At 66.2% G+C, this 57500-nt stretch carries 49 protein-coding genes, 1 tRNA gene and 1 riboswitch (1 of these 51 cut by a window edge); of the genes, 28 read left to right on the top strand and 22 right to left on the bottom strand.

Going from position 1 to position 57500, the window contains the following annotated elements:
- Window positions 1–91 precede the first annotated feature (91 nt).
- The 7 genes from E1J61_RS11540 to E1J61_RS11510 form a co-directional block, all read right to left on the bottom strand.
- Entirely contained in the window at window positions 92–1633 is a 1542-nt protein-coding gene (locus tag E1J61_RS11540) for a 2-isopropylmalate synthase (protein WP_063241466.1), read from the bottom strand.
- A 333-nt stretch (window positions 1634–1966) separates the two neighbouring features.
- Complete coding sequence (gene lysM, locus E1J61_RS11535; protein ID WP_133094155.1) at window positions 1967–2470, bottom strand: peptidoglycan-binding protein LysM; 504 nt, start codon at window positions 2468–2470, stop codon at window positions 1967–1969.
- A 126-nt stretch (window positions 2471–2596) separates the two neighbouring features.
- Window positions 2597–3511 carry a CDP-diacylglycerol--serine O-phosphatidyltransferase gene (gene pssA, locus E1J61_RS11530; RefSeq protein WP_133094154.1) on the bottom strand — a complete coding sequence of 305 codons (915 nt, stop codon included), beginning with the start codon at window positions 3509–3511 and terminating at the stop codon, window positions 2597–2599.
- Window positions 3512–3553: 42 nt separating this feature from the next.
- Window positions 3554–4204 carry a phosphatidylserine decarboxylase gene (locus tag E1J61_RS11525; protein ID WP_133094153.1) on the bottom strand — a complete coding sequence of 217 codons (651 nt, stop codon included), beginning with the start codon at window positions 4202–4204 and terminating at the stop codon, window positions 3554–3556.
- Between the two features lie 265 nt (window positions 4205–4469).
- Window positions 4470–5486 carry a ketol-acid reductoisomerase gene (gene ilvC / locus E1J61_RS11520; RefSeq protein ID WP_029044781.1) on the bottom strand — a complete coding sequence of 339 codons (1017 nt, stop codon included), beginning with the start codon at window positions 5484–5486 and terminating at the stop codon, window positions 4470–4472.
- Between the two features lie 128 nt (window positions 5487–5614).
- Entirely contained in the window at window positions 5615–6106 is a 492-nt protein-coding gene (ilvN, locus tag E1J61_RS11515) for an acetolactate synthase small subunit (protein WP_116308864.1), read from the bottom strand.
- Window positions 6106–7869: an acetolactate synthase 3 catalytic subunit gene (locus E1J61_RS11510; RefSeq protein ID WP_133094152.1), complete on the bottom strand. Its 1764-nt coding sequence runs from the start codon at window positions 7867–7869 to the stop codon at window positions 6106–6108. Before E1J61_RS11510 ends, ilvN begins: the two co-directional genes overlap by 1 nt.
- A gap of 395 nt (window positions 7870–8264) precedes the next feature.
- Between E1J61_RS11510 and E1J61_RS11505 the strand changes: the two genes are divergently transcribed.
- The 10 genes from E1J61_RS11505 (at window position 8265) to E1J61_RS11460 (ending at window position 15743) form a co-directional block, all read left to right on the top strand.
- Entirely contained in the window at window positions 8265–8834 is a 570-nt protein-coding gene (locus E1J61_RS11505) for an RNA polymerase sigma factor (RefSeq protein WP_133094151.1), read from the top strand.
- Window positions 8831–9262, top strand: a complete 432-nt coding sequence (locus E1J61_RS11500; protein ID WP_133094150.1) for a DUF3619 family protein — start codon at window positions 8831–8833, stop codon at window positions 9260–9262. The genes E1J61_RS11505 and E1J61_RS11500 overlap by 4 nt, the downstream gene beginning before the upstream one ends.
- A gap of 1 nt (window position 9263) precedes the next feature.
- Window positions 9264–10037, top strand: coding sequence for a DUF3106 domain-containing protein (locus tag E1J61_RS11495; protein ID WP_133094149.1), 774 nt, complete (start codon window positions 9264–9266; stop codon window positions 10035–10037).
- 92 nt (window positions 10038–10129) lie between these two features.
- On the top strand, window positions 10130–10669 hold the full coding sequence (locus E1J61_RS11490; protein WP_133094148.1) for an RDD family protein: 540 nt from the start codon (window positions 10130–10132) through the stop codon (window positions 10667–10669).
- Window positions 10666–11646 carry an alpha/beta fold hydrolase gene (locus E1J61_RS11485; RefSeq protein WP_133094147.1) on the top strand — a complete coding sequence of 327 codons (981 nt, stop codon included), beginning with the start codon at window positions 10666–10668 and terminating at the stop codon, window positions 11644–11646. The genes E1J61_RS11490 and E1J61_RS11485 overlap by 4 nt, the downstream gene beginning before the upstream one ends.
- 132 nt (window positions 11647–11778) lie before the next feature.
- A complete protein-coding gene (locus E1J61_RS11480) occupies window positions 11779–12762 on the top strand; it encodes a UDP-2,3-diacylglucosamine diphosphatase (protein WP_133094146.1) in 984 nt (327 codons plus the stop codon).
- A 68-nt stretch (window positions 12763–12830) separates the two neighbouring features.
- Complete coding sequence (locus tag E1J61_RS11475; protein ID WP_133094145.1) at window positions 12831–13943, top strand: glycosyltransferase family 1 protein; 1113 nt, start codon at window positions 12831–12833, stop codon at window positions 13941–13943.
- Window positions 13873–14355 (top strand): diacylglycerol kinase, encoded by a 483-nt coding sequence (locus E1J61_RS11470; RefSeq protein ID WP_133094144.1) that lies wholly within the window; start codon window positions 13873–13875, stop codon window positions 14353–14355. Before E1J61_RS11475 ends, E1J61_RS11470 begins: the two co-directional genes overlap by 71 nt.
- A gap of 105 nt (window positions 14356–14460) precedes the next feature.
- On the top strand, window positions 14461–15162 hold the full coding sequence (locus E1J61_RS11465; protein WP_133094143.1) for a TetR/AcrR family transcriptional regulator: 702 nt from the start codon (window positions 14461–14463) through the stop codon (window positions 15160–15162).
- Entirely contained in the window at window positions 15159–15743 is a 585-nt protein-coding gene (locus E1J61_RS11460) for a TIGR00730 family Rossman fold protein (RefSeq protein ID WP_133094142.1), read from the top strand. Before E1J61_RS11465 ends, E1J61_RS11460 begins: the two co-directional genes overlap by 4 nt.
- Window positions 15744–15767: 24 nt before the next feature.
- Here E1J61_RS11460 and E1J61_RS11455 read toward each other — a convergent pair whose 3' ends face one another.
- The 5 genes from E1J61_RS11455 to E1J61_RS11435 all read right to left on the bottom strand — a co-directional run bounded on the left by E1J61_RS11455 (window position 15768) and on the right by E1J61_RS11435 (window position 21438).
- Window positions 15768–16364, bottom strand: coding sequence for a DUF924 family protein (locus E1J61_RS11455; RefSeq protein WP_133094141.1), 597 nt, complete (start codon window positions 16362–16364; stop codon window positions 15768–15770).
- A gap of 42 nt (window positions 16365–16406) precedes the next feature.
- Window positions 16407–16835: a group II truncated hemoglobin gene (locus E1J61_RS11450; RefSeq protein ID WP_133094140.1), complete on the bottom strand. Its 429-nt coding sequence runs from the start codon at window positions 16833–16835 to the stop codon at window positions 16407–16409.
- A gap of 24 nt (window positions 16836–16859) precedes the next feature.
- A complete protein-coding gene (locus E1J61_RS11445) occupies window positions 16860–19481 on the bottom strand; it encodes an ABC transporter permease (protein WP_133094139.1) in 2622 nt (873 codons plus the stop codon).
- A gap of 125 nt (window positions 19482–19606) precedes the next feature.
- Window positions 19607–20215 (bottom strand): DUF4126 domain-containing protein, encoded by a 609-nt coding sequence (locus E1J61_RS11440; RefSeq protein ID WP_133094138.1) that lies wholly within the window; start codon window positions 20213–20215, stop codon window positions 19607–19609.
- Window positions 20216–20340: 125 nt separating this feature from the next.
- The gene (locus E1J61_RS11435) at window positions 20341–21438 is read right to left on the bottom strand and encodes a substrate-binding domain-containing protein (protein WP_133094137.1); all 1098 of its coding nucleotides are present in this window, start codon (window positions 21436–21438) and stop codon (window positions 20341–20343) included.
- Between the two features lie 142 nt (window positions 21439–21580).
- Here E1J61_RS11435 and E1J61_RS11430 point away from each other — a divergent pair, with 142 nt between their 5' ends.
- On the top strand, window positions 21581–22426 hold the full coding sequence (locus E1J61_RS11430; RefSeq protein WP_133094136.1) for a substrate-binding domain-containing protein: 846 nt from the start codon (window positions 21581–21583) through the stop codon (window positions 22424–22426).
- A gap of 20 nt (window positions 22427–22446) precedes the next feature.
- On the opposite strand, the gene E1J61_RS11425 is transcribed toward E1J61_RS11430, so the two are convergent.
- Entirely contained in the window at window positions 22447–23394 is a 948-nt protein-coding gene (locus E1J61_RS11425) for a LysR substrate-binding domain-containing protein (RefSeq protein ID WP_063241445.1), read from the bottom strand.
- Between the two features lie 220 nt (window positions 23395–23614).
- Here E1J61_RS11425 and xdhA point away from each other — a divergent pair, with 220 nt between their 5' ends.
- The 7 genes from xdhA (at window position 23615) to E1J61_RS11390 (ending at window position 33423) form a co-directional block, all read left to right on the top strand.
- Complete coding sequence (xdhA, locus tag E1J61_RS11420) at window positions 23615–25117, top strand: xanthine dehydrogenase small subunit (RefSeq protein ID WP_133094135.1); 1503 nt, start codon at window positions 23615–23617, stop codon at window positions 25115–25117.
- Window positions 25118–25136: 19 nt separating this feature from the next.
- Complete coding sequence (gene xdhB / locus E1J61_RS11415; RefSeq protein ID WP_133094134.1) at window positions 25137–27491, top strand: xanthine dehydrogenase molybdopterin binding subunit; 2355 nt, start codon at window positions 25137–25139, stop codon at window positions 27489–27491.
- A gap of 155 nt (window positions 27492–27646) precedes the next feature.
- Window positions 27647–28636: a xanthine dehydrogenase accessory protein XdhC gene (gene xdhC / locus E1J61_RS11410; RefSeq protein ID WP_133094133.1), complete on the top strand. Its 990-nt coding sequence runs from the start codon at window positions 27647–27649 to the stop codon at window positions 28634–28636.
- A 51-nt stretch (window positions 28637–28687) separates the two neighbouring features.
- Window positions 28688–29743, top strand: a complete 1056-nt coding sequence (locus tag E1J61_RS11405) for an adenosine deaminase (protein ID WP_133094132.1) — start codon at window positions 28688–28690, stop codon at window positions 29741–29743.
- Between the two features lie 75 nt (window positions 29744–29818).
- Window positions 29819–31138 carry a guanine deaminase gene (gene guaD / locus E1J61_RS11400; protein WP_133094131.1) on the top strand — a complete coding sequence of 440 codons (1320 nt, stop codon included), beginning with the start codon at window positions 29819–29821 and terminating at the stop codon, window positions 31136–31138.
- Between the two features lie 235 nt (window positions 31139–31373).
- Window positions 31374–32534 (top strand): fatty acid desaturase, encoded by a 1161-nt coding sequence (locus tag E1J61_RS11395; protein ID WP_240804976.1) that lies wholly within the window; start codon window positions 31374–31376, stop codon window positions 32532–32534.
- 49 nt (window positions 32535–32583) lie between these two features.
- A riboswitch (yybP-ykoY riboswitch) is annotated at window positions 32584–32783 on the top strand.
- A 64-nt stretch (window positions 32784–32847) separates the two neighbouring features.
- Complete coding sequence (locus E1J61_RS11390; RefSeq protein ID WP_133094130.1) at window positions 32848–33423, top strand: TMEM165/GDT1 family protein; 576 nt, start codon at window positions 32848–32850, stop codon at window positions 33421–33423.
- Between the two features lie 1070 nt (window positions 33424–34493).
- Here E1J61_RS11390 and E1J61_RS11385 read toward each other — a convergent pair.
- On the bottom strand, window positions 34494–35699 hold the full coding sequence (locus E1J61_RS11385; protein WP_133094129.1) for a urate hydroxylase PuuD: 1206 nt from the start codon (window positions 35697–35699) through the stop codon (window positions 34494–34496).
- Between the two features lie 31 nt (window positions 35700–35730).
- Window positions 35731–36084, bottom strand: coding sequence for a hydroxyisourate hydrolase (gene uraH / locus E1J61_RS11380; protein ID WP_133094128.1), 354 nt, complete (start codon window positions 36082–36084; stop codon window positions 35731–35733).
- 310 nt (window positions 36085–36394) lie between these two features.
- Here uraH and E1J61_RS11375 point away from each other — a divergent pair, with 310 nt between their 5' ends.
- The 6 genes from E1J61_RS11375 to E1J61_RS11350 all read left to right on the top strand — a co-directional run bounded on the left by E1J61_RS11375 (window position 36395) and on the right by E1J61_RS11350 (window position 42090).
- The gene (locus tag E1J61_RS11375; protein ID WP_133094127.1) at window positions 36395–37162 is read left to right on the top strand and encodes a GntR family transcriptional regulator; all 768 of its coding nucleotides are present in this window, start codon (window positions 36395–36397) and stop codon (window positions 37160–37162) included.
- 196 nt (window positions 37163–37358) lie between these two features.
- A complete protein-coding gene (locus E1J61_RS11370) occupies window positions 37359–38765 on the top strand; it encodes a nucleobase:cation symporter-2 family protein (protein WP_133094126.1) in 1407 nt (468 codons plus the stop codon).
- A 111-nt stretch (window positions 38766–38876) separates the two neighbouring features.
- Window positions 38877–39821 carry an allantoinase PuuE gene (gene puuE / locus E1J61_RS11365; protein WP_133094125.1) on the top strand — a complete coding sequence of 315 codons (945 nt, stop codon included), beginning with the start codon at window positions 38877–38879 and terminating at the stop codon, window positions 39819–39821.
- A gap of 12 nt (window positions 39822–39833) precedes the next feature.
- The gene (uraD, locus tag E1J61_RS11360; RefSeq protein WP_133094124.1) at window positions 39834–40352 is read left to right on the top strand and encodes a 2-oxo-4-hydroxy-4-carboxy-5-ureidoimidazoline decarboxylase; all 519 of its coding nucleotides are present in this window, start codon (window positions 39834–39836) and stop codon (window positions 40350–40352) included.
- A 185-nt stretch (window positions 40353–40537) separates the two neighbouring features.
- A complete protein-coding gene (locus tag E1J61_RS11355; protein ID WP_133094123.1) occupies window positions 40538–41605 on the top strand; it encodes a porin in 1068 nt (355 codons plus the stop codon).
- Between the two features lie 239 nt (window positions 41606–41844).
- Window positions 41845–42090 (top strand): hypothetical protein, encoded by a 246-nt coding sequence (locus E1J61_RS11350; RefSeq protein ID WP_133094122.1) that lies wholly within the window; start codon window positions 41845–41847, stop codon window positions 42088–42090.
- 119 nt (window positions 42091–42209) lie between these two features.
- Here the strand turns inward: E1J61_RS11350 and E1J61_RS11345 are convergent, their stop codons facing one another.
- Together E1J61_RS11345 and E1J61_RS11340 are read right to left on the bottom strand one after the other, a co-directional pair.
- Complete coding sequence (locus E1J61_RS11345) at window positions 42210–44531, bottom strand: NADP-dependent malic enzyme (protein WP_133094121.1); 2322 nt, start codon at window positions 44529–44531, stop codon at window positions 42210–42212.
- A 307-nt stretch (window positions 44532–44838) separates the two neighbouring features.
- Window positions 44839–45507 carry a DUF4136 domain-containing protein gene (locus E1J61_RS11340; RefSeq protein ID WP_243736834.1) on the bottom strand — a complete coding sequence of 223 codons (669 nt, stop codon included), beginning with the start codon at window positions 45505–45507 and terminating at the stop codon, window positions 44839–44841.
- A 253-nt stretch (window positions 45508–45760) separates the two neighbouring features.
- Here E1J61_RS11340 and pepN point away from each other — a divergent pair, with 253 nt between their 5' ends.
- From pepN to E1J61_RS11325, 3 genes are all read left to right on the top strand, one after another.
- Window positions 45761–48475, top strand: a complete 2715-nt coding sequence (gene pepN, locus E1J61_RS11335) for an aminopeptidase N (RefSeq protein WP_133094120.1) — start codon at window positions 45761–45763, stop codon at window positions 48473–48475.
- Window positions 48476–48571: 96 nt separating this feature from the next.
- The gene (locus E1J61_RS11330) at window positions 48572–49588 is read left to right on the top strand and encodes a class 1 fructose-bisphosphatase (protein WP_133094119.1); all 1017 of its coding nucleotides are present in this window, start codon (window positions 48572–48574) and stop codon (window positions 49586–49588) included.
- A gap of 183 nt (window positions 49589–49771) precedes the next feature.
- Window positions 49772–49847, top strand: a tRNA-Thr gene (locus E1J61_RS11325).
- Between the two features lie 266 nt (window positions 49848–50113).
- Here the strand turns inward: E1J61_RS11325 and E1J61_RS11320 are convergent.
- From E1J61_RS11320 to E1J61_RS11300, 5 genes are all read right to left on the bottom strand, one after another.
- Window positions 50114–50365 (bottom strand): hypothetical protein, encoded by a 252-nt coding sequence (locus tag E1J61_RS11320; RefSeq protein ID WP_243736833.1) that lies wholly within the window; start codon window positions 50363–50365, stop codon window positions 50114–50116.
- 123 nt (window positions 50366–50488) lie between these two features.
- A complete protein-coding gene (locus tag E1J61_RS11315) occupies window positions 50489–51223 on the bottom strand; it encodes an MgtC/SapB family protein (protein ID WP_133094118.1) in 735 nt (244 codons plus the stop codon).
- Window positions 51224–51235: 12 nt separating this feature from the next.
- Window positions 51236–52615 carry a TolC family outer membrane protein gene (locus E1J61_RS11310; protein WP_133094117.1) on the bottom strand — a complete coding sequence of 460 codons (1380 nt, stop codon included), beginning with the start codon at window positions 52613–52615 and terminating at the stop codon, window positions 51236–51238.
- Window positions 52616–52628: 13 nt separating this feature from the next.
- Window positions 52629–55682, bottom strand: coding sequence for an efflux RND transporter permease subunit (locus tag E1J61_RS11305; protein WP_133094116.1), 3054 nt, complete (start codon window positions 55680–55682; stop codon window positions 52629–52631).
- Window positions 55679–56785 carry an efflux RND transporter periplasmic adaptor subunit gene (locus E1J61_RS11300; protein ID WP_240745936.1) on the bottom strand — a complete coding sequence of 369 codons (1107 nt, stop codon included), beginning with the start codon at window positions 56783–56785 and terminating at the stop codon, window positions 55679–55681. Before E1J61_RS11300 ends, E1J61_RS11305 begins: the two co-directional genes overlap by 4 nt.
- A 339-nt stretch (window positions 56786–57124) precedes the next feature.
- On the opposite strand from E1J61_RS11300, the gene E1J61_RS11295 reads away from it, so the two are divergent.
- A protein-coding gene (locus E1J61_RS11295; protein ID WP_133094114.1) for a TetR/AcrR family transcriptional regulator crosses the window boundary here: on the top strand, window positions 57125–57500 show its 5' portion. Its footprint extends 338 nt past the window's final position; only the first 376 of its 714 coding nucleotides appear in the window; it begins with the start codon at window positions 57125–57127; the stop codon falls past the right edge of the window.

Raw genomic sequence — 57500 nt, 5'->3', positions numbered from 1 at the left:
AAAAGCCCGCCATCCCCGGGTCGGGAATGGCGGGCTTGGTCCGTACGCTCAGGCCGGGTAAGCCGTCCGCCGTCTTACGCAGAAGCCTTGGTCAGATCTGCGGATTGATCTTCTGCACGGCCTTGTCGTGCAGCTTGTTCAACGCGGCCAGGTAGGCCTTGGCCGAGGCGGCGACGATATCCGGGTCGGTCCCCACGCCGTTGACGATGCGGCCGGCCTTGGACAGGCGCACGGTCACTTCGCCCTGGGCCTCGGTGCCGCCGGTGATCGCATTCACCGAATACAGCACCATCTCGGCACCGCTGGCCACGCGCGACTCGATCGCATGCAGCGTGGCGTCGACCGGGCCGTTGCCCTCGCCTTCGCCGCTCTGCTCCTGGCCGTCCATGCTGAATACCACGCGTGCATGCGGGCGCTCACCGGTCTCGGAACGCTGCGACAGCGAGATGAAGCGGAAGTGCTCGTTCGCGTCATGCTGGGCCTCGTTAGAGACGATGGCCATGATGTCTTCATCGAAGATCTCGGCCTTCTGGTCGGCCAGCTCCTTGAAGCGGGTGAAGGCAGCATTGACTTCGCTCTCGCTGTCGAGCTCGATGCCGAGTTCCTGCAGACGCTGCTTGAAGGCATTGCGGCCCGACAGCTTGCCCAGCACGATCTTGTTGGCGGTCCAGCCCACGTCCTCCGCGCGCATGATCTCGTAGGTGTCGCGCGCCTTGAGCACGCCATCCTGGTGGATGCCCGAGGCGTGCGCGAAGGCGTTGGCGCCGACGACGGCCTTGTTCGGCTGCACCACGAAACCGGTGATCTGCGATACCAGCTTGGAGGCCGGCACGATCTGCGTGGTGTCCACGCCGACGTCCAGGTCGAAGTAGTCGCGGCGGGTCTTCACCGCCATCACCACCTCTTCCAGGCTGGTGTTGCCGGCGCGCTCGCCCAGGCCGTTGATGGTGCACTCGACCTGGCGCGCACCGCCCAGCTTGACCGCGGCGAGCGAGTTGGCCACTGCCATGCCCAGATCGTTATGGCAGTGCACCGACCAGATCGCCTTGTCCGAATTCGGGATGCGCTCGCGCACCGAGCGGATCAGCGCCGCGTAGCCCTCCGGCACGGCATAACCCACGGTGTCCGGCAGGTTGATGGTGGTCGCGCCCTCGGCGATCACGCCTTCGAGCACGCGGCACAGGAAGTCCATGTCCGAGCGGCTGCCGTCTTCCGGCGAGAACTCGATATCGTCGGTGAACTGGCGCGCAAAGCGCACTGCCAGGCGAGCCTGTTCGTACACCTGGTCCGGCGTCATGCGCAGCTTCTTCTCCATGTGCAGCGCGGACGTGGCGATAAAGGTGTGGATGCGGAACGAGTTGGCGGGCTTGAGCGCTTCGGCCGCGCGGGCGATGTCCTTGTCGTTGGCGCGGGCCAGCGAGCAGATGGTCGAATCCTTCACCACCTGGGCGATCGAGCGGATGGCTTCGAAGTCGCCGTTCGAGCTGGCCGCAAAGCCGGCCTCGATCACATCGACCTTCAGGCGTTCCAGCTGGCGCGCGATGCGGATCTTTTCCTCGCGGGTCATGGAAGCGCCGGGCGACTGCTCGCCGTCACGCAAGGTGGTGTCGAAAATGATGAGTTTGTCAGACATTTTGTGGAGCTCCTGAGTAGCTTCTGGTGTGCCGTCCCCGGCCTGCTGTGTCCGGGGCTTACCGCCTGTTCCGCGCTCCACGGCTGTGGAATGCAAAACGCCCCGGCGTGCACGAGCAGGCCGGGGCGTTGGTGTTCCTTACGGATTCCGCGCTAAGGGTAGCGTTGTCCTCAGCGCGCGCGCGTCCCGACCTGATGGCCTAGTAGGCCACCTAGGGTGGTGCGGGCGAGTAGGACTTGGCGCGAAATCATGGGAGCGACTATAGCCGGTTTGGCGCGCCCGTGCAATACAGGGTTTTGCCGCACGCGCCCGCGGATCTGTGCGCGCCTCGCCTCAACCCTTGGGCGGGATGCGCAGCTTCTGGCCGGGGTAAATCTTGTCCGGATGCGACAGCATCGGCTTGTTGGCCTCGAAGATCTTGTTGTACTCGGCACCGTTGCCATAGGCGGCCTGCGCGATCGCCCACAGCGTGTCGCCCTTGACCACGGTATGCCATTGCGACTCTGCCGACTCGACGTTCACCGACATCTTGTCCTCGACCTTGTCCACGCCCTCGACATTGCCGGCGCACAGGATGATCTTCTCGCGCGTGGCCTGGTCCGGCGCCACGCCGAACACCGTCACCAGACCCTGCGAGCCATCCACCTGCACCATCAGCCCGGTGGCATCGAGCCCCATCTTCCTGATGTACGCCTCGATCGCATCGCCCGCGGCACGGTTGGCGGCATCGACCTTCTCGGCCGACGCATCCGCCGCCGCGGCCTGCTGCGCCGCCTTGGCCTCGCCGGTGCCGAACAGCTTTTCCCCCGCTTCCTTGATGAAGTCGAACATGCCCATGACATCCTCCTGACGGTAAGTGGAAAACACTGCAGAGTGCCACGGCCAGCGGCCGCGGCGTAAAAACAATTGTGAAACCGGGAAAGCACGAAGGGCGCCTTAGCGCCCTTCCCCTGCCCACAACCATCAACCGTTGCCGCCGTTTCCGCCATTGCCGCTTTCGCGCGCCTTGCGGACCCCGCCCGGCTGCCCGTGCAGGGCACGCCAGCCCCACAGCACGTAACCCGAGATCGCGTAGGCGACGAACAGCCCGAACAGCGCCACCGGCGGATCGGTCGACACCACCACGAACAACACCAGGACCAGCACCATCATGCCGAACGGCACGCGGTAGCGGACATCCAGCGCCTTGCCGCTGTAGAACGGCGCATTGGACACCATCGACAGCCCAGCGTACAGCGTGATGCCGAACGCCACCCACGGCATCCACAGTTCCTTGACCGGCAGCTTGTTGTCGATCACCAGCCAGACAAAGCCGGCGACCAGTGCCGCGGCAGCCGGGCTGGGCAGGCCCTGGAAGAAGCGCTTGTCGACCACGCCGATATTGGCGTTGAAACGCGCCAGCCGCAGCGCCGCGCAGGTGCAGTAGACGAAGGCCGCGATCCAGCCCCACTTGCCGAGGTCATGCAGGATCCATTCGTACATCACCAGCGCCGGCGCGACGCCGAACGAGGTCATGTCCGACAGCGAGTCATACTGCTCGCCGAACGCGCTCTGCGTATTGGTGATGCGCGCCACGCGCCCGTCCATGCCGTCGAGCACCATGGCCGCGAAGATCGCGATGGCGGCCACGTCAAAGCGCATGTTCATCGCCTGCACGATGGCGAAGAAGCCGGCGAACAGCGCCGCGGTGGTGAACGCATTGGGCAGCAGGTAAATGCCGCGGCGGCGCGGCCGCTGGCGCTCATAAGCGATGTCGTGGTCGTCCGCGGCATCGTCGTCATAGTCCTCGGCACCGCGCAGCTGGTTATGGCGGAACGGGCGCAGATGCGTCACGTTGCCGCTGCTGCCCCGTTTGTTACGTCGATTGAAGGCAACCATCGCAGTCCTCCTGTGTTCCTGTCGTCCTGGTCAGGCCTTCGCTCACTTCACGTCGAGTTCGGCGAGGATCGTCGACGACGCCGACACCTTCTCGCCAATGGTCACGCGCGGACGCGCGTCGAGCGGCAGGTACACGTCCACGCGCGAGCCGAAGCGGATGAAGCCATAGCGCTGGCCGCGCGCGAGCTTGTCGCCGGCCTTGGTGTAGCAGAGGATACGGCGCGCCACCAGGCCGGCCACCTGCACCAGCGTGACCACCTGGCCATCGGTCGCGCGACGGATGACCACGGCATTGCGCTCGTTCTCGACCGAGGCCTTGTCGAGGTCGGCGTTGACGAACTTGCCCGGGAAATATTCGACCTTCTCGACCGCGCCGTCGACCGACACGCGGTTCGAGTGCACGTTGAAGACGTTCATGAAGACGCTGATCTTCAGCGCCTCGCGATTGGCGTACGGATCCATGGTTTTCTCGACCACGACGATGCGGCCGTCGGCCGGCGCCAGCACCGCGTTGGGCGCCGACGGGATCGGGCGCGGCGGATCGCGGAAGAACTGCAGCACGAACACCGTGATGATCCACAGCGGCAGCGCCCACCAGAAGCCCGCGCTGGCGTGCACCAGCAGCGAAATGACAAAGGCGCCGGCCAGGAACGGCCAGCCTTCACGGGCGATCAGCGGATGAGGATAGTTCATGCAGTACGTGTTTCGGTGGAGTCAAAATCAGGGCGAGGCGGTGCGGCAGCGGCGATATCCGCCGGGGCGGCGCTGGCCGGCTCATGTCGGTTACGTGCCACGGAGCAGCATCAGGCGCACGCCTTGCCCGAAAAGTTCGACAAGGATAACAAAAAGCCGTTCAGGTCCCGGCAGTCCCCTTCCGATGATAGAAGGGCAAGGCACGGAACGCTGAACGGCTTCGGCCCGCCGCCGTGCGGCGCGGGCCATCAGGCAGCGCTACAGATCAGTTCTTCGACTGGTCGACCATCTTGTTCTTGGCGATCCACGGCATCATCGCGCGCAGCTTCTCGCCCACCACTTCGATCTCGTGCTCGGCGTTCAGGCGGCGGCGCGAGATCAGGGTCGGGGCGCCGGCCTTGTTCTCCAGCAGGAAGCTCTTGGCGTATTCGCCGGTCTGAATGTCCTTCAGGCACTGCTTCATCGCCTTCTTGGTCTCCTCGGTCACCACGCGCGGGCCGGTGACGTACTCACCATATTCCGCGTTGTTGGAGATGGAGTAGTTCATGTTGGCGATGCCGCCTTCGTAGATGAGGTCGACGATCAGCTTCAGTTCGTGCAGGCACTCGAAGTAGGCCATTTCCGGCGCGTAGCCGGCTTCCACCAGGGTCTCGAAGCCAGCCTTGATCAGCTCGACGGTACCGCCGCACAGCACGGCCTGCTCGCCGAACAGGTCGGTTTCGGTTTCTTCGCGGAAGTTGGTCTCGATGATGCCGGCACGGCCGCCGCCATTGGCGGTGGCGTACGACAGGGCGATGTCACGGGCGGCGCCGGACTTGTTCTGGTGCACGGCGATCAGGTGCGGCACGCCGCCACCTTGCGTGTACGTGGCGCGCACGGTGTGGCCCGGGGCCTTCGGCGCGATCATGATCACGTCCAGGTCGGCGCGCGGGATCACGGCACCGTAGTGCACGTTGAAGCCGTGGGCGAAGGCCAGCGCGGCGCCTTCCTTGATGTTGTCGTGCACTTCGTTCTTGTACACGTCGGCGATCTGCTCGTCCGGCAGCAGGATCATGACCACGTCGGCGCCCTTGACGGCCTCGGCCACTTCCTTGACCTGCAGGCCGGCGTTGGCGGCCTTGTTCCACGACGCGCCGCTCTTGCGCAGGCCGACCGTCACGTTGACGCCCGAATCCTTGAGGTTCAGCGCGTGGGCGTGGCCCTGCGAGCCATAACCGATGATGGTGACGTTCTTGCCCTTGATCAGCGAGAGGTCGGCGTCCTTGTCGTAAAACACTTTCATGATAAATCCTTCAATCTCTGTCTTTTATATGAGGGGGGCGGCATCCTCGTGCGCATTTTGTGCGCACGGATCGCGCCGCCCGGGGGATACTGCTTGAACCTGTGCGATTGGCTGCGAGCGGCGCCGGATCAGACCTTCAGGATGCGCTCGCCGCGGCCGATGCCCGAGCCGCCGGTACGGACGGTCTCCAGGATGGCGGTACGGTCGATCGCGTCCAGGAACGCATCGAGCTTGACGCCGTTGCCGGTCAGCTCGATGGTGTAGGTCTTCTCGGTGACATCGATGATGCGGCCGCGGAAGATGTCGGCGGTGCGCTTCATTTCCTCGCGCTCCTTGCCCACCGCGCGCACCTTGACGAGCATCAGCTCGCGCTCGATGTGCGCGCCTTCGGTCAGGTCGACCACCTTGACCACCTCCACCAGGCGGTTCAGGTGCTTGGTGATCTGTTCGATGATGTCATCCGAACCGGTCGTGACGATCGTCATGCGCGACAGCGAGGAGTCCTCGGTCGGCGCCACGGTCAGCGTCTCGATGTTGTAGCCGCGGGCCGAGAACAGGCCCACCACGCGCGACAGCGCACCGGCTTCGTTCTCCAGCAGGACCGAAATGATGTGTCGCATTACAGGTCCTCCGCGCCGAGCAGCATTTCGGAAATGCCCTTGCCCGCCTGGACCATCGGCCAGACGTTTTCGGTGGGATCGGTCTGGAAGTCCAGGAACACGGTACGGTCCTTCAGGCGGAACGCCTCGCGCAGCGCCGGCTCGACGTCAGACGTCTTCTCGACGCGCATGCCGACATGCCCGTAGGCCTCGGCCAGCTTGACGAAATCGGGCAGCGCGTCCATGTAGGAATGCGAGTAGCGGTTGTCGTACTCGATCTCCTGCCACTGGCGCACCATGCCGAGGTAGCCGTTGTTGAGCGAGCAGATCTTCACCGGGGTGTCGTACTGCAGGCACGTCGACAGTTCCTGGATGCACATCTGGATCGAGCCTTCACCGGTGATGGTGACGACTTCCTTCTCCGGGAATGCCTTCTTGATGCCCATCGCGTACGGCAGGCCCACGCCCATCGTGCCCAGGCCGCCGGAGTTGATCCAGCGGCGCGGCTCGTCGAACTTGTAGAACTGCGCGGCCCACATCTGGTGCTGGCCGACGTCGGAGCAGATAAAGGCGTCGCCGTGGGTCAGTTCCCAGATCTTTTCCACCACGTACTGCGGCTTGATGATCTCGGAGCTGCGGTCGTACTTCAGGCAGTCCACCGAGCGCCATTGCTCGATCTGCTCCCACCACTTGGCCAGGGCCTCGCGCTTGGGCTTGACGTCGCTGGCCTTGAGTTGTGCGATCAGTTCCTGCAGCACGTCCTTGACGTTGCCGACGATGGGAATATCGACCTTGACGCGCTTCGAGATCGAAGACGGGTCGATATCGATATGGATGATCTTGCGCGCCTGCGAGGTGAAGTGCGACGGGTTGCCGATCACGCGGTCGTCGAAGCGGGCACCGATGGCGATCAGCACGTCGCAGTTCTGCATGGCCATGTTGGCTTCATACGTGCCGTGCATGCCGAGCATGCCGACGAACTGCTTGTGGGTGCCGGGGAACGCGCCCAGGCCCATCAGCGTGTTGGTCACCGGGTGGCCGGTCATCGCGGCCAGCTGGCGCAGTTCATCGCTGGCATTGGCCAGGACCACGCCGCCGCCGCTGTAGATGTACGGACGCTCGGCGTTCTGCAGCAGTGCCACCGCCTTGCGGATCTGGCCCGAGTGACCCTTGTTCACCGGGTTGTACGAGCGCATGTCGATCGACTTGGGGTACTCGTACTTGCAGGCATTGCGCGAGACATCCTTGGGGATGTCCACCACCACCGGGCCCGGACGGCCGGTGGAGGCAATGAAGAACGCCTTCTTGATGGTCGCGGCGAGGTCGCGCACGTCCTTCACCAGGAAGTTGTGCTTGACGATCGGGCGGGTGATGCCGACGGTGTCGCACTCCTGGAAGGCGTCCTGGCCAATGGCGTGGGTCGGCACGTTGCCGGTGATCACCACCATCGGGATCGAGTCGAGGTACGCGGTGGCAATGCCGGTGACGGCATTGGTCACGCCGGGACCGGAGGTCACCAGGGCGACGCCCACCTTGCCGGTTGCGCGTGCATAGCCGTCTGCGGCATGGACCGCGGCCTGCTCGTGGCGCACCAGGATGTGCTCGAACTTCTTTTGCTTGTGGAGCTCGTCGTAGATATACAGCACTGCGCCGCCGGGGTAGCCCCAGACGTACTCGACGCCTTCTTCGGCAAGTGCGTGAACGAGGATTTCCGCCCCGATCATTTCGGGTGCGGCAGATGAATTGCTGTCTGCGTGGGAGAATTCCGCGCTGGGCATGTTCATTTCAGTCCTTTGCAATTTTCGGCAAAAAATTGTTTGGATGCTCTCTGCCGAACTTGTGGCTCGGGTTCAAGCGGTGCGCGTCTGCATGGAAGACCGCCTCATAAGCGGCCGGATGAGACAACCACTGATGTCGTGTGAACCGTCGATGATACTGCAATGCACCAGCGCGGTCTATGGTTGTTTTGCGCCGGTTTATAGGGTTTTACGCAGGGGCAGATGCCGGTTTCCCGCTGCACAATGTCTCTCCCGCAATACAAAGTGGTACATGCGCAGGTTTTTTTGCTAGCATCGCAGCACCTTGCGCATGCTACGGGCCGTACGCAGCACATTCCACATTCGCAAGGCCGAGCAATCGACGCCGCACCAAGCTGCACACCAAGCCGCACTCTGCCTGAATGGCCACCGACCAGGAACTGACCGATTTTCTCGCCAGCGTCGAACGCCGCGCCTTCAAGCAGGCCGTGTTCGCGGTGCGCGACGACGAGGCGGCGCTGGATATCGTGCAGGACGCGATGATCAAGCTGGCCGAGAAATACGGCGACAAGGGCGCCGCCGAATTGCCGCCGCTGTTCCAGCGCATCCTGCAGAACACCATCCACGACTGGTTCCGCCGCCAGAAGGTGCGCAACACGTGGGTCACGTTGTTTTCCAGCCTGCGCGACGACCGCGACGGCGGCGACGATAGCGACCTGCTGGAAACGCTGGAGGCGCAGGCCGGCTCCGAATCGGCGGAAAGCAGCGCCGACAAGGTCGAGCGCGCGCAGGTGATGCACATCATCGAGCAGGAGATCCAGCGCCTGCCGGCGCGTCAACGCGAGGCATTCCTGATGCGTTACTGGGAAGATATGGACGTTGCCGAAACCGCAGCCGTCATGGGCTGCTCCGAGGGCAGCGTCAAGACGCACTGTTCCCGTGCCACGCATACTCTGGCGCAAGCCCTGCGCGCACGGGGGGTCCGACTATGAGCATAAACGAGAGAGATATCCGCGAACGCCGGTTCGCCCATGAGATTCGCACGGCACTCGATGCCAGTGCAGAGGCATTGCCGGCCGATATTGCCGAACGGCTCGCCGCCGCGCGCCGGATTGCGCTCGCGCGCAAGAAGGCCGAAGTGGCCGTGCCGGTGCCGCAATTCGCCATGCCTGGACCCCGTGTCCCGATGTTCGACGAGGACGACTCGCCGCTGCACCGCGCCGGTGCCTGGCTGCGCCGCCTGGGCCTGATCTGGACGCTGGTGGCGCTGGCCGCCGGCCTGATGGGCATCTACCACTGGCAGCAGCAGAAACGCGTCGAAGAACTGGCCGATGTCGATGCGGCCATGCTGCTCGACGACCTGCCGCCCACGGCATACGCCGACGAGGGCTTCCACGTCTTCCTGAAACACGGGCAATAGCATGGCGCCCGCACTGCCCCGCCCCGACGCCCTGCGCCGCCGGCTGGCCGCGCTGCTGCTGGCCGTATCCGGCGCCGCGGCCGGCTGGTCCCTGCTGCCAGCCGCCGCGCACGCGCAAGGCGCCTCCGGCGCCACGCCGGCACACGCGGCAGCCAGCGCGCGCCCGGCATGGTCCGAGCTGAGCCCGGTCAACCAGCGCATCCTGGCGCCGCTGCAGCCGCTGTGGGACACCCTGCCCGAACTGAACCGCCGCAAGTGGCTGCGCATTGCCGAGCGCTACCCGAAGTTCTCGCCGGAGGAACAGGCGCGGCTGCAGGCGCGCATGGCTGAATGGATCAGGATGACGCCCCAGCAACGGCGGCTGGCGCGCGAGAACTACCAGATCACCCGCGCGCTGCCGGCCGAGAAGAAGGCCGAGGCCTGGGACAAGTACCAGCAACTGCCGGAAGAGCAGAAGAAGAAGCTGGCCGCCGCGGAGCGCGTGCCGAGCCGGCCTGGTGCCGTCAGCGCGCTGCCGAGCACCAAGCGCCTGCCGGGCGGCACCAGCCACGCGGTCCGGCACGAGCCCAGGTCCGCCGGCGCGGGCGGCAAGCCTGCCAGCGAAGCCCAGGCCGCTTCTGCCGTGGCCGCATCGCCGGCAACGGCATCCGCGCCCGCAGCGCTGCCGGCCACTCCAGCCAGCGCCGCGACCGCCGCGGCCGCCAGCACCGCTACGGCTGTACCGGAAGCCGCTACCGAGGCCGCCGCGGCCTCCGAAGGCACGGCGCGGCAGTAGTCGGCCCGCCCGATGGGTGGCCGCCGTGCCCTTTGGCATAATGGCTGTCTTGCGCGTCCCGCGCGCGCTTGCGCCGCCCTTCTTCGCCTGACATGCCCGCTGCCACCACCCTCGACCCCAAGCCCGCCGCAGCTCCCGCGCCCGTGGCACCGCCGCTGCGCCGCCGCATTGCCTGCATGTTGTACGAAGGCGTATTGCTGTTCGGCGTGATGAGTGCTTCCACTGCCTGCTACCTGCTGCTGCGTCCGCTGCTGCGGCAGGTCGGCGCGGACGGTCCGCTGGCGATCCAGCTGTGGAGCTTCGTGGTGATGGGCCTGTATTTCACCTGGTTCTGGCAGCGCAACGGCCAGACCCTGGCCATGCAGACCTGGCGCATCCGCGTCGAGAACGCCGCCGGCGCGCCTCCGCGCTGGCCGCAGGCGGCGCTGCGCTACGTGCTGGCCTGGCTGTGGCTGCCGCCGTCGGCGGCGCTCGGGCACTGGCTGGGGCTGGTCAAGGGCCCGTTCGTCGGCGTGCTGTGCGCCGGCCTGCTGGTCTGGATCCTGCTGGCCTGGCTCGACCCGCGCCGGCAGTTCCTGCATGACCGCCTCGCCGGCACGCGGCTCGCGGACCTGCGCACGCCCAGGGCATGACGTTCGGCGCCGCCGGCATCCGCCGCCTGGCGGTGACCGCGCAGGCAGCCGCGGCGCTTGGCATCGGCGCCGCCCTGGTGCGGCTGGCTGGATGGTCCTGGCCGGGCGCGCTCGCCGCCGGCGTGGCGATGATCCTCGGCGGCTTCGCCGCCGGCATCGCCTTCGCCTTCGCCTTTACCGGGCGCGGCCTGTGGGTGGCGTCAGGCCACCGCCCGCCCGCGCCGCCGCAAGAACTCGCCGCTACACGCCGCCCGTTGCGCGTGCCTGAAGCACTGCGCTGCTACCTGAACGAGATCCGCTCCGTGCTGCGCATGTTCGACTGGCTGCAGCCGTTCCGCGCCCGCGCGCCCTTTGCCCCGCCCGCCGACGCCCTGCCCGGCCGCGACGCACCGCCGGTGCTGCTGGTCCACGGCTACGCCTGCGGGCAGGCGATCTGGCTCGACATGCAGCCCGCGCTGGCGGCCGCGGGCTACCGCTGCGAAGGGATCGACCTGCTGCCGGTCTTCGGCGATATCGACGACTACGCGCACGCGCTGCTCGGCGCGATGCGGCGCGTGACCGCAGATTACGGCCGTGCGCCATTGCTGGTGTGCCACAGCATGGGCGGGCTGGTGGCGCGCGCGGCGCTGCGGCTGGCTGGCGACGAGGACCTCTGCGCCGGCATCGTGACCCTCGGCACCCCGCACCATGGCAGCGCGCTGGCGCGCTTTGGCGGGGGTCATAACGCCAGGCAGATGCGCTGCGGCAGCCTGTGGCTTTCCGCGCTTGCCAGCGCGGAAAGCCCGCGCCTGCGCGCCCGCATGGTGTCGGTGTTCAGCTGGCACGATTCAATCGCCGGGCCACCCTGCACCGGCTGGCTCGAGGGTGCCGGGCATATCGCGCTGTCAGGCATCGGCCATGTGTCGCTGCTGCGGCATCCGGCGGCGATCCGGGCGGTGCTGGATGCGCTGCGGGAACTGTCGGCACGCGGACGCTAGCCGACATCGGAAGCATCGCGGCTGTCCTGCTTGCGCCACGGTTTCCCACGCTTCACAAGTCAGTCATGTTTCCGTCACGGCGCCGTCATCGCGCGCTGGCTGAATGCAGCCATCGCCGCTACCGGGACTGCCATGGTGCAAGCACTCCGATCCGCCCGCGGATACCTGTCGAAGGCCGCGCAACTGAAGCAACGGCTGCGCCGCAGTTCCGGCGGCAGCTGGGATACCGCGGCACCGCTGAGCGCGTTCCTGCCTCCGGGCCTTGACGCCGCCGCCCTCGCGCCGCTGCGCGAGCAGCCGGACACCTATCCGGCCGAGGCGCACAAGATCCACCGCTACCGCGCCATCTGGCTGTCCGACATCCACCTGGGCACGCCCGGCTGCCAGGCCAACTACCTGCTCGACTTCCTCAAGCACAACGAATCCGACCAGCTCTACCTGGTCGGCGACATCATCGACGGCTGGCAGCTGCGCCGCGGCTGGTACTGGCCGCAGAGCCACAACGACGTGGTGCAGAAGCTGCTGCGCAAGGCGCGCAAGGGCACCGAGGTGATCTACGTGCCCGGCAACCACGACGAAGCCGCGCGCCAGTTCGACGGCATGGCATTCGGCGACATCACCGTGCGCGAAGAGGCGGTCCACGTCACCGCCACCGGGCGCCGGCTGTGGGTGGTGCACGGCGACCTGTTCGACGGCGTGGTACAGCACGCGCGCTGGCTGGCCTACCTGGGCGACTCGCTGTACACGATGATCCTGGCGCTGAACCGGCACTTCAACCGGCTGCGCGCGCGGCTGGGCTTCCCGTACTGGTCGCTGTCGCAGTTCCTGAAGCACCAGGTCAAGAACGCGGTCAACTACATCAGCGCCTTCGAGACCGCGATGGTCGACGAAGCGCGCCGGCGCGGCTGCGATGGCGTGGTCTGCGGCCACATCCACAAGGCCGAGATCCGCGAGGTCAACGGCCAGCTCTACTGCAACGACGGCGACTGGGTGGAAAGCCTGTCGGCATTGGTCGAGACCATGGAGGGCGAGCTGAAGATCGTCTACTGGACCACGCTGATGGATCCGCCCGAACCGGCCGCCCGCCGCCGGCGCCGTGCCGCGGTGGCAGGCTGATGCCGGCCCCGCATTCCTCCCGCGCCCCTGATTCCGCATTGCCCTTCCAACGCCCCCTAGGAGGCTGCATGAAGATCCTGATCGTCACCGATGCCTGGGAACCGCAGGTCAACGGCGTAGTGCGCACGCTCAAGTCCACGCGCCGCGAGCTGGAGGCACTGGGCCACACGGTCGACATGATCACGCCGCTGGAATTCCGCACGGTGCCGTGCCCGACCTACCCCGAGATCCGGCTGTCGCTGTTGCCGTCGGCGCGGGTGCAGCGGCGCATCGAAGCATTCGCCCCCGATGCCCTGCATATCGCCACCGAAGGGCCGCTCGGCCTGGCCGCGCGGCGCCACGCGCTGCGCCGGCACCTGCCCTTCACCACGGCCTACCACACGCGCTTCCCGGAGTACGTGCAGGCGCGCTTCGGCGTTCCGCTGGCCTGGACCTACCGCTTCCTGCGCTGGTTCCATGGCCCGGCGCAGGCGGTGATGGCGCCGACGCCGGTGGTGCTCGACGACCTGCACCAGCACGGCATCGACCACGGCGTGCTGTGGACGCGCGGCGTCGACCTCGACATCTTCACGCCGCAGCCCGCCAACGTGCTCAACACGGCGCACCCGATCTTCCTGTACGTGGGCCGCGTCGCGGTGGAGAAGAACGTCGAGGCCTTCCTGGCACTGGACCTGCCCGGCTCCAAGTGGGTGGTCGGCGACGGCCCCGCGCTGTCCGCGCTGCGCGCGCGCTATCCGGGCGCCAATTACCTGGGCGTGCTGAGCCAGCCGGAACTGGCCCGGGTGTATGCTTCGGCTGATGTCTTCGTGTTCCCCAGCCGCACCGACACCTTCGGGCTGGTGCTGCTGGAGGCGCTGGCCAGCGGCCTGCCGGTGGCGGCGTACCCGGTCACCGGCCCGATCGACGTGCTGGGCGACAGCCCCGCGGGCGTGATGCACGAAGACCTGCGCGAAGCCTGCCTGGAAGCGCTGCGCATCGACCGCGCCACGGCCCGAGCCCATGCCGAGCGGTTTTCATGGCGCGCCGCCTCCGAGCAGTTCCTGGCCCACTTGCGGCCGTTCGCTGCCGGAAAGCCCGGCGGCGCGGCGGCCCAACCCGCATCGCAAAGCCATGCCGAAACCCCATCCGGAGCTGCCGTCCGACCCGCCCCTGCGGAGGCCGCCGGCAGCCCAGACCGCTGACTACACGATCGAGCAGAACCCCCACAAGGGCAACCGCGGCCTGGCACGCGCCTGGCACGCCGCCATCAACTCGCTGTCCGGCCTGCGCTACGCGGTGCTGGAGGAAAGCGCGTTCCGCCAGGAGCTGACGCTGGTGGCGATCCTGGCGCCATGCGCCTTCCTGCTGCCCGTGGGGGTGGTCGAACGCATCCTGCTGCTCGGCACGCTGCTGGTGGTGCTGATCGTGGAACTGCTCAACTCCAGCGTCGAGGCGGCCATCGACCGGATCTCGCTGGAACGCCACAGCCTGTCCAAGCGCGCCAAGGATTTCGGCAGCGCCGCGGTGCTGCTGGCGCTGGTGCTGTGCGCCGGCACCTGGCTGGCCATTGCCGGGCCCCACGTGGTGCAATGGGTGCGGGCGCTGGCGGGCTGAATCCGGGGCAAGGCGCCAGACGGGAGGTGGCCCGGGCCGATTGCTTATAATCGCAACCCTGCCACGATTCACCGATCGACCGATCGACCGACCGCCCGGACGCCCATGGAACCGAAACCGCAAACCGGCCCCCGCCGCACCAGGGACCGCATCCTCGACGTCTCGCTGCGCCTGTTCAACGAAGTCGGCGAACCGAACGTCACCACCACGACGATCGCGGAAGCGATGGAGATCAGCCCCGGCAATCTCTACTACCACTTCCGCAACAAGGACGACATCATCAATTCCATCTTCGTGCGCTTCGAGCAGGAGATGGAGCGCCGCCTGAAGATGCCGGACGACCACAAGGCGACCCTGGACGAAAGCTGGGGCTACCTGCAGTACATGTCCGAGTTCCTGTGGAACTACCGCTTCCTGTATCGCGACATCAACGACCTCCTGGCGCGCAACCGGATGCTGGAGACCAACTTCAAGCGCATCGTCGAGCAGAAGCAGCGCTTCGCGCACGAGATCTGCCGGCAGTTCCTGGAAGACGGCGAGATGGAAGCCACGCCCGAGCAGGTCGAGGCGATCTGCACCAACATGGTGGTGATTGCCACCTACTGGCTGTCGTTCCAGTTCGTGCAGCATCCGCGCCAGTACAACGATGCCGAGCAGATCCGCGGCTACCTGCACGGCTCGAGCTACCACATCTTCTCGATCCTCGCGCCCTACCTGCGCGGCCGCGCGCGCGAGGCCTTCGACCAGCTGGCCCGCGACTACGCGGCGTCCAAGGCAGCCGCCGAGGCGGCAAAGGAAAAGAAGTGAAATCCGTCTGCGTCTATTGCGGCTCCAGCCCTGGCAACCGCCCCGAATATGCCGAGGGCGCGCGCCTGCTCGGCCGCACGCTGGCCGAGCGCGGCCTGGCGCTGGTCTACGGCGGCGGCAAGGTCGGCCTGATGGGCACCGTGGCCGACGCGGTGCTGGAACACGGCGGCACCGTCATCGGCATCATCCCGGAAGCGCTGATGCAGAAGGAAGTGGGCCACCGCGGCCTGACCGAGCTGCACGTGGTGCGCAACATGCACGAGCGCAAGCAGATGATGGCCGACCGTGCCGATGCCTTCATCGCCATGCCCGGCGGCGTGGGCACCTTCGAAGAGCTGTTCGAGACCTTCACCTGGCTGCAGCTGGGCTACCACGACAAGCCGGTGGGGCTGCTTAACGTCGGTGGTTTCTACGACGGCATGCTGGGTTTCCTCGGCCATGCCGTGCAGGAAGGATTCCTGAAGCAGGTGCATGCCGACCTGCTGCATGTGGCGGACCTTCCCGGCACGCTGCTGGACCAGCTGGCCGCCGCGCCGCGCGTGCGCGTGGACAAGTGGCAGCAGGCCCGCGACAAGACCTGACGCCCGGCGCGGCTCCTGCCGCGCCTAGAACGACGAGCCCGGCCGCTGCAGGAACGCCAGTTCCTCCGCCGTGCCCGGCCTGCCCAGCACCGCGTTGCGGTGCGGGAAGCGGCCAAAGCGCACGATGATCTCGCGGTGCTTGTCGGCCCACTCCACCACGTCCACCTTACCGCCACTGGACTCGCGCAGCTGCGTCATCAGCCGCACCGCCTCGTCCTGGTCTTCCAGCGCTTCCGAATGCTCGAACGGCATGTAGCAGAACATGCGGTGGTAGTCCGTCGGCAGCTCGCGGTCCATGCCGGTCGCGACGATGCGCCTGGCCAGCGCCAGCGCCTGCGCATCGGTGCCGAAGCTGCGCGGATCGTTGCGGAACATGTTGCGCGGGAACTGGTCCAGCAGCACCACGCGGGCACAGGCGCCTTCGGGGGTGACCGACCAGTCGTCCGGCGCGCCCTCGCTGGCGACCTGCCAGTCAGACAGGAAGTGCGTGCGGATGCGGTCGTCGAAATCATCCGACTTGGTGAACCATGCGCGGCGCTCGGTATTCCAGGCCGCCGAACCAGGCTGGTCGAACCAGAAATCGAGCACGCGGCAGGCACCTTCGGGCAGTTGCACGGACATGGGTGGAGATTTTTTCTCAGTGAGCAGGGGAAGGAAGGCGCCTCAGCGCGCCACGTTGCGCATCCAGTCGGCGGTCTGGAAGAACGCCTGCATCAGGCGCAGCTGCAGGTCCTCGGACAGGCCGATGTCCTGCATCGCCAGTGCCATGCAGCGCATCCACTGGTCGCGCTCGCTGATACCGATCTCGAACGGCATGTGGCGCGCGCGCAGGCGCGGATGGCCGAAGCGCTCGATAAAGTGGTTGGGGCCGCCCAGCCAGCCGCACAGGAACCAGAACAGCTTGTCGCGCGAGCCGTCTAGCGACGGCGGATGGATCGCGCGCAACCCGGCAAACTGGGTTTCCAGGTCCATCAGGTCATAGAAGCGGTCGACCAGCTCGCGCACGCGCGCCTCGCCGCCGACCAGCTCGAAAGCCGTGACCTCGGGGGCGCCGTCGGCATTGCCGGATTGTTGATTGGATTCAGTACTCATCACAAACTCGAGGCGCGGCGCCGTTCAGGCGTCACGCAAGGTCGCCAGCGCCGGCTGGCGCAGCACTTCGCGCAGGCCCAGCCAGCCGCCGGCAAAAGCGCACAGCATGCCAGAAACCACGCCGACCGGCACGATCCACCCATTGAAGCGGTAGGGGAAGTCGAAAACGAACTGCGACAGCCCCCACCCCACCGCGATCGCTCCCAGGCTGGCCAGGAATCCTGCCAGGCCGCCCACCACGAGGAATTCCGCGTATTGGGTCTGCCGCACCAGCGCCGCCGACGCCCCCAGCGCCTTGAGCAGGCCGGCGTCGCGCATGCGCTCGTCGCGCGCGCCGGACAGCGCCGCGTACAGCACCGTGACCCCGGCGGCCAGCGTGAAGATAAACAGGAACTCCACCGCCGCGATCACCTGGTCCAGGATGTCCTGGATCTGGCGCAGGATCATGTCGGTGTTGACCACCGTGATGTTCGGGAAGGCCGCGATCAGCCGGTTGCCCAGCGCCGCGCTGGCAGCGGGCAGGTGGAACGAGGTGATGTAGGTCTCGGGCATGCCCTGCATCGCCGACGGCGGCAGGATCACGAAGAAATTGACCCGCATCGAGCCCCAGTCGAGCTTGCGCAGCGAGGTCACGCGCGCCTGCACCGCCTGGCCGGCCACGTCGAAACGCAGCGTGTCGCCGAGGTGGATCCCGAGCGTCTTGGCGATGCCCTCCTCCACCGAGGCACCCGCGTCGGTGCCGGCGCTGCCGTCGGACCACCGCCCGGCGATCACGCGGTTGCCCTCCGGCAGCACATCGGTATAGGACAGGTTGAATTCGCGCTCGACCAGGTTGCGCGCGCGGCCTTCCTCGAAGCTGCCGGCCTGGATTGCACGCTCGCCGATATGGGTCAGGCGCCCGCGCACCATCGGATAAAGCAGGTCGTTGATGCCGGCGCCGGCCAGCATCTTGCGCAGCGGTTCGCGCTGGTCGGGCTGGATATTGATGATGAAGCGGTTGGGCGCGTCGGCCGGCGTGGCGCTGCGCCACGAATCGACCAGGTCGTTGCGGGTCATGCCGAGCAGCAGCAGCGCCATCAGCCCCACTGCCAGCGCCACGGTCTGCAGCACGGTGACGCCGCGGCGGCGCTCCAGCACCGCCAGCGCAAAACGCCAGCCCATCGACGCGGCGCCACGCAGGCGCCCGCGCAGCAGGCGCGACAGCAGCGTGAGCAGCCCCAGCGCCAGCAAGCCGAACACCACGCCGGCGCCGACGAAGCCGCCCGCGGTGGTCAGCCCGAGCCGCAGGTCGCGCGCCGCCACCAGCAGCAGCGCGACGAAGGCACCCAGGCCGAGCGCGTACGCGACCCACGCGGATACCGGAGGCAGCCCGATATCGCGGCGCAGCACCCGCAGCGGCGCCACGCGCGTCAGCGCCAGCAGCGGCGGCAGCGCAAACCCCGCCAGCAGGACCAGTCCCGCCAGCACACCCACCAGCGCCGGCAACGCCGACGGCTGCGGCAGCGACACCTTGAGCAGCCCGCCCAGCGACAGCAGCAGCCCGTAGTGCGCCAGGTAGCCGATCAGCACGCCGGCCAGCGCGCCGCCCGCGCCGATCAGCAGGAATTCCAGCCCGAACGCGCGCAGGATCTGTCCGCGCGACAGCCCCAGGCACTTGTAGACCGCGCAGGCATCGGTATGGCGCTGCATGTAGCGGCGCGCCGACATGGCGATTGCCACCGCCGCGATCATCGACGACAGCACCGCCACCAGCGACAGGAAGCGCTCGGCCCGGTCGAGCGTGGCGCGCATCTGCGGCTGGCCGGATTCGAGCGACTCGATGCGGGTGTTGCGCAGCTTGCGGCGGCCGATCTCCGCCTGCGCCCATTTCTGGTAAGCGGCACCGGCGGCGTCGGGGCCGGCCACCAGCAGCCGGTAGGTCACGCGGCTGCCCCAGCCGATCAGGCCGGTGCCTTCCAGGTCCGACAACGGCATCAGCACGCGCGGCGCGAAGTTCATGAAGCCCGTGCCGCGGTCCATCTCCTGCGTGACGATGCGGTCGATGCGGAAGGTGCGGCTGCCAAGCTGAAGCGCGTCGCCCACGTTCAGTCCGAGCGCGCCCAGCAGCGCTTCGTCGACCCATACCGTGCCCGGCGCGGGAATGCCTTCGGCGGGCGCGTCCGGCGTGCCCGGCGCGTTGGCCACCCTGAGCCTGCCGCGCAGCGGATAGCCGTCGGTCACCGCCTTGAGCGCGGCCAGCTGGCTGGGCGCGTCGGCACCGGCGGCGCGCGCCTTGCCGCTGGCCGTGGCCATGCTCGGGAAGGTCACCGTCTGCGCCACCGCCAGCCCCTGCTGCCCGGCACGCTGCGCGAAGGCGGCGTCGAAAGGCTGGTCCGAGACCAGCAGCACGTCAGACGCGATCATTTGCCGCGCATCGCGCTCCAGCCCCAGCCGCATGCGGTCGGCCATGAAGCCGACGCTGGACAGCGCCGCCACCGCCAGCACGAGCGCGAACAGCAGCAGGTAGAGCTCGCCGGCGAGCCAGTCGCGGCGTGCCATGCGCAGCGCCTGGCGCCAGGCGGAAAACCTGCCCGCTTGCGCGGTGCCCGCCCCGTCGGCGGGACTGGCATTGGTGGTCGGGGCGTCGATGGCGGACTCGGGGAGCATCGGTTGTTTGGTGAATTCTTCGGTGAATTGTTCGGTGATGGCTTGGCGCCGGTGCGCCGCGGGTCAGTCGGAAAGCCAGGAAACAGGGATACGGTCCGGCGTGAACGGCAACGGAACGGCAAGCGCTACGGAGGTCCCGGCCGCCCCGGCCGCGCGCTGCCGCCGCGCAGCGTGGCATGCAGCCGGCGCACGCCGCGCCACAGCCTGGGCAGCAGCCAGATGGCGGCCACCAGGAACAGCACCAGCACCACCAGGAACACTACCGGCAGGAAGAACGCCAGCATCAGGCTGCCGGTCGCGGTCAGGTCCTCGGTGAATGAGGCCGCCCAGTTGGAAAACGGTTCCGGCGAAACGTTGATCAGCGCGCGCGTGCCGGCCTTGGCCGCATGCGCGGTGCCGGCCAGCGTGCCGCCGATCAGGCCGGCAGCCACCACCCACTGCGGGTCGAGCTGGCCGAACGCGGCGGCCGCCAGGATCGCGCCGGCCGGAATGCGCACGAAGGTATGGATGCCGTCCCAGACCGAGTCGAAGCCCGGCACCTTGTCGGCGATGAACTCGGCCACGGCCAGCACCGCGGCCACGCCGATCACCCACCAGGATTCCAGCGGCTGCAGCCCGGGGGGCAGTTCCAGCCAGCCCAGGCGTGCCAGAACGCCGGCGGCGAACACGGCGAGATAGAGGCGAAAACCGCTGGCCCAGGACATGCCCGCGGCCAGCGCGGCGGTTTCCAGCATGTTGCTCCTTGCAAGGCCGGGCGTGCGCGGGGCACGCCCTGGCAAGGAGTGTAATACGAGCGGAGCGGGCGGGCAGCGCGCCCGCCATCCAGCCCATCATCCGCTCCTGCCGCCCGGCCCGCCGCTCAGGTGCCCTCCTTGCCGTCCGGCCCGAACCAGGGCAGCGCTTCCTGCGGCGTCAGCACCCCGGCCGGCTCGGCCATGGCGTAGCCGGGCAGCGCCTCGATGCGCTTGGCAAAGGCCGGATCGGCCAGCAAGGCCAGCAGCGCCGCCATCCAGCCGGCGGTCTGGTCGTTCTTGCGCAGCGCCAGGTAGTAAGCCTCGCGCGTCAGCGGCACGAAGGCCAGGCCGTGACTTTCGGCGTTCATGCGCAGCCCGAAGCCAACCTGGGCGCGGCCGCCATGCACCGCCTCAGCCACCTTCTCGTTGCTGAACTCGGTTACGTCATAGCCGGCGACCTGGTCCTGGTACAGGCCCTGTGCCGCCAGCAACTGGTCGAACAGCATGCGCGTGCCCGAACTGCGCTGGCGGTTGACGAAACGCGCCTGGGTGCGCACCAGGTCGCGCAGGTCGCGGATCTCGCGCGCCAGCTCCGGCGCCACGATCAGCCCCTGCTCGCGCCATGCCAGGCGCAGCAGCCGCACCGAGGCCGGCCGCAGCCACTTGCGCAGGGTCACATGCGCCACAGATCCCGCCGTCTGCACCGGCGAGACGTAGAAGCCCGCCAGCTCCGACTGCCGCTCCTGCAGACATACCAGCCCTTCCACGCTGCCGCAGAACACCGTGTCCAGCTGCAACGGCGCGACCGCCTGGCCGAGCGCGGCAGCCAGCACTTCCACGGCCGGGTCATGGCTGCCGGTGAAATGGACGCACGATTGCGGCTGCTGGGCATCGTCGAGCTCGGCGATGAAATCCGCCATGGCCTTCTGCACCACCGGTTCGACCGACTCGCGCAGGCGCAGCTCGGCGCGCAGCAGCCGCTCGCCAAAACGCGTCAGCGATGCGCCGCGGCCCCGCTCCATGTCGAGCATGGAGCGGCCCAGCATTTCCTCCCATGTGCGCATCACCCCCCAGGCATGGCGGTAGGACAGGCCGATCTCGCGCGCGGCCCGGTGCAGCGAGCCGGTCTCGCGCACAGCCTTGAGCAACTGGAACACCTTGTCGTTGGCGCGCGGGTTGTCGTCCGGCGCAATGACCGGAAACAGGTCAAAGCGGAACGTCATATGTTCCTCGCTTCATATTTACATCTGAAATTCCGCTGGATCACAATGAACACCCCTCTTTTATTGTCTTTCGCTGCATTCTCCCCGAGTCCTGTAGGGAAAGGCAATTATGTCCATCAAAACATAACTCAATGGGTTCCCCATGCAGCCGCGCCACACCTCCAGCCCGTTCCGCCACCTGCGCCGCGCCACCGCCGCCGCCTGCGTGGTCCTGATGTCGGCCGCGCACGCCGGCGAACTGAAGCTCGCCACCACCACCAGCACCGACAACTCCGGCTTGTTGAAGTACCTGCTGCCCCGCTTCGAGCAGAAGTCCGGCGTCAGCGTCAAGGTGATCGCCGTCGGCTCAGGCAAGGCGATGAAAATGGGCGAGATGGGCGACGTCGACGTGCTGCTGGTCCACGCCCGCAAGATGGAAGACGCCTTCGTCGCCGCCGGCTACGGCGTCAACCGGCGCGACGTGATGTACAACGACTTCATCGTGGTCGGCCCGGCCAACGACCCGGCCGGCCTGAAGGGCGGCAAGGACGTGCGCGCCGGCTTCCGCAAGCTGGCGGGCAGCGGCAGCAAGTTCATCTCGCGCGGCGACAACTCCGGCACCGACGTGATGGAGAAGGAGTACTGGAAAGAAATCGGCATCGAGCCCAAGGGCAAGCCGTGGTACGTCAGTGCCGGCCTGGGCATGGGCGAGGTACTGACCATGGCCGCGCAGATGCCGGGCTACACGCTGTCAGACCGCGCCACCTACGGCGCCTACCGCGCCAAGACCGGCCTGGCCATCGCCATCGAGGGCGACCCGAAGATGTTCAACCCGTACGGGATCATCGCGGTCAATCCGGCCAGGCACCCGGGCACCAACTATGGGGATGCGATGAAGCTGATGGAGTGGATCACGTCGAAGGAAGGGCAGGACGCGATCGCCAGTTACAAGGTGGAAGGGGAACAGCTGTTCTTCCCGAACTACAAGGCGCAGACCGCGCAGAAATAAATCGCCCGGGGGCAGGGGGATCAACCCGCCTCCGCCTCCAGCCGCGGCAATTGCGGCAGGTCCGCCGCCACCTCCGCGATCATGCGCCGGATCCACATGATGTCCGGCGCCGCGTGGCAGCGCTCGTGCCACAGCTGGTAGAAGCGCATGCGCGGGAACGACACCGGCGACGGCACCATGCGGATCGGCAGATATTGCGCATAGTGCGCCGCGAACTGGCGGCCGGTGGTGAAGACCATGTCAGTCTTCATCAGCACATACGGCACCAGCCCGAAGTACGGCAGCGTCACCTGGATATTGCGCTTGTAGCCCTGCTCCGCGAGCGCCTGGTCGATCATGCTGCGCTGCATCGACGCATATGGCGCCGGGGCCAGGTGCGGCATCTCCAGGTAGTGCTTGAGCGTCAGTCCCTTGCGCGCCAGCGGGTGCTGCGCGCCCAGCATGCACACCACCTCATCGTCGAACAGTGGCGAGATATGCAGGTGTTCCGGCGGCGACAGCCAGTTGCCGACCACGATATCCAGCTGCCCCTGTTCCAGGTCGTCGAGGAAGTCCGACGACGACGTCATCGGATGCACGAACAGCTTGGCGCCCGGCGCCAGCCGGCGCACGCGTTCGACGATATTGGGCAGGAAGAAGGCGTCGAGGTAGTCCGGCGCCCCCAGGTGGAAGGTGCGCGTAGTGGTGGCCGGGTCGAACTGCTGCGGCGGGCGGGCAATGCGGTCCATCGCCGCGAGGCTCTGCTCGGCCAGCGCCAGCAGTTCGCGGCCGCGCTCGGTCGGCACCATGCCGTTCTTGCCCCGCACCAGGATGGCGTCGCCGGTGATCTCGCGCAGGCGCTTCAGCGTGTTGCTGATGGCAGGTTGCGACTGGCCCAGGCGCACGGCGGTGCGGGTCACGCTCTGCTCGGTCAGCAGGGTGTGGAGCACCCGCAGCAAATATGTATCGAGATGGTCGCGTCCGTGCATGGCGATGGGCAGCCCTCCGGCGGGGGCCGGATGGGTGGCGTGGGGGATGGGAACGGCGCATAGTGTATGACAAGCACCCCACAATCGGTCAAATCCGCATACCGCTCAGTGCGGCCGGGCACCGACCGGCGTGCCCGCTGATGGCGCATATCACCTGGGTCGAATATTGCATGAAACGTAGCGATGCTATGTTTCCGCCATCCCCAAGAGAGAGAAGACCATGGAGACGCAAACCATCCGCTTTTTCCACCGCGGCCAGGTCAAGGAAGTATCCGACGCCCCCATTACCCGCACCGTGCTGCAGTACCTGCGTGAAGACGCCCGCTGCACCGGCACCAAGGAAGGCTGCGCCGAAGGCGATTGCGGCGCCTGCACCGTCGTCATTGGCGAACTGCAGGACGGCGGCGACGTCGAATTCAAGGCGGTCAATGCCTGCATCCAGTTCCTGCCCACGCTCGACGGCAAGGCCCTGATCACGGTCGAGGACCTGCGCCAGGCCGACGGCACCCTGCACCCGGTGCAGGAAGCCATGGTCGAGTGCCACGGCTCGCAGTGCGGCTTCTGCACCCCCGGCTTCGTGATGTCGCTGTGGGCGCTGTACCAGCAGCACACCCCCGGTGGCGAGGCGCCCTCGCGCCAGACCATCTGCGACGCGCTGACCGGCAACCTGTGCCGCTGCACCGGCTACCGTCCGATCATCGACGCCGGCGAGCGCATGATGGCGCTGCCCGCCCCGACCGACGGCAAGCTGGACCCGAAGCAGATCGCCGACACGCTGCGCAACCTCAAGCGCGGGAAGACCTTCCGTTATCGCGCGCAGGGCCAGGACTTCTTCGCCCCGCGCACCGCGGCCGAGTTCGGCGCGATCAAGGCGGCGCAGCCCGATATCCGCATCCTGGCGGGCAGCACCGACGTCGGCCTGTGGGTGACCAAGCAGTTCCGCGAGCTGGGCAACCTGCTCTACGTGGGCCAGGTGGAGGACCTGAACCAGATCGGGGAACGCGACGGCATGATCGAGATCGGCGCCGCCGTGACGCTCGAGAAAGCCTATGCCGCACTGAACGCGGCCCACCCCGAGCTGGAAGAAATGTGGAAGCGCTTTGCCTCGTTGCCGATCCGCAATGCCGGCACGCTGGGCGGCAATATCGCCAACGGCTCGCCCATCGGCGATTCGATGCCGGCGCTGATTGCGCTGGGTACGGAAGTGGTGCTGCAGCTTGGCGAAACCCGCCGCACGCTGCCGCTCGAAGACCTGTACCTGGCCTACCAGAAGACCGCCATGCAGCCTGGCGAATTCGTCGCCGCGCTGCGCGTGCCGGTGGCGGGGCCGCAGCACTTCCGCACCTACAAGCTGTCCAAACGTTTTGACGAGGATATCTCGGCCGTGTGTGCCGCATTCGGCATCACCGTGCAGGACGGCATCGTCCGCGAGGCGCGCATCGCCTTCGGCGGCATGGCGGCCACGCCCAAGCGCGCGGCCGCCACGGAAGCGGCCCTGATCGGCCGGCCGTGGAACGAAGCCACCGCCCGCGCCGGCATGGCCGCGCTGTCGCAGGACTACACCCCGCTGACCGACATGCGCGCGACCGCGTCGTACCGCAGCCGCGGCGCCGCCAACCTGCTGTACCGCTTCTGGCTGGAAACCACCAGCGAAGCGCTGCCCGCGGCAGCCGTCAATGTCCGTGCGCCCGGCGCCGGCACCATCGCAATCGTCACGGCCTGAGAGAAAAAGGAAAATCGGCATGAACAAGCAAACCGAACCCTTCCTGCTCGACGCCGGCATTGCCGCCGAGGCAGTGCCGCAGGTCGGCATCTCGCGTCCGCATGAATCCGCCCACCTGCACGTGGCCGGCACCGCCACCTATACGGACGATATCCCCGAGCTGGCCGGCACGCTGCACGCCGCGCTCGGCATGAGCAGCCGCGCGCACGCCCGCATCAAGTCGATCTCGCTCGACAAGGTGCGCGCCGCGCCCGGCGTGGTGTCCGTGCTGACGGTGGACGACATCCCCGGCACCAACGACTGCGGCCCGATCATCCACGACGACCCGATCCTGGCGCGCGACGTGGTGCAGTTCATCGGCCAGCCGGTCTTTGTCGTGGTGGCGACCTCGCACGACGCCGCCCGCCGCGCCGCCCGCCTGGGCGTGATCGAGTATGAAGACCTGCCGCCGGTGCTGTCGCCGGAAGCCGCGCACGAAGCCGGCAGCTATGTGCTGCCGCCGATGCACCTGAAGCGCGGCGAGGCGGTCAGCCATATCGCCGGCGCTGCCCACAAGGACGGTGGCAAGATCCACCTCGGCGGGCAGGAACAGTTCTACCTGGAAGGCCAGATTTCCTACGCCGCGCCGCGCGAGAACGACGGCATGCAGGTGTGGTGCTCGACCCAGCACCCGACCGAGATGCAGCACGCCGTGTGCCATATGCTGGGCTGGCAGGCGCACCAGGTGCTGGTCGAGTGCCGCCGCATGGGCGGCGGCTTCGGCGGCAAGGAATCGCAGTCGGCGCTGTTCGCCTGCTGCGCCGCGCTGGCCGCGTGGAAGCTGATGTGCCCGGTCAAGCTGCGTCCGGACCGCGACGACGACATGATGATCACCGGCAAGCGCCATGACTTCGTGTTCGACTACGAAGTGGGCCACGATGACGAAGGGCATATCGAGGGCGTCAAGGTCCAGATGGTGTCGCGCGCCGGTTTCTCGGCCGACCTGTCGGGCCCGGTGATGACCCGCGCCATCTGCCACTTCGACAACGCCTACTGGCTGCCGAACGTGCAGATCGACGGCTACTGCGGCAAGACCAATACGCAGAGCAATACCGCCTTCCGCGGCTTCGGCGGCCCGCAGGGCGCGTTTGCGATCGAGTACATCCTGGACAATGTGGCCCGCAACGTCGGCAAGGATTCGCTCGAAGTGCGCCGCGCCAACTTCTACGGCAAGACCGGGAACAACGTCACGCCGTACGGCCAGACCGTGGAAGACAACGTCATCCACGAGCTGATCGACGAACTGGTCGCGACCAGCGCATACCGCGCACGCCGCGAGGCCACCCGCGCCTTCAACGCGCAGAGCCCGATCCTGAAGAAGGGCATCGCCATCACCCCGGTGAAGTTCGGCATCTCGTTCAACGTGGCCCACTTCAACCAGGCCGGCGCGCTGGTGCACGTCTACAACGACGGCTCGGTGCTGGTGAACCATGGCGGCACCGAAATGGGCCAGGGCCTGAACACCAAGGTGGCGATGGTGGTGGCGCACGAGCTGGGCATCCGCATGGAACGCGTGCGCGTGACCGCGACCGATACCAGCAAGGTGGCCAACACCTCGGCTACCGCGGCATCGACCGGCGCCGACCTGAACGGCAAGGCCGCACAGGATGCCGCCAGCCAGATCCGCGAGCGCCTGGCCGCGTTTGCAGCACGCAAGGCCGGCGTCGAGCCGTCCGACGTGCGCTTCAACGATGACCTGGTCAGCGCCGGCGAGCTGCGCGTGTCCTTCGGCGAACTGGCGCGCGAGGCCTATCTGGCGCGCGTGCAGCTGTGGTCCGACGGCTTCTACACCACGCCCAAGCTGCACTGGGACCAGAGCAAGCTGCAGGGCCGCCCGTTCTACTACTACGCCTACGGCGCCGCCTGCTCCGAGGTACTGGTCGATACGCTGACCGGCGAATGGAAGCTGCTGCGTGCCGACGCGCTGCACGACGCCGGCCGCTCGCTGAACCCGGCGCTGGATATCGGCCAGGTCGAGGGCGCGTTCATCCAGGGCATGGGCTGGCTGACCACCGAGGAACTGTGGTGGAACAAGGACGGCAAGCTGATGACGCACGCCCCGTCCACGTACAAGATCCCGACGGTCAACGACTGCCCCGAGGAATTCAACGTGCGCCTGTTCCAGAACCAGAACGTCGAGGACAGCATCCACCGCTCCAAGGCGGTGGGCGAGCCGCCGCTGCTGCTGCCGTTCTCGGTGTTCTTCGCGATCCGCGACGCGATTGCGGCGGTGGGCGACTACCGCATCAACCCGCCGCTGAAGGCGCCCGCCACCAGCGAGGCGATCCTCGACGCCGTGGAAGCGGTACGCGAAGCGGCAGCGCAAGCGGCCTGAGCGCAGGCAACGAAGCGATCGCAAGGAAGCGCGCGCCCGCGGGTGCCCCGGACTTTCCCCCCGTGCCTGCCGTGACAGGCACGGGGCCGGCGGACGAAGCAGGCGCGCGCCCACCCTGCCCCAGGCAAGACCCAGTTTTCCGATAAGGCCCCCACATGCAGGACGCACCGCTCAAACCCTTCCGCTTCGCCGACGCCGCACGCATGGTGCGCACCGGCGTGCCGGTGGCGATGGTGACCATCGTCGAGGTCAAGGGCTCGGCCCCGCGCGAGCCCGGCATCCGCATGCTGGTCAGCCCGAACGACCTGGTCGGGACCATCGGCGGCGGCCACCTGGAATGGCGCGGCATGGATATCGCGCGCGAAATGCTGGTGCGGCACGAGCAGCGCCGCATCGAGCGCATCCCGCTGGGCCCGGCGCTGGGCCAGTGCTGCGGCGGCGTGGTGCAACTGGCGTTCGAGGTGCTGGGCGAGGCCGACCTGGCATGGCTCGATGCGGTCGAACGCAATTTCGCCGCGCACCGCGCGCTGCAGCGCCACGTGCCGGCCAGCGGCGCGGTGACCTTTGCCGACAGCCGCGCCGTCCTCCCCGCCGTCGACCTGCGGCCGGACGGCAGCTGGACCGACACGGTGGTGCCCGACGCCATGCACGTGGTGCTGTTCGGCGCCGGCCACGTCGGCCACGCGCTGGTCAAGGTGCTGGCGACGCTGCCGTGCCGCGTGCACTGGGTGGACGAGCGCGACACGCTGTTCCCCGGCGGCCTGCCCGACAACGTCGAGGCCGAGGCCAGCGACACACCCGAGGCCGTGGTGACGCAGGCGCCGGCGGGCAGCTATTTCCTGGTGATGACGCACAGCCACGCGCTCGACCAGACCCTGTGCGAAGAAATCCTGAAGCGCACCGATTTCGCCTACTTCGGCCTGATCGGTTCCAAGACCAAGCGCGCACGCTTTGAACACCGCATGGCCGAGCACGGCATCGACCCGGCCAGGTTCGCGGAAATGACATGCCCCATGGGGGTTCCCGGGATTACCGACAAAGCTCCGGCTATGATTGCGGTAGCCATCGTCGCCCAGCTGCTCCAGGTTCGCGAACAGCGCTTAGCCGCGCTGCGTGCGGGCCTGGCGGAGGCGGTGCATCCCTGAGAACCCGTGCCGCCGGCCCTGGCCGGCGGGCATAGAGAACACGAGGCCCCCATGACCATCGATGCCGCACTGGCGGACAAAATCCGCCGTACCCCCAAGGCCGAACTGCATGTGCATATCGAAGGCACGCTCGAGCCGGAACTGATCTTCCGGCTGGCCCAGCGCAACCAGGTGGCGCTGCCCTACCCCAGCGTGGAGGCGCTGCGCGCCGCCTACGCCTTTACCGACCTGCAGTCGTTCCTCGACATCTACTACGCCGGCGCCAGCGTCCTGCTGACCGAGGAAGATTTCTTCGACATGACCATGGAGTACGTCAAGCGCGCCGTCGCCGACAACGTCCGCCACGCCGAGATCTTCTTCGACCCCCAGACCCATACCGCGCGCGGGGTGCCGATCGGCGTGGTGATCGACGGCATTGCCGACGCCCTGGCCCAGGCGCGTACGGAATATGACTTCTCCAGCAGCCTGATCCTGTGCTTCCTGCGCCACCTGTCGGAGGAAGACGCCTTTGCCACGCTGGAAGCCGCGCTGCCCTACCGGGACCGCTTCGTCGGCGTGGGGCTGGATTCCTCCGAGAAAGGCAACCCACCGGAAAAGTTCGAACGCGTGTTCGCCCGAGCGAAAGAGCTGGGCCTGCACAGGGTCGCGCACGCCGGCGAGGAAGGCCCGGCGCAATACGTCTGCGATGCGCTCGACATCCTCAAGGTCGAGCGCATCGACCACGGCGTGCATGCCATCGACGATGCCGCGCTGATCCAGCGCCTGGCGCGCGAGCGCGTCGCGCTGACGGTATGCCCGCTGTCCAACGTCAAACTCAAGGTCTACCCCGACCTGAGCGACCATCCGCTCAAGCGCATGCTGGATGCGGGCGTGGCCATCACGCTCCATTCGGACGATCCGGCCTACTTTGGCGGCTACATGAACGCCAACTGGGAAGCCACCTTCGACGCGCTGCCGCTGGATGCCGCCGACGCGCACAAGCTGGCACGCAACAGCTTTGAAGCGGCCTTCCTGCCCGAGGTGCAGAAGGCCGAGTTCCTGGCCGAAGTCGACCACTTCTGGTCGGCCAGGCCCAAGTCCCCGCCCGCGACGGCCCCTGCGGCCTGACCGGCGCATGCCAATAGACCGGCCCGCCGCGTGACGTAACGTCGGCACGCGCGGGCCGGCCACAAGAGACAAACGATGACGACCACCCCCACGACCGAGTCCACCACCCGTGCCATCCGCGGCCGCGTGCTGCATTTCCTGCGCGACCCGCAGTTCCATGAGGATGCGTACCAGTATTGGGACGACGGGGTGCTGATCGTCACCGACGGCCGCATTGCCGCCGCCGGCGAGTATGCAAAGCTGGCAGACCGCATCCCGGCCGGCGCCGAGATCGTCGACCACCGTGGCAAGCTGATCGTGCCGGGCTTTATCGACACCCACGTGCACTACCCGCAGACCGACATGATCGCGTCGCCGTCGCCGGGCCTGCTGCACTGGCTCGACACCTACACCTTCCCCGAAGAGCGCCGCTTCGCCGATCCCGACTACGCCCGCGGCGTGGCCGGTTTCTTCACCGAAGAACTGCTGCGCAACGGCACCACCAGCGCGGTGGTCTGGAGCACGGTGCACAAGGCCTCGGCCGACGCGCTCTTCGCCGAAGGCGAGGCGCGCAACCTGCGCCTGGTCACCGGCAAGGTGATGATGGACCGCAACTGCCCCGAATTCCTGCGCGATACCGCCGAGACTGGCGCGCAGGATTCGGCCGACCTGCTGTCGCGCTGGCATAACAAGTGCCGCCTGTCGTACGCGATCACGCCGCGCTTCGCGCCGACCTCGACCGAAGCACAGCTGGCCGCCTGCGGCGAACTGGCGCGCGCCTACCCCGACGCCTTTATCCAGACCCACGTGGCCGAGAACCGCGACGAGGTCAAATGGGTAGCCGAGCTGTTCCCGGACGCGCGCAGCTACCTGGACGTCTACGACCGCTACGGCCTGCTGCGCCCCGGCGCGATGTACGGCCACGCCATCTACCTGGACCAGGACGACCGCCGCCGGCTGGCCGACAGCGGCGCCGCGGTGGCGCACTGCCCCACCTCCAACCTGTTCCTGGGCAGCGGTTTCTATGACTTCCACCAGTCCGACGCCAACCGCCTGAACGTGACGCTGGCCACCGACGTCGGCGGCGGCACCTCGTTCTCGATGTTCCGCACCATGAACGCCGCGCACAAGGTCGCGCGCATGGGCGGCTACTACCTGACCGCGCTGCGCATGTTCTACCTGGCCACGCGCGCCGCCGCCGAGGCGCTGGGCTGGACCGGCCGCGTCGGCAGCTTCGGCGAGGGCTGCGAGGCCGACTTCGTCGTGCTCGATCCCAAGGCCACGCCGCTGATCGCCCGCCGCAGCAACCGTTCGGAGACGCTGGAAGAAGAATTGTTCGCCTTTGCCATGCTGGGCGACGACCGCGTGATCGACAGCGTCTACATCATGGGCGAGCCGGTGCGCGCCGCCGCCTGATCCGTCACATCCGGCACTCCTGTCCGGTACCCAATTCCGGCACCACGGCGCCCGCCCTTCGCGGCGGGCGCGCTTTTACCGCTTAGCGCGTCCTTCCGGATTGACGCCCGTCAAGATCCCCACCGGCAAAGCCTTCTAACCTTGCGGTTTCGCCATGGCCGGCATGCGCCGGCCTCATTGGCAGCATTGGCTGCGTTGGCCAACGCCATCCGACCGCAAAACCAGAAGGTTCCGCATGACCGCAATCCCATCCACGCCCTCAGCGCATCCCGAGCATGCCCCGCATGCCCGGCAGTCCGCCAAGCCCGGCCGGCTGCCGCTGCCCGAGCCGATCGCCCCGGACGCGCCATTCCCGTCGCGCAAGGTCATCCGCGGCTGGCTGATCCCGCTGGGCGGGCGCAGCACGCCGCGCGCGCTGGCACTGTTCGCCTTCGACTACCTGCTGTTCGCCGCCGTGCTGGCCGGCGTGGTGCTGGCCTCGCACTGGGCCGCCAAGCTGGCGCTGGGCGTGCTGGCCGGGCTGGTGATCGCGCGCCTGTTCATCATCGGCCACGATGCCTGCCACCAGAGCCTGACGCCACGCCGCGGCCTGAACAAATGGCTGGGCCGGCTGACTTTCCTGCCGTCGCTGACGCCGTACAGCCTGTGGGAAGTCGGCCATAACGTGGTCCACCACGGCTATACCAACCTGAAAGGCTTCGACTTCGTCTGGGCGCCCTACTCGCTGGAAGAATTCAACGCGCTGCCGCGCTGGCGGCGCGCGCTGGAGCGCATCTACCGCACCGGCTTCGGCCCGGGCCTGTACTACCTGGTCGAGATCTGGTGGAGCAAGCTGTTCTTCCCCAGCAAGCGCCAGATGGCCACCCGCCGCCCGGTCTTCGTGCGCGATTGCCTGCTGGTGGCGGCCTTCGGCGTGGCCTGGATCGGCGCGCTGGTGGCACTGGCCTTTGCCACGGGCCAGTCGGCCTGGATGCTGGTCGGCGCCGGTTTCGTGCTGCCTTTCCTGGTGTGGAACGTGACCGTGGGCTTCGTGCTGTACGTGCACCACACCCATGCCAGCGTGGCCTGGTACGACACCAAGGCCATGTGGGCCAAAGCGCAGCCGTTTGTCTCGACCACCGTGCACCTGCGCTTCCGCCATGGCATCGGCTCCGCGCTGCATCACATCATGGAGCACACCGCGCACCACGTCGACATGAGCGTGCCGCTATATCGCCTCAAGCGCGCGCAGGCGCTGCTGGAGCACGCGCTGCCGGGCCGCATCATCATCGAGAACTTCTCCTGGCGCTGGTATTTCGACACGGCGCGCCGCTGCAAGCTGTATGACTTCAAGGCGCTGTGCTGGACCGATTTCCGCGGCCGCCAGACCAGCGAGAACGCGCCGGTGCCGGCCTGATCGCCATACCGACCGCGGCGGCGGTGGACGATCCACCGCCGCCGCGGTTATAATTGCCGCTTCCATTGGGGAGTAGCCGCCCTGCTCTCACCGCGCCGCGCAATGCGGATTCCGGGGGACAGGGGCGTACGTCAACAGACTTGACCGCTTGCGGTTATGGCGTGCGCAGCTCCGGACCCCGCCTGGCCAGACTGGCCCAGGCAGCGTCCACGCCTGGCGAGACCGATGACCATACCTTTCTGGCCGGGCCGGGAAAGGTGTGCGTCATTGGCATCTCGCGATGCATTGCGGCCCGGTTATCCCACATAACAACATGGAAGCCTTCCTCGTCTCCACAGGCATCGTCGCCCTTGCTGAAATGGGCGACAAGACGCAACTGCTGTCGCTGGTCCTGGCCGCGCGCTATCGCAAGCCCCTTCCCATCATCCTTGGTATCCTGATTGCCACGCTCGTCAACCACGGCTTTGCCGGCGCGCTTGGCGGATGGATCACGCATGTGGTCGGAGAAAACCTGCTGCGCTGGATCCTGGGCCTGGGCTTTATCGCGATGGGCGCATGGATGCTGATTCCCGACAAGCTCGACGATGCCGAGCAGGCCAAGCCGGTGAAGGGCGCGCTTGGCATCCTGGCTACCACCATCGTTGCGTTCTTCTTCGCCGAGATGGGTGACAAGACGCAGATCGCCACCGTTGCCCTGGCGGCGCGCTTCAGCGATGCGGTGGTGGCCGTGGTCGCCGGCACGACCTTCGGCATGATGATCGCCAATGCGCCTGCTGTTCTGCTGGGGGACAAGTTTGCCAACAAGATGCCGATTGGGCTGGTGCATAAGATTGCGGCCGCGATCTTCGTGGTGCTGGGCGTGCTGGCGCTGATGAATATTGGAGGTTGATTTCGGGGGTGGGTCGCTGTTGGTGACATGCTGTCGGCTGTTTAGGCGTCCGCTGTCGTTGCTTATGACATGCTGTCGGCCGTTGAATCGCCTGGTTCCGCCCTCCTGGGCGGGTCACTTTTTGGCCGAGCGCCAAAAAGTAACCAAAAAACGCGTCGCCTGAGCGGCTGGCTATCAAGTTGGCGGCGTGGGTGGTTCGGCCGGCGGTGATTTCCGTTTTGGCTTGGGTGGCCGTTCGAGCCTGCTAACGCCAGGTGAGTTAGGGATAGTGCCTGGCGTTAATCGACTATTGAACGATCCCCATGCAGGGCGTAGGCCGCCTGCTGCATGCCGTATCGGTGGGACGCCTTCGGCTGCGCTACGCGCGGGCCCTAAGGTGGCTGAGCGCCGATCTCGCCCTGGCCATTGCCCTCGCCGCCCAGCGAGCGAAGCGACGCGGGTTCGGGCCAGGACACCTCACCCGCGAGACTGAGCCGCGCGCAGCGCAGCCGTAGGCGATGATGCGATACCGCAGGGAGCAGGCGGCCTACACCCGTCCTGGGGATGGTTCAAAAGTGGGGATTCGTCAGGCACCCACACTCACTCACCTGGCGTAGCAGGCTGGAATTGCGACCACGCCTCACTGAGACCAAAATCGCCCATATAACCAGAAGCGCCAAATTGGCTCAGCCAGCCGCAGGCGACGCGCTTTTTGGTTACTTTTTGGCGCTCGGCCAAAAAGTGACCCGCCCAGCAGGGCGGAACCAGGCGGTTCAACGGCCGACAGCATGTCATAAGCAACGACAGCGGACGCCTAAACAGCCGACAGCATGTCACCAACAGCGACAGCAACGCATCAACAGCCGATAGCATGTCACCAACTGCACCAGCAGTGCACAGCCCCAACCCCATGATCACATCGCGGCGAAAGCAAAAAAAAACGGGACACAAAGGCCCCGTTCAAACCCTCGCCGGTCCGGTACTAACGACTGCCGACAACTCAGCCCTCCAGACCGTCGATCACCGATGCTCGGATTTCGCGGGCCGGCTCGGCAAGAGCCAGCCCCAATGCTTTTCAACTCAAACCACGATCAATTCGTAGTCTTCGCCCCGCCTTCGAACCACTGCCCCAGCAGCGCACGTTCGTCGTCGGTAATCTGCGTCACATTGCCCAGCGGCATCGCCTTCTGCTGCACGGCCTGCTGGTAGATCAGCTGGGCGTGGGCCTTGATGTCTTCCGGCGTCTCCAGCTTGATCCCCTTGGCCGCCGTCGGCATCATCTTCGGCTGCTCGGCGTGGCATTGCACGCAGCGTGCGTTCATCACTTCCTGCACCTTGGCAAAGCTGACGGTCGCTGCGGCTGCCTCGCCACCCTTGGCCACGGCGGGGCGCGGCTGCGGCGCGATCATCACGGCCACAACGCCCAGCGCGGCAACGCCGGCAGCAGGCCACAGCACGTTGATCTTGCCCTTGTGCTTCAGGATGAAGAACTGGCGGATCAGCACGCCCGACAGCATGATCAGGATCAGCACCACCCAGTTGTACTTGGACGCGTACGTCATGCTGTAGTGGTTCGACAGCATCGCGAACAGCACCGGCAGCGTGAAGTAGGTGTTGTGCACGCTGCGCTGCTTGCCACGCTTGCCGTGGATCGGGTCCACCGGCTGGCCGGCCTTCAGTGCTGCCACCACCTTGCGCTGGCCCGGGATGATCCATGCCAGCACGTTCGCGCTCATGATCGTCGCGATCATCGCGCCGGTCAGCAGGAACGCCGCGCGGCCCGAGAAGACGTGGCATGCGACGTAAGCGGCCGCCGCGATGTATATCGCCACCAGGATGCCGACCAGTCGGTCATTCTTGTTGAACAGGCGGCAGATGCTGTCATAGACGATCCAGCCGATCAGCAGGTACGACACCGCGAAGCCGACCGCCGCGCCAGGCGACATGTCGAACACATTCTTGTCGATCAGGAACGTGCTGGCGTTGAACAGGTACAGCACCACCAGCAGCGCGAAGCCGCTCATCCAGGTCGAGTACGACTCCCAGTAGAACCAGTGCAGGTTCTCCGGCAGCTGCTTGGGCGCGGTCAGGTACTTCTGCGGGTTGTAGAAGCCGCCGCCGTGCACGGCCCACAGTTCGCCGTCGACGCCTTTTTCCTTCAGGTCGGGCGCGGTGGGCTTGGTCAGGCTGTTGTCCAGCCACACGAAATAGAACGAAGAGCCGATCCATGCAATGGCGGTGATGACGTGCACCCACCGCAGCAGCATATTGGCCCAGTCGAGGATATAGCCTTCCATGTCTTGTCTCCTGTTTCCCTATGCCACCGCGTCAGCTGCCGCGGTAGGTCGAGTACGACCAGGGCGAAACCAGGAGCGGCACGTGGTAGTGCGCGTTGACGTCGGCAATGCCGAAGCGCAGGGGCACCACGTCCAGGAAAGCCGGGTCGGGCAGCTTCGTGCCCTGTGCGCGGAAATAGTCGCCCGCGGCGAATTCCAGTTCGTACACGCCGGCGGCAAGGTCGGCGCCTTCCAGCAGCGGCTGGTCGCAGCGGCCGTCGTGGTTGGTGACCACGGTCTTCAGGGTTTCGCGGCGATTGTCGACAATTTTATGGAGAGTAATCGACATCCCTTGTCCGGGCGTGCCGGCGGCGGTGTCAAGAACATGGGTGGTCAAGCGTCCCATCGTATTTGTCCTTTTGCGATTGGGTTGTGAGGGGCGCCGCTGCCTTCACTAGCACCATTTGTGGGATGGTGCCCGCTCGGTACGTCTGGTAACGCATCCCGGCGCTGGGTTGGTGCGTGGCGACAATGCGCCTGCCCGACCCGGTTGACAACTCCGGGATTACCCTGAGTTGTCGAAAACCTGAGTTGGTTTTGTTGACAATATTGCCGCCCCAACCAAATAATTGTCAACAATTTTCGGATCACCGGACCCTGATACAGGGCATTACGGGGGTCCGGACCGACCTGATTGCATGACCGCTGGTGCCAAGATGTCCAAGAGCCTGAAGCTGATTGCCGGTGTCACCGGCGTTTCCGATGCCGACCCAGCCGGGTCCCTGCCCACCAGGCCGGACAAGCCCGCGCGCAAGGGCTCGGTCGAAGAGCGCATGTACCACGAGATCTACGACGCGATCATGGAGCACCGGCTGCCGCCGCGCACCAAGCTCACCGAGCATTCGCTTTGCGAGATCTATGCCACCGCGCGCCACACCGTGCGCAAGGTGCTGTCGCACCTGGCCGCCGACGGCATGGTCGACCTCGAGCCCAACCGCGGCGCCTTTATCGCCAGCCCCTCCACCGACGAAGCGCACGACATGTTCGAGCTGCGCCAGATGCTGGAGCGCGCGGTGCTGGAAAAGCTCGCCGGCATGCCCGACGTGAAGGCCGTGATCGCGCCGCTGCGCAAGATGGTCGCCAGCGAGCGCCAGGCCTTCCTGACGCACGACCGCCCCAAATGGATCCGCCTGTCCGCCGAATTCCACACGGCGCTGGCGGAGCTGTCGGGCAACGCCCTGCTGGTCAATATGATGCGCCGGCTGGTGTCGCGCACCACGCTGATGATCGCCAGCGTGGAAGCCCCGGGCAACAACGCCTGCTCGTTCGACGAACACGAGGAAATCCTCGATGCACTGGAACAGGGCGATGCCGCGCTGGCCCAGTCGCGCATGGCGCACCACCTCGGCGCCTGCGCCGACCGCGTGCAGCCGGACGAGCCGGGCAGCTTCGATCTTCGCAGCGTGCTAGGCCGCTCCACCTAGCCCGGTGTTCCCGCCACGCCCCCCCGCAAGAAGCAGGCCGAACGCCCGCCGTCCGCACCGCGTCCAGGCAGTGCAAACGAGAGCGCAGCAACGGCAGGCCGACAACAACGATAGCAAGGCCGGCAACACGCATTGCCGGCACAGAACTGGCGCGGGCGTGGCGTTCCCATCAAACCAAAGGAGAGGAGACGCACCAATGAATTCCGCAAGCACCACGGTCCCGACGGACCTCACCAACGAGCGTTTGCCTTCAGGGCGCCTGCTCGCGCTTGGTTTGCAGCACGTTCTGGTGATGTACGCCGGCACGGTTGCCGTACCGCTGATCGTCGGCGGCGCGCTCAAGCTGCCCAAGGACCAGCTGGCCTTCCTGATCAACGCGGACCTCTTCGCCGCGGGCCTGGCGACGCTGATCCAGGCCATCGGCTTCTGGAAATTCGGCATCCGCCTGCCGGTGATGATGGGCGTGACCTTTGCCTCGGTGGCGCCGATGATCGCCATCGGCACCGATCCCAACGTCGGCCTGCTCGGCATCTACGGCGCGGTGATCGCCTCCGGGATCTTCGGCATCCTGATTTCGCCGATGATGGGGCGCATGCTCGGATTATTCCCGCCGGTGGTGACCGGCACGGTGATCACGCTGATCGGCGTGTCGCTGATGCGCGTCGGCATCAACTGGGCGGCCGGCGGCCAGCCCACCACGCGCGCGGTGATCGACGGCGTGGCCAAGGAAGTGCCCAACCTCGCCTACGGCGACCTGACCAACCTCGGCATCGCCGGGCTGACGCTGGTGACCATCCTGCTGCTGACCAAGTACGGCCGCGGCCTGGTCGCCAACTGCGCGGTGCTGCTGGGCATCATCATCGGCACGCTGGTGGCGATGGGCATGGGCAAGGTGTCGTTCGAAGGCCTGGATGAAGCCAGCTTTGTCGCCGTCATCACGCCGCTGCATTTCGGCATCCCGACCTTCGAGGTGACCGCGATCCTGTCGATGTGCATCGTCATGCTGATCACGCTGGTGGAATCGACCGGCATGTTCCTGGCGCTGTCGGACATCACCGGCAAGAAGCTGAGCAACGACGACCTGACCCGCGGCCTGCGCGCCGATGGCCTGGGCACCGTGATCGGCGGCATCTTCAACACCTTCCCGTACACCTCGTTCTCGCAGAACGTGGGCCTGGTCACCGTGACCGGCGTGCGCTCGCGCTACGTGGCGGCTGCCGGCGGCATCATCCTGATCGCCTTCGGCCTGTTTCCCAAGATGGCCCACGTGGTGGCCTCGGTGCCGCAGTTCGTGCTGGGCGGCGCCGGCATCGTGATGTTCGGCATGGTCGCCGCCACCGGCATCCGCATCCTGGGCTCGTGCGATTTCAACCGCAACCGCCACAACCTGTTCATCGTCGCCATCTCGATCGGCTTCGGCATGATCCCGACGCTGGCACCGACGTTCTTCCAGTACCTGCCCAAGTGGACCGGCCCCTTCACCCATAGCGGCATCGTGCTCGGCACGATCGTGGCCGTGGCGCTGAACCTGTTCTACAACGGCATCCAGTCGCGCGAGGAAGCGATGCGCAACGCCGCCGCCAATTCGCACGGCACCGAGTAGCGGTTATATCGAAGTACGCCGCCGGGCCAGTGACTGGCACGCTCATTGCACAGTCGACGGCGCTTGCGGGCGCCGCGGCCCGGACGGTTCCCCCTGAAGCAAGCAACGACCATGACAACAGAGAACTATCCACGCGATCTCATCGGTTACGGCGCCCGGCCGCCGCACGCCCGCTGGCCGGGCGGCGCGCGCATCGCCGTGCAGTTCGTGCTCAACTACGAAGAAGGCGGCGAGAACTGCGTGCTGCACGGCGACGCCGCCTCCGAGCAGTTCCTCTCCGAGATCGTCGGCGCCGCGGCCTACCCCGACCGCCACATGAGCATGGAGGGCATCTATGAATACGGCTCGCGCGCGGGCGTCTGGCGCATCCTGCGCGAGTTCGAGAAGCGGGGCCTGCCGCTGACCATCTTCGGCGTGTCGATGGCGCTGCAGCGCCATGCCGAACTGACGCGCGCCTTCGTCGAGCTGGGCCACGAGATCGCCTGCCACGGCTGGCGCTGGATCCACTACCAGAACATCGACGAGGCCACCGAGCGCGAGCACATGCGCATCGGCATGCAGATCATCAAGGAGCTGACCGGCGAGCTGCCGCTGGGCTGGTACACCGGCCGCGACAGCCCCAACACGCGCCGGCTTGTAGTCGAGCACGGCGGCTTGCTGTACGACTCCGACTACTACGGCGATGACCTGCCCTTCTGGACCGAAGTGGAAGTCACCGGCGGCGAGAGGAAGCCGCACCTGGTGGTGCCGTACACGCTGGACTCGAACGACATGCGCTTTGCCACGCCGCAGGGCTTCAACACCGGCGAGCAGTTCTTCCAGTACCTGAAGGATTCGTTCGACGTCCTCTACGAGGAAGGCGATCCCGCAGGACAGGACAGCCCCAAGATGCTGTCGATCGGCATGCACTGCCGGCTGCTCGGCCGCCCCGGCCGCTTCCGCGCGCTGCAGCGCTTCCTCGACTATGTGCAGGGCCATGACAAGGTGTGGATCTGCCGCCGTGTCGACATCGCCCGCCACTGGGCCGAGACCCACCCCTACACGCCCGCCAAGTAACCCGGATCCAGCATGAGCCAGACCTACACCCTCGCCCAACTCAACACCATGCCTGTCGCGGAATTCGTGCAGGTGCTGGGCGGCATCTATGAACATTCGCCGTGGTTCGCCGAGGCCGCCGCCACGCAACGCCCCTTTGCCGATGCCGCCGCGCTGGCGCAGGCGCTGCGCAGCGCCGTGGATGAAGCCGGCGAGGCCGCGCAGCTGAAGCTGGTGCGCGCCCACCCCGAGCTTGCCGGCAAGGCCGCGGTGCGCGGCGAGCTGACTGCCGAGTCCACGCGCGAGCAAAGCGGCGCCGGCCTGAACCTGTGCACGCCGGAAGAGTTCGATCGCCTGCAGGCGCTCAACGCCGCATACAACCAGAAGTTCGGCTTTCCGTTCATCCTCGCCGTGCGTGGCTACGACCGCCACGGGATCATCGCGGAGTTCGCGCGCCGCGTAGAAAACTCGCCGAAAGACGAGTTGCAAACTTGCATCAACCAGATCCATCGCATTGCGCAGTTCCGTCTTGACGACTTAGTATCCGCCTGAGAAAAAAAGCGTCACCTGTATAACAAAAAACGCTGTACCCGATGCCGCCGGTCCCCAAGCAACACCACACCACACCGAGCCAAAGCCAGGCGGCACGAATAAAAGCACAAAGACATTAAAAGAACCCGACAGGGACCCAGTACACAACGTTCCAAGCAGGATCCAGAAACCACGGAGGTCTAAACATGCAGAAGCAGTACAAGCCGGCAATGAAGCTGGCAGCGGTAGCGGCTACCCTTCTTTCCGGCACGGCCATGGCCCAGTCCAGCGTGACGCTGTACGGCCAGGCCGACATGTTCGTCGGTGCGGTCAAGAGCCCGGGTGTGGGCGAGCGCGCATGGGTCGCCAATTCGGGCGGGATGCAGACGTCTTACTGGGGTATCAAGGGCACCGAGGACCTGGGTGGCGGCACCAAGGCCATCTTCGACCTGAACGGCTTCTTCCGTACCGACAGCGGCAACAGCGGGCGCTTCAACGGCGACTCGATGTTCAGCCGCAACGCCTTTGTCGGCCTGCAGAACGACAAGGCCGGCACCATCAAGCTGGGCCGCAACACCACGCCGTACTTCGTGTCGACCATCCTGTTCAACCCGCTGATCGACTCGTACGTGTTCTCGCCGACGATCTTCCACACCTACTTCGGCGCGACCAGCGGCGCGGTGGTGGATCCGGGCGTCATCGGCGACTCGGGCTGGAACAACTCAGTGCTGTACTCAACGCCGAATTTCGGCGGCCTGACCGCCAACTTCATCTATGCCTTCGGCGAGCAAGCCGGCGCCGCCGGCAAGAACAAGTGGGGCGGCAACCTGATGTACTTCAGCGGCCCGTTCGCGGCCACCGTTGCCTACCAGCAGGTGCGCTTCGACAACGTGCCGACCGACCTGTCCAATGCCGGCCTGTCGCGCCAGGACGCCGCCCAGATCGGCCTGTCCTACGACTTCAACGTAGTCAAGCTGTTCGCGCAGGGCCAGTACATCAAGACCCGCGCCACCACCGCGCCGTCGGGCGACACCAAGCACATCGACGGCCAGTTTGGTGCCTCCGTACCCATCGGCGCCGGCAGCCTGCTGGCCTCCTACGCATACGGCAAGGTCGACAACTCGCTGGGCGACTTCAAGCGCAACACCTTCGCGGTCGCCTACGACTACAACCTGTCCAAGCGTACCGACGTGTACGCCGCCTATTACTACGACAAGATCACCGGCATCGAGCACGGCGATACCTTCGGCGTGGGCGTGCGCCACAAGTTCTGATGGCGTAATCGCCGCACCGGCAGTCCTGATGCCCGCCCTTCCGGCGGGCTTTTTATTGCACCTGCACCGATCACTTCCGGCAGGAAAGCCTCACGGAATGCTGCGCTGCGCCATTAGATGCCAAGCCTGTACTCGGATCGGAAACCTTCGCTCCATAGGGGGATTCAATTGGAAGCGCCCTCTTGCGCTACCTAGATTGGTGTTCCAGGCCTCAAAACTCGATCCTAGAGAGGTGACTCATGCGGCGAAATGCGAAGACGCGATCCGAACTGATGGCCATCCTGAACCAGTGCCTCGACAACAACCCCGAGTGCGGCGAATGCGAGCTGCACGCGGTGCGAATGCACCAGCCTGACCATACCGGATGCAACTGGAGCGCCGAGGTCGATTTTCGACAGGAATACGTCGAAAACCTCGACAACCAGCTGGCCGCGGCCAAGTCCATCATCGTGGTCATGCGCGAGCATTACAACGTGCTGCAGTAGCCACCGCACCGAATGCCTGCCGCACGTGTCGTGCGGCAAGGCAGCATAAACAAAAAGCCGGGTCAGATGGCCCGGCTTTTTCATCCTGGCGCAACGCCAGCAGCTACCTTCTCAGCGCATCAGCGGATAGCATTGCACTCCGCCACCGCCACCGCCGTCATGTTGACGATGCGGCGCGTGGTCGCCTGCGGGTTCAGGATGTGCACCGGCTTGGCCGCGCCCAGCAGGATCGGGCCCACGGTCACGCCCTGCCCGCCCGTGATCTTGAGCAGGTTGAACGCGATATTGGCGGCGTCCAGCGTCGGCATCACCAGCAGGTTGGCGCTGCCGGCCAGCTGGGTCGACGGCAGGAAGTGGCGGCGCACGTCTTCGTCCAGGGCGGCATCGCCTTGCATCTCGCCTTCCACTTCCAGGTGCGGTGCCGCCTTGGCCAGGATCGCGGCAGCCTCGCGCATCTTGCGCGCCGACGGGCGGGTCGAAGAACCGAACATCGAGTGCGACATCAGCGCGGCCTTGGGATGCAGCCCGAAGCGCCTGATCTCCTCGGCGGCCAGCTGCGCGATCGCGGCCAGTTCCTCGGCGGTGGGATCGTCGTTGACGAAGGTGTCGGTGATGAACAGCGTATGCTTTTCAAGCATCAGCGCGTTCATCGCGGCGAACACCCTGGCACCCGGCGCCAGGCCGATCACGTCGCGCACATGCTCCAGGTGCGCCTCGAAGCGGCCGACGGTGCCGCACAGCAGCGCGTCGGCGTCGCCCATGTGCATCAGCATGGTGCCGATCAGCGTGTTGGAGCGGCGCAGCGCCACCTTGGCCATGTCCGGCGTGACGCCGTCGCGGCCGCGCAGCGCGTGGTAGGCCTCGTGGTAGGCGCGGTAGCGCGGGTCTTCTTCCGGGTTGACCAGATCGAAGTCCACGCCCGGCTTCAGGCGCAGGCCGGCCTTCTCGATGCGCATCTGGATCACGTGCGGACGGCCGATCAGGGTCGGGCGTGCCAGCCCTTCGTCGACCACGCCCTGCACCGCGCGCAGCACGCGCTCCTCCTCGCCCTCGGCATAGGCGACGCGCTTGGGCGCGGCCTTGGCGGCCGAGAACACCGGCTTCATGATCAGGCCGGTGTGGTAGACGTAGGTCGACAGCTGCTGGCGATAGGCTTCCAGATCCTGGATCGGACGCGTGGCCACGCCGGACTCTTCAGCGGCCTTGGCCACCGCCGGCGCGATCTTCTCGATCAGGCGCTGGTCGAACGGCGTCGGGATGATGTAGTCGGGGCCGAACTTCAGCTCGCGGCCACCGTAGGCGGCGGCCACGGCCTCGTTCAGCTCGGCTTCGGCCAGATCGGCGATCGCCTTCACGCAGGCCAGCTTCATCGCTTCCGTGATCTTGGTCGCGCCGCAATCGAGCGCGCCGCGGAAGATATACGGGAAGCACAGCACGTTGTTGACCTGGTTCGGATAGTCCGAACGGCCGGTCGCGATGATGCAGTCCGGGCGCGCGGCCTTGGCCACTTCCGGGCGGATTTCCGGCTCGGGGTTGGCCAGCGCCAGGATGATGGGCTTGTCGGCCATGGTCTTGACCATGTCGCCGGTCAGCACGCCGGCGGTCGAGCAGCCCAGGAAGACGTCCGCGCCCTTGACGATGTCAGCCAGCGTGCGCGCCGAGGTGTCCTGCGCGTAGCGGGCCTTGTTGGCTTCCATGTTGGCGTCGCGGCCAACGTAGATCACGCCCTTGGAGTCCACCACGGAGATGTTCTCGCGCTTCACGCCAAGGCTGACCATGGTGTCCAGGCAGGCGATCGCCGCGGCGCCGGCGCCCGACACCGCCATCTTCACGGTGCCGACGTCCTTGCCCACCACCTTCAGGCCATTGAGCAGCGCCGCCGTCGAAATGATGGCCGTGCCGTGCTGGTCATCATGGAAGACGGGGATGTTCATGCGCTCGCGCAGCTTCTGCTCGATATAGAAGCATTCCGGCGCCTTGATGTCTTCCAGGTTCACGCCGCCAAGCGTGGGTTCCAGCGCGGCGACGATCTCGACGATCTTGTCCGGGTCGCGTGCATCCAGCTCGATGTCGAACACGTCGATGCCGGCGAACTTCTTGAACAGGCAGCCCTTGCCCTCCATCACCGGCTTGCCGGCCAGCGGGCCGATGTCGCCCAGGCCCAGCACGGCGGTGCCGTTGGTCACCACGGCCACCAGGTTGGCGCGCGAGGTGTATTCGGCGGCGGTAGCGGGATCCTTGGCGATTTCCTCGCAGGCGTACGCGACGCCCGGCGAGTAGGCCAGCGACAGGTCGCGCTGGTTGGACAGCGCCTTGGTCGCCGTTACCTGGATCTTTCCCTTGGTGGGACTGCGGTGGTATTCCAGTGCAGCGAGGCGCAGTTGCGCTTCAGGACTGTTCGGGGCATGTTGCGGTGCATCACCGCTGTTCTGGCTGCTCATTGGCTCGTCCGGAAAATGGCCCGGCCGGAAGCGCCCTTCTCCCGCCATGATTCGTATCGGCCGCAATCGGGAGAAGGACCGGAAGCGAAAAAACATCTGGCAGCGAAACTGACGATCCCGACCACGAAGGCTCGGAAAAATCGAGCAGTCATTCTAGCCCACGGCTTCGTGCAAAGTGCCACCAAAGCCAGTCCGGAAGCCGTTTTTTGGTCGGAATGTTCCAGTTAAACAGCTTTTACCAATGGGTATGCAATGAACGTGCAGAAGCATGCCTCTGCACGCAATTGCACGCAGCTCGGTTTTTGCGCTATTTCTGCGGCTTTTCGACTTCCAGCGTGACCCGCCGCGGCCGCCCGCTGTCCCCCGGAAAGTCCGCGAAGGCGCTGCGGATCAGGTATGGCATCGTCGCCGGCAGGCTGCCGTTCTCGGTCTGGTTCTGCGCCGTGACCTGGTAGACCCGCTTGCCGCTGGCAGCGTCCCTGAAATAGACGCGCAGGTTAGAGAACAGCACCGGCACGTCGCGCACCACCGTCTGCGGCGGCCAGTAGCCCGGTCCCCACGGGCCCCACGGCCCCCATGGACCCCACGGGCGGTAATAGCCGGGCCCCCAGTACGGCCCCCAATAGGGCCCCCAATAGGGCCCCCACGGGCCATACCAGGGATCGGGATAGACCGTCTCGGCCACGCGCACGATGCCGGGCGCGGCGTCGTAATCCATGCTGATGCGGTAGCGCGCCTGCTTCTCCGGCACCTGTTCGTAGCCGGCGTCGTACAGCGCCTCGGCCAGCCATTGCTCGTAGGTCTGGCGGTCCAGCTGGCCCGCCTGCTCCGGCGTGCGCTCGAAGCTGTAGGTGCGCGGCGCATCGTTCTGCCAGCCGGGCTGCCGGAAAGCGGTGACATCGGTCACCACGGTACTGGCGCAGCCCGACAGCAGCAGCGCCAGTAGCGCCAGCGCCCAGAGGCCCGGGATTCCCATGGAGCAGGCATTTTTTCTTTTTTCATCGCCGACACCGCCTGAGCGCCGCCACATAGCTACCTCGCTTTCCACTCTCAAAATCGTCCTGCGTGTCGCTGAGACCACGCGGCGCCGGCGGAATTCCCGCTTGCCCGGGCGCGGCTGCTGACAATGAACTCCCACCCCCTTGGCTACAATGAGGACTTCGGCGCCATGCTTCGCCCGCACGCGCATGGCACCCTCCCCAACGGTCTTCCGAAGACAGGATCCCTCCATGCTGCGCACCGACACGCCCGTTACCGTCTATCGCAAGGACTATACCGCGCCCCCGTTCGCCATCGACCATGCCGACCTGGTGCTCGATCTCGATCCCCAGCGCACCGTCGTCACCAGCACGCTGCGTTTCGCGCGCCAGCCCGGCGGGGCCGCCGACGCGCCGCTGGTGCTGTGCGGCGACGAACTCGAACTGGTCGGCGTCAGCCTGGACGGCAAGCCGGTGGCCAACGCCACCCAGGACGCCGGCACGCTGACCATTCCGGGGCTGCCCGCGCAAGGCTCGCTCGAGATCACGACCGCGTGCCAGCCCGCGGCCAATACCACGCTGTCGGGCCTGTACGTGTCCAACGGCAACTTCTTCACCCAGTGCGAGGCCGAGGGCTTCCGCCGCATCACCTACTTCCTTGACCGCCCGGACGTGATGGCGACCTTCCGCGTCACGCTGCGCGCCCGTCGCGACGCCTACCCGGTGCTGCTGTCCAACGGCAACCTGGTCAGCAAGCAGGAGCTGCCCGACGGCCGCCACGAAGCCGTGTGGGAAGACCCGTTCCGCAAGCCGTCGTACCTGTTCGCGCTGGTGGCCGGCAAGCTGGAATGCATCGAGGAGCGGATCCAGTCCGCCTCCGGCAAGGACAAGCTGCTGCAGGTCTGGGTCGAGGCGCGCGACCTGGACAAGACCCGCCACGCGATGGACTCGCTGGTGCATTCGATCCGCTGGGATGAACAGCGCTTCGGGCTGGAACTCGATCTCGACCGCTTCATGATCGTCGCCGTCGGCGACTTCAACATGGGCGCGATGGAGAACAAGGGCCTGAACATCTTCAACACCAAGTACGTGCTGGCCAATGCGGAAACCGCCACCGACACGGACTTCGCCAATATCGAGGCGGTGGTCGGCCACGAATACTTCCACAACTGGACCGGCAACCGCGTGACCTGCCGCGACTGGTTCCAGCTGTCGCTGAAGGAAGGCCTGACCGTGTTCCGCGACCAGGAATTCTCCGCCGACATGATGGGCTCGGAATCGGGCCGCGCGGTCAAGCGCATCGAGGACGTGCGCGTGCTGCGCCAGGTGCAGTTCCCCGAGGACGCCGGTCCGATGGCACACCCGGTCCGCCCCGACAGCTACGAAGAGATCAACAACTTCTACACCGTCACGGTGTACGAGAAAGGCGCCGAGGTTGTGCGCATGTACCAGACCTTGCTGGGCCGCGACGGCTTCCGCAAGGGCATGGACCTGTACTTCCAGCGCCACGACGGCCAGGCCGTCACCTGCGACGACTTCCGTGCGGCGATGGCCGATGCCAATGGCCGTGACCTGGCGCAGTTCGGCCTGTGGTACAGCCAGGCCGGCACGCCGGTGGTGACCGCGCGCACCGCGTGGAACGCCGACGACGGCAGCCTGGCGCTGACGCTGACGCAGCGCTGCCCCAAGGTCGGCATCGAGACCCGCGCCGGCACGCCCGAGAAGCAGCCCTTCCACATCCCGTTCGCGCTCGGCCTGCTCGGCGCCGACGGCAAGGACCTGCCGCTGCAGCTCGAGGGCGAAGGCGCGCCCGGCGCGACCACGCGCGTGCTCGACTTCACGCAGGCCGAGCAGACCTTCCGCTTCATCAACCTCCCGCGCGGGACCGAAGCGCCGCTGCCCTCGCTGCTGCGCAATTTCTCCGCACCGGTGATCGTCGATGCCGAGTACACCGACGCGCAGCTGACCTTCCTGCTGGCGCACGACAGCGACGCCTTCAACCGCTGGGAAGCCGGCCAGCGCCTGGCCACGCGCGCGCTGCTGCAGCTGGTCGCCGACGTGCAGGCCGGCCGCGAGCTCAGGCTCGACCCGGCGCTGGTGCAGGCCATGCGCGCGGTGCTGACCGACGACACGCTCAACCCCGCCTTCCGCGAGCAGGCGCTGGTGCTGCCCGCCGAGGCCTACCTGGCCGAGCGCATGGGCGTGGCCGATCCGGCCGCCATCCACCGCGCCCGCCAGTTCATGCGCGAAGGCCTGGCCCGCGCGCTCAAGGCCGACTGGCTGGCCGCCTACGAGGCCAACGCCACGCCCGGCCCCTACTCGCCGGATGCTGCCTCCGCCGCCAGGCGCGCGCTGCGCAACCTGGCGCTCGGCTATTTGGCCGACAGCGGCGACGCCGACATGCACGCGCTGGCCGACCAGCAGTACCAGGCCGCCGACAACATGACCGACCGCTTCACCGCGCTGTCGGCGCTGGTCAACAGCTTCGCGCCCGGGCGCGAGCATGCCCTCACCGATTTCTACGAGCGCTTCGAGGACGACCCGCTGGTGATCGACAAATGGTTCTCGCTGCAGGGCATGCAGCGCGGCAGCGTGGGGAAACAGCCGGGCGGTCCGCACGCCGGCAAGCGCACCATCGACACCGTGCTCAGGCTGATGGAGCATCCGGCGTTCAACCTGCGCAACCCCAACCGCGCGCGCTCGCTGATTTTCAGCTTCTGCTCCGGCAACCCGGCGCAGTTCCATGCCGAGGACGGCTCGGGCTACCGCTTCTGGGCCGACCAGGTACTGGCGCTCGACGCCATCAACCCGCAGGTGGCCGCACGGCTGGCGCGGGTGATGGACCGCTGGCAGAAATACGAGCTGACGCTGCGCGACCGCATGCGCGCCGAACTGGAGCGCGTCGCCGCCAGCACCACGCTGTCGCGCGACGTCCGGGAGATCGTCGGCAAGGCGCTGGCCGCCTGAACCACGGAGTATGTCAGGGAGGCCCCGCAACGCCCCCTTTGCCCGGCCAGGGCCGGCCGGGCATGTAGAATTGCGGCCATCCAAGGAGAACCAACCATGACTCGCATCAGCCTCACCCGCTACCTGGTCGAGGAGCAGCGCAAGCACAACACGATCCAGCCCGAACTGCGGCTGCTGATCGAAGTGGTCGCGCGCGCCTGCAAGGCCATTTCCAACGCCGTCAACAAGGGCGCGCTCGCCGGCGTGCTCGGCTCGGCCGGCACCGGCAACGTGCAGGGCGAAACCCAGCAGAAGCTGGACGTGATCGCCAATGAAGTGCTGCTCGACGCCAACGAGTGGGGCGGCCACCTCGCCGCGATGGCGTCGGAGGAAATGGAATCGTTCTACGAGATTCCCAACCGCTATCCGAAGGGCGAATACCTGCTGCTGTTCGATCCGCTCGACGGCTCGTCCAACATCGACGTCAACGTGTCGATCGGCACCATCTTCTCGGTGCTGCACATGCCCAAGCCCGGCCAGACCGTGACCGAGGCCGACTTCCTGCAGCCGGGCACCCACCAGGTCGCCGCCGGCTACGCCGTGTACGGTCCGCAGACTACGCTGGTGCTGACCGTCGGCAACGGCGTGCACGTGTTCACGCTGGACCGCGAGGCCGGCAGCTTCGTGCTGACGCAGTCCAACCTGATGATTCCGGAAGACACCAAGGAATTCGCCATCAACATGTCGAACATGCGCCACTGGGCCCCGCCGGTGCGCAAGTACATCGACGAATGCCTGGCCGGCGACGAAGGCCCGCGCGGCAAGAACTTCAACATGCGCTGGATCGCCTCGATGGTCGCCGACGTGCACCGCATCCTGACCCGCGGTGGCGTGTTCATGTATCCGTGGGACAAGCGCGAGCCGGAAAAGGCCGGCAAGCTGCGCCTGATGTATGAAGCCAACCCGATGGCGATGCTGGTCGAGCAGGCCGGCGGTGCCGCCACCAACGGCCAGATCCGCCTCATGGACGTGCAGCCGGAAAAGCTGCACCAGCGCGTGTCGGTGATCCTGGGCTCGAAGAACGAAGTGGAACGCGTCACCCGCTACCATCACGAAGCCGAAGGCAAGGCCTGAGCCTCGCCACCCGGCAACAAGACGGGGCGCCAGCTGGCGCCCCGTTTTTCATCCGCCTCCCGCAAGCGGAGCAGGCGCCGCCTGGACGGTAGACCGGCGGATGACACAGGCGACACAAAGGGCTTCCCAAGCCGTAAAAACACTGCTAGTATTGCGGGCTGTTCCAGTTCACCGGAACTTGTTGCCGAAGTAGCTCAGTCGGTAGAGCAGCTCATTCGTAATGAGAAGGTCGGGGGTTCGATTCCTCTCTTCGGCACCAATCAAATCCAGCACTTAGCCCAGCCAGCCCGGTTGGGCTTTGTTGTTTCTGGGTAGCGTGTAGCCAGCAGGCTGCGGTTATTCTGCGCTGCCTGAAGCCGATGCCGAGGGCGTGGCATCGGCAAGAACGTGTGTGGCCACCCAAAGCCAGCCACTTGTCGTCGACCGACGCCTCCACGAGCCGGCTCTGGCCGCTTACGTCAGGTCTCTTCCAACAGTACTTTGGCATCTTGCCAGTCAACGGTATCGAACCCTTCGGTGAAGGTGTCATGAATACCGGCCAGGATGGTGCAGTTCGGCCGCGAAGATCAGGCTCATGGCAAGGGCGAACGGATCAGAGGCCTTGCTGGCCAGCGCCAGCGCTTTCTCGCTGCGCACGCACGCCTGGTCCGGAAAACCAAGAAACCAGAGCGTCCAGCTTAACGTGCTCCGCATATGGAGGGCGAGGTTAGGCGCATGACGCAGAAGTTCGCTGTATGGTTGCCGATCGGGACGGTGCAGTGCCAGCGCCTGCTCCATGTGGGTCCGGGCCCTCCTAAGAGATGGGTTATCGAAAATGCCTGGCCACCAAGACGGTTAAGGTGCATTTGGGGCCGGGCTGCAGAGATGCCTCATCAGCAACACTTCGTTGCGCTTACCCGGCTAACTGCGCACCGGTACGATGCTGAACCGCGAGACACCCTCGGTTGCAGCCATCTCGGCCGCCAGCGAAGCCGGCGATATCGCGCGCGCCTTGTCCGGCGCGACCAGGCTGACGCGCCACACTGCCTGGTTGTGAGCAAAAGTGATGTTCAGGGTGTCGTGCAGCACGCGATAGCCGCGAGCACTTGCCCTGTCGATCAGCAGATCGAAATCAGGCGCTTCTCCGGGTTGGAAAGTCAGCGACAGATCAAGCGTCATACGGCCCGGAAGCCAGGCCTCCAGCCGATGCAGCAGGGACATCGACGCCACGCAGAGCACAGCGAGCAGCAACCCGGCGGCATAAAAGCCCACGCCCAGCAACACGCCTATGGCCGAGGCGGCCCAGATCGATGCCGCGGTCGTGAGGCCCCGGATGGTCATGCCGTCCTTCATGATGACCCCCGCGCAAAGGAAGCCGACGCCGGTGACAACCCCCTGCACGATACGTGTCGGGTCTGCCTGGGCGTGCGCTGCAGCACCGCCATACCACAGCGCCGGGTAGCCGACGAACACCGTCAATGCCGTCGACGCCATGCACACGAGGCCGTAAGTGCGCATGCCAGCGGCCCGGCCGTTGTACGAGCGCTCGTAGCCAACCAGCATTCCCAGCAGCAACGCGCCCGCCAGGTTCAATCCGATGAACGCGTTGGCGGCGAGAAAGCTACCGCTCCAATAGTGCTGCAGATCTCCGATCATGGGGTTTCGCGATCAGGATGCGAGCCAGGCATTCAGCGAGCGCAAGGTTTCCTCGCTCAGCTCGCCGGCCGCGGCGGCAAGACGCAGACGGCCCAGGAGGTAGTCCAGGCGTGCCTGGACCACGTCAAGCTCGGCGGCGAACACGCGCTGCTGCGCGTCCAGCACGTCGGGTTCCGTACGGGTTCCCACGTCACGGCCAAGCGTCGTCGCCGCGAGCGCGCTACGCGCCGAAGTCAGCGACTGCTCGAGTGCGGCGACGCGCGACACGCCCGTTTTCACCGAGAGGAATCCGTCCTGCACCTGCAGGCGCACGTCGCGCCGGGCGGCGGCAAGCTCCTGTTCCGCCTGGCTCTTCCGCGCAACGGACTCCCGCTCGCGCGAATCCAGACCGCCGCCCGCGTACAGCGGAATGTTGAGCTGCAAGCCGACCGTCGCGGTGCGGGTGTTGCTGGGTGCAACCCAGGGAGCCAGGTTGCCGCTCTGCCCTTGTGCGCCATAACGTGCCACCAGCGCAACGGTCGGGCGGCTGCTGACGCGGTACTTGTCGATCTCCATGCCGGCAATGTCGAGCTCCGACTGCCTGGTCTTCACCAGGTAGCTCTGCTCTTCCCCCCTTGCCTGCCACGCCGTGAGATTGTCCGGTTCCGGCGGCCGCGGCGCGAAACCGGGCGCCAGCGCGCTGAGGTGATCGGGCGGCATGCCGACGGTTTCCTGGAATCGCGTGCGTCGTTGCTCCAGCGCGGACTGCGCCGTGACTTCGCGACTCTCCACCCCATCCAGGCGCGCCTGGGCTTCATGAAGATCGGTGATCTTGCCCTGGCCGACGTCGAAGCGGGCCTTGGCGCGGTCGCGTTGCTGCCGCAAGGCCGCCTTCTCGGCTTGCACCACACGCAGCGTTTCCTCGCCCAACACCACGCCGAAGTATGCCTCGGCCACCCGCAGGGCCAGATCCTGGCGAGACTGGTCGAACTGCGTCTGCGCCAGGTTTGACTGCTCGCGGAACTGCTTCCTCGTTGCTACCGCGGTCCTGTCGTACAGCGGCTGAACCAGCACCACGCCGGCCTGCCGCGACGTTCCCGAGCTATCACTGGCTACCAGCGGCGCGCCGTCGACCGGCTGGTTGCCAGACGAACGATTGTTGATCCTGTCCAGTGCTGCCTGGAGGTTTACGCGGGGACGCAGCAAGGCGTCGCCCTGCACTGCCTTTTCCCTCCCCGCCGTGAGCGCATCGTTTGCAGCGAGGCTCGTCGGATCGTGCGCCAATGCTTGCTGATAGGCCGTCACGAGATCGATAGCGCCCGACTCTCCGGCGTTTAGGAACAGCATGCAGCCCAAAGCCACTTGCGCGGCCCGCAGGCCCATACTCAATCTTTTCATCGAAATCACTCTCATCGTCACATTGCGATCAGACGGTCGCAGGACGCTTTGCGCGGTACCAGGTCGCATACAGGGCAGGAAGGAAGACGAGGGTCAGCACCGTGGCAACGGCGAGCCCACCCATGATTGCCCACGCCATGGGACCCCAGAACACGGAATGGGTAAGCGGCACCATCGCCAGGATCGCCGCCAGGGCAGTCAGCACGATCGGGCGTAGCCGTCGGACCGCCGCCTCCACGATGGCCGTCCACAATGGGACACCCGCGGCCACGTCCTGGTCGATCTGCACGACCAGAATCACCGAGTTGCGGATGATCATTCCGGCGAGGGCGATAACGCCTAACATGGCGACAAAACCAAATGGAATCCGGAACGCGGCCATGATGATGCTGACACCGATCAGTCCGAGCGGCGCTGTCAGCAAGACCATCGCCATCTTTCTCATATCCTGCAGTTGAATCATCAGCAGCAGGAGCACCGCGATGATCGTCACAGGCATCACCGCGAAAACAGAAGCCTGAGCCTTCGCACTCGATTCGTAAGCGCCACCGATCTCGATGCCGTAGCCGAGCGGAAGTTCTTTTTCCAGTGCGTCGATCTTCGGCTGCAGTGCACGCGTGACGTCGGGTGCCTGCGCCCCCGCGATATCGGCACGAACCGTCAGCGTCGGCACGCGGTTACGCCGCCACAACTCGCTGTCCTCGCTGTCAAGCGTGAGTCGGGCCACCTGCGAGACCGGCACGAACTTGCCGTCGCGGACGTAGATCTTTGCGTCCTTCAGGTTGTTCAGGTCCGTGCGTTCCGCCGCGACGAGGCGCGACACCACATCGATACCCTGGTCTTCCTCGCGGTACTGCGTGATTGGCGTGCCCGACAGCGAAGCCTCAAGGGCCTCCTTGATCTGGCCTGAGCTGACACCCAGTGCACGCGCCTTGTCCTGGTCGACGTCGACCTGCAAGCGCTTGACGCGTTCGCCCCAGTCCTGGTTGACCTGGCGCACGTGCGGCTCTTCGCGCATGATTGCGGCCAGTTTCTGCCCGATTGCGCGTACTTTGGCGTTGTCCTGCCCGTACACTCGGAACTGCACCGGGTAACCGACCGGCGGACCGTTTTCCAGTCGATTGACGCGGCCGCGCACATTGGGGAATTTTTCGTCGAACAGCTTCTCGAGCTTCTCCTTCACCCGCTCCCGTGCCTCGCCGCCCTTCGTCATCACCAGCATCTCGCCCAGATTCAGATTGGGCGTCTGCACGTCGAGGGGCAGGTAGAATCGCGGCGCACCGTTGCCAACAAAGCTGGTCACCGCCGCAATGTCCGGATCGCCCTTGAGCAGGCCTTCCAGCTTCTGGACCTCGCGTTGACTCGCCTCGAACGTCGAAGCCTTCGGCATCCACAGGTCCACGATGAGTTCGGGACGGTCAGATGCCGGAAAGAACTGCTGGGGTATTGCCTTGAACAGCAGCAGTGAGCCGATGAACGCAGCAACCGTGATGCCGAGCACCCACACGCGCTGCTTCAGGCAGAAGTCGATGAACCGGCGGAACCTGACATAGAAGCCGCGCTGGTAGACCGCGTCCTCGTCATGCGAGGCGTGCGCATGCTCATTCAGGAGCTTGAAGCCGATGTAAGGCGTAAAGAGCACTGCCACGATCCATGACAGCACCAGCGAAATGCCCACCACCTGGAACAGGGAGTACACATATTCGCCCGTGCCCGACTTCGCAAAGCCGACCGGGAGAAAACCCGCCGCGGTAATCAGCGTTCCGGTGAGCATCGGGAACGCCGTGGCGGTGTAGGCGTAGGTGGCGGCGCGGAACTTGTCCCAGCCCTGCTCCAGCTTCAGCGCCATCATTTCGACGGCAATGATGGCGTCGTCCACCAACAAACCTAGCGCGATGATCAGCGCACCGAGCGAGATGCGCTGCAACTCGATGCCCATCACGTACATCGCGAGGAAGGTCATGGCCAGCACGAGCGGGATGCTGAGCGCGACGACCAGCCCGGTGCGCAAGCCCAGCGACAGGAAGCTGACGACGAGCACAATGATCACGGCCTCGGCCAGACTCTTCTTGAACTCGAATACGGAATGTTCGACGATACGCGGCTGGTCGCTGACTGCGTGGATCTGCACGCCCACCGGCAGGTTGGACTCGATGCGCTGGATCGTTTCGTCCAGCTTTGCGCCAAGCCGAATCACGTCGCCGCCCTTGCGCATGCTCACCGCCAGGCCGATCGCCTCAGTGCCATTGAAGCGCATCCTCGAGGTGGCGGGCTCCACAAAGCCGCGGCGGACGTCGGCGATATCGCCGAGGCGGAAAGTACGCTGGCCGGCACGGATGCCGATGGCGCGAATTTTTTCGACTGAGTCGAACTCGCCACTGACAGCCAGCCGTACTTGTTCCGCCGACGTTTGAACCGTCCCGCCGGATGTCACGGCATTGGTTTGTGCGAGCGTCGATGCGATCAGTGCCGGGTCGATACCCAGCGAGGCGAGCTTGGCGGTGGAGACTTCCACATAGATCTTCTGTTCCTGCTTGCCTACCAGGTCGACCTTGTTGACGTCGTCGACACGAAGGAACTCATTACGCGCGGCGTCCGCGATCCGTCTCAGGTCGTCATAGTCGAAGCCATCGCCCGTGATGGCATAGAGGTTACCGAACGTGTCGCCGAACTCGTCATTGAAGAGCGGGCCCTGCGTGCCCTGGGGCAAGGTATGCCGGATGTCGCCCATCTTCTTGCGGACCTGGTACCACACATCCGGCACGGCCTCCGGTGGTACATTCTCGCGCAGGTTGACCTTGACCTGCGTTTCGCCCGGCTTCACATAGGTGGACGTATAGTCAATCTCGGCGACCTCTTGCAGCTTGCGCTCGATCTTGTCGGTGACCTGGTCGGCCATCTGCTGCGCGGAGCTTCCCGGCCAGTACGCCTGCACAACCATGGTCTTGATCGTGAACTCGGGGTCTTCCTTCTGGCCCAGGCTGCCGTATGCCAGCGCACCGGCCACTGACAACAGCAACAGCAGAAACGCCACCATCTGCTGGTGCTTCAGTGCCCATTCGGACAGGTTGATCCCTTTCACTTCACACCTCCCGCCCTGGCGACAGTTACCGCCTCGGCCACCTTCACCTGCTGGCCCGCCTGCAGCATGTGCACGCCGGCACTCACCACGGTCTCTCCGCCCGCCAGGCCCTCAACCACGAGGACGCTGTCGTTCTGCGCCGCACCCAGCCTGACTTCACGCGCGATCACCCGCGACGTCTTCGGGTCGACCACCCATACCTGGCGGCCACGTTCATGATCAACAATGGCGGTCAGCGGCACGCGGACTACGCCGTTGCCGTCCACGTCGGGTGCGATCACCGACGCTGTCATGCCTAACCGCAGCTCCGGATCCGCCTCCTGAATGGAAATGCGCGCCGAGTACGTCCGGGTGACGCTGTCCGCGTCCGGCGCAAGCTCGCGGAGCTTGCCCGTCCAGGACTTGTCCGGTTGCGCCCATACCGTAATCGTCAGCATCGGCGCCTTGCGCAACTCGTCGACGCGCGACTCCGGAATGCTGATCGAAACCTCGCGTTCGCCGTCAGCCGCGACGGTGGCGATCGTCTGCCCGGCTGAAACCACCTGGCCAGCTTCCGCGTTGATTGCGCTTACCACGCCATCGCGGTCGGCTACGAGCGTGGTAAATCCGCGCATGTTGGCATTCAGCTGCTGACGCGCCTGTGCCGAACGCAGTTGTGCTTCCGCCTGGTTAAGCGCCAGCCGCTGCTGGTCCAGCTCGGCTTGCGAAGCAAAGTTCTGGGCCAGCAGTTGCTCGGTACGCTTAACGTCCACCCGCGCCTGGGCTACCCGGCTTCTTGCCGCATCAGCCTCCGCGCCCGCCGCGGCTACCTGCAACGTTTCCTGCGTGGGATCGAGCTGGAACAACGGCTGGCCGCGCTTGACATGGCTGCCGACTTCCACCATGCGCGCGACGATCTTGCCGCTGGTGCGGAATCCCAGCTGACTTTCGTAACGCGCACGAATCTCGCCTGAATAGGTCGCACCGACCGACCCGGCGGTGCGCCCGGCGACCACTGTCCGCACTGGCCTCACGTCCTTGCGTTCGGGTTCCGGACCCGGTGTGCACGCGGCCAGATGTGCCGCGATGATGGTAAGAGCTGCCGCTCGAAGGTTCCTGTTCAATTTCTGCGCTCCACTAAGGTCCGTCGCTCGCCTGCGATTCATCAGCGATCCACGCCACGGACTCGTGCTGGCTTCATTGACGGCAGGCCTGTTCGGGCTTTCGCCCTTCCTGAAAGCCCGAAGTCTACTTCATAATGATTTATTTGTCATGATGACATACAATGTATTTTTGTGTGTGTGAGGACGGGTCGCCTTTGAGGTCCCGGAGCGCAGGAGACGAAGACAGCCCGTGCGCAAAACGACAATGGCGATACGCGAAGTGATGCGACGGAGGCTGCAGATGCAGGAAGACCGGCGCGCGGGTCGCCGACGCATTAACCATGAGGAGAGAACAGATCAATGACCCCGATGCAGACCCGATTCGCAACGGAAGCAGAACCGTGGAAGACTGGCGACCACCGTCAGCGCGTCGCGGCAAAACGGCGGCAGCGTATGCGCTCACTGTTGCTGAACAGTGCGATGCGCCTGATGCTGGAGAACAGGGTCTCGACGCCGTCCATCGACGACATCATCTCGGCAGCAGGGGTTTCACGCGGAACGTTCTACAAGTACTTTCCGTCGTCCGACGCGATCGTGCAGGAGATTGTCGGGAAGATGGCCGAGCAGTGGGTGCGGGCGGCCGACCCCATTGTGCGCGACCATGACGACCCGGCCGAGCACATCGCCAGGGGAATACGGCTGGCGTCGATCCTGACGGTACACCAGCCGGAGGTGG

It is taken from the genome of Cupriavidus sp. L7L (assembly GCF_004353535.1).
Classification (GTDB): domain Bacteria; phylum Pseudomonadota; class Gammaproteobacteria; order Burkholderiales; family Burkholderiaceae; genus Cupriavidus; species Cupriavidus oxalaticus_A.
Note: the sequence above shows the minus strand (reverse complement) of the source record. Positions and strands in the feature narration are given on the sequence as shown.

Excerpts from the sequence above, each read along its gene's own strand:
- E1J61_RS11455 (WP_133094141.1), bottom strand. The coding sequence starts at position 16,364 with ATGTCCGTGCAACTGCCCGAAGGTGCCTGCCGCGTGCTCGATTTCTGG.
- uraH (WP_133094128.1), bottom strand. The coding sequence starts at position 36,084 with ATGGGACGCTTGACCACCCATGTTCTTGACACCGCCGCCGGCACGCCC.
- E1J61_RS11490 (WP_133094148.1), top strand. The coding sequence starts at position 10,130 with ATGCCCGCTGCCACCACCCTCGACCCCAAGCCCGCCGCAGCTCCCGCG.
- E1J61_RS11385 (WP_133094129.1), bottom strand. The coding sequence starts at position 35,699 with ATGGAAGGCTATATCCTCGACTGGGCCAATATGCTGCTGCGGTGGGTG.
- E1J61_RS11345 (WP_133094121.1), bottom strand. The coding sequence starts at position 44,531 with ATGAGCAGCCAGAACAGCGGTGATGCACCGCAACATGCCCCGAACAGT.
- E1J61_RS11370 (WP_133094126.1), top strand. The coding sequence starts at position 37,359 with ATGAATTCCGCAAGCACCACGGTCCCGACGGACCTCACCAACGAGCGT.
- pepN (WP_133094120.1), top strand. The coding sequence starts at position 45,761 with ATGCTGCGCACCGACACGCCCGTTACCGTCTATCGCAAGGACTATACC.
- E1J61_RS11310 (WP_133094117.1), bottom strand. The coding sequence starts at position 52,615 with ATGAGAGTGATTTCGATGAAAAGATTGAGTATGGGCCTGCGGGCCGCG.
- E1J61_RS11315 (WP_133094118.1), bottom strand. The coding sequence starts at position 51,223 with ATGATCGGAGATCTGCAGCACTATTGGAGCGGTAGCTTTCTCGCCGCC.
- E1J61_RS11375 (WP_133094127.1), top strand. The coding sequence starts at position 36,395 with ATGTCCAAGAGCCTGAAGCTGATTGCCGGTGTCACCGGCGTTTCCGAT.
- E1J61_RS11500 (WP_133094150.1), top strand. The coding sequence starts at position 8,831 with ATGAGCATAAACGAGAGAGATATCCGCGAACGCCGGTTCGCCCATGAG.
- E1J61_RS11405 (WP_133094132.1), top strand. The coding sequence starts at position 28,688 with ATGACCATCGATGCCGCACTGGCGGACAAAATCCGCCGTACCCCCAAG.
- E1J61_RS11355 (WP_133094123.1), top strand. The coding sequence starts at position 40,538 with ATGCAGAAGCAGTACAAGCCGGCAATGAAGCTGGCAGCGGTAGCGGCT.
- E1J61_RS11480 (WP_133094146.1), top strand. The coding sequence starts at position 11,779 with ATGGTGCAAGCACTCCGATCCGCCCGCGGATACCTGTCGAAGGCCGCG.
- E1J61_RS11340 (WP_243736834.1), bottom strand. The coding sequence starts at position 45,507 with ATGGGAATCCCGGGCCTCTGGGCGCTGGCGCTACTGGCGCTGCTGCTG.
- E1J61_RS11435 (WP_133094137.1), bottom strand. The coding sequence starts at position 21,438 with ATGACGTTCCGCTTTGACCTGTTTCCGGTCATTGCGCCGGACGACAAC.
- E1J61_RS11505 (WP_133094151.1), top strand. The coding sequence starts at position 8,265 with ATGGCCACCGACCAGGAACTGACCGATTTTCTCGCCAGCGTCGAACGC.
- xdhA (WP_133094135.1), top strand. The coding sequence starts at position 23,615 with ATGGAGACGCAAACCATCCGCTTTTTCCACCGCGGCCAGGTCAAGGAA.
- E1J61_RS11540 (WP_063241466.1), bottom strand. The coding sequence starts at position 1,633 with ATGTCTGACAAACTCATCATTTTCGACACCACCTTGCGTGACGGCGAG.
- xdhB (WP_133094134.1), top strand. The coding sequence starts at position 25,137 with ATGAACAAGCAAACCGAACCCTTCCTGCTCGACGCCGGCATTGCCGCC.
- E1J61_RS11485 (WP_133094147.1), top strand. The coding sequence starts at position 10,666 with ATGACGTTCGGCGCCGCCGGCATCCGCCGCCTGGCGGTGACCGCGCAG.
- E1J61_RS11330 (WP_133094119.1), top strand. The coding sequence starts at position 48,572 with ATGACTCGCATCAGCCTCACCCGCTACCTGGTCGAGGAGCAGCGCAAG.
- E1J61_RS11395 (WP_240804976.1), top strand. The coding sequence starts at position 31,374 with ATGACCGCAATCCCATCCACGCCCTCAGCGCATCCCGAGCATGCCCCG.
- xdhC (WP_133094133.1), top strand. The coding sequence starts at position 27,647 with ATGCAGGACGCACCGCTCAAACCCTTCCGCTTCGCCGACGCCGCACGC.
- uraD (WP_133094124.1), top strand. The coding sequence starts at position 39,834 with ATGAGCCAGACCTACACCCTCGCCCAACTCAACACCATGCCTGTCGCG.
- E1J61_RS11465 (WP_133094143.1), top strand. The coding sequence starts at position 14,461 with ATGGAACCGAAACCGCAAACCGGCCCCCGCCGCACCAGGGACCGCATC.
- E1J61_RS11525 (WP_133094153.1), bottom strand. The coding sequence starts at position 4,204 with ATGAACTATCCTCATCCGCTGATCGCCCGTGAAGGCTGGCCGTTCCTG.
- E1J61_RS11430 (WP_133094136.1), top strand. The coding sequence starts at position 21,581 with ATGCAGCCGCGCCACACCTCCAGCCCGTTCCGCCACCTGCGCCGCGCC.
- puuE (WP_133094125.1), top strand. The coding sequence starts at position 38,877 with ATGACAACAGAGAACTATCCACGCGATCTCATCGGTTACGGCGCCCGG.
- E1J61_RS11470 (WP_133094144.1), top strand. The coding sequence starts at position 13,873 with ATGCCGAAACCCCATCCGGAGCTGCCGTCCGACCCGCCCCTGCGGAGG.
- E1J61_RS11320 (WP_243736833.1), bottom strand. The coding sequence starts at position 50,365 with ATGGAGCAGGCGCTGGCACTGCACCGTCCCGATCGGCAACCATACAGC.
- E1J61_RS11510 (WP_133094152.1), bottom strand. The coding sequence starts at position 7,869 with ATGAACATGCCCAGCGCGGAATTCTCCCACGCAGACAGCAATTCATCT.
- E1J61_RS11390 (WP_133094130.1), top strand. The coding sequence starts at position 32,848 with ATGGAAGCCTTCCTCGTCTCCACAGGCATCGTCGCCCTTGCTGAAATG.
- guaD (WP_133094131.1), top strand. The coding sequence starts at position 29,819 with ATGACGACCACCCCCACGACCGAGTCCACCACCCGTGCCATCCGCGGC.
- E1J61_RS11495 (WP_133094149.1), top strand. The coding sequence starts at position 9,264 with ATGGCGCCCGCACTGCCCCGCCCCGACGCCCTGCGCCGCCGGCTGGCC.
- lysM (WP_133094155.1), bottom strand. The coding sequence starts at position 2,470 with ATGGGCATGTTCGACTTCATCAAGGAAGCGGGGGAAAAGCTGTTCGGC.
- E1J61_RS11450 (WP_133094140.1), bottom strand. The coding sequence starts at position 16,835 with ATGAGTACTGAATCCAATCAACAATCCGGCAATGCCGACGGCGCCCCC.
- E1J61_RS11350 (WP_133094122.1), top strand. The coding sequence starts at position 41,845 with ATGCGGCGAAATGCGAAGACGCGATCCGAACTGATGGCCATCCTGAAC.
- ilvN (WP_116308864.1), bottom strand. The coding sequence starts at position 6,106 with ATGCGACACATCATTTCGGTCCTGCTGGAGAACGAAGCCGGTGCGCTG.
- ilvC (WP_029044781.1), bottom strand. The coding sequence starts at position 5,486 with ATGAAAGTGTTTTACGACAAGGACGCCGACCTCTCGCTGATCAAGGGC.
- E1J61_RS11440 (WP_133094138.1), bottom strand. The coding sequence starts at position 20,215 with ATGCTGGAAACCGCCGCGCTGGCCGCGGGCATGTCCTGGGCCAGCGGT.
- pssA (WP_133094154.1), bottom strand. The coding sequence starts at position 3,511 with ATGGTTGCCTTCAATCGACGTAACAAACGGGGCAGCAGCGGCAACGTG.
- E1J61_RS11475 (WP_133094145.1), top strand. The coding sequence starts at position 12,831 with ATGAAGATCCTGATCGTCACCGATGCCTGGGAACCGCAGGTCAACGGC.
- E1J61_RS11445 (WP_133094139.1), bottom strand. The coding sequence starts at position 19,481 with ATGCTCCCCGAGTCCGCCATCGACGCCCCGACCACCAATGCCAGTCCC.
- E1J61_RS11425 (WP_063241445.1), bottom strand. The coding sequence starts at position 23,394 with ATGCACGGACGCGACCATCTCGATACATATTTGCTGCGGGTGCTCCAC.